43 protein-coding genes (1 of these 43 running past the window's edge) are annotated in these 57,671 nt (G+C 37.7%); 16 read left to right on the forward strand and 27 right to left on the reverse strand.

Features of this window, described 5'->3' with window-relative positions; translation table 11 throughout:
- The 5 genes from PHP31_00005 to PHP31_00025 all read right to left on the reverse strand — a co-directional run.
- A partial coding sequence (locus PHP31_00005) for a hypothetical protein (protein MDD3737665.1) occupies positions 1 to 585 on the reverse strand: 585 nt, incomplete at its 3' end.
- Between the two features lie 3 nt (positions 586 to 588).
- Positions 589 to 1,593: a transaldolase family protein gene (locus PHP31_00010; GenBank protein ID MDD3737666.1), complete on the reverse strand. Its 1,005-nt coding sequence runs from the start codon at positions 1,591 to 1,593 to the stop codon at positions 589 to 591.
- A gap of 8 nt (positions 1,594 to 1,601) precedes the next feature.
- Entirely contained in the window at positions 1,602 to 2,432 is an 831-nt protein-coding gene (gene kdsA / locus PHP31_00015) for a 3-deoxy-8-phosphooctulonate synthase (GenBank protein ID MDD3737667.1), read from the reverse strand.
- A 19-nt stretch (positions 2,433 to 2,451) separates the two neighbouring features.
- Positions 2,452 to 3,531: an iron-containing alcohol dehydrogenase family protein gene (locus PHP31_00020; protein MDD3737668.1), complete on the reverse strand. Its 1,080-nt coding sequence runs from the start codon at positions 3,529 to 3,531 to the stop codon at positions 2,452 to 2,454.
- Positions 3,532 to 3,537: 6 nt separating this feature from the next.
- A complete protein-coding gene (locus PHP31_00025) occupies positions 3,538 to 4,740 on the reverse strand; it encodes a DegT/DnrJ/EryC1/StrS family aminotransferase (GenBank protein MDD3737669.1) in 1,203 nt (400 codons plus the stop codon).
- 223 nt (positions 4,741 to 4,963) lie between these two features.
- On the opposite strand from PHP31_00025, the gene fabD reads away from it, so the two are divergent.
- Positions 4,964 to 5,848, forward strand: coding sequence for an ACP S-malonyltransferase (gene fabD, locus PHP31_00030; GenBank protein ID MDD3737670.1), 885 nt, complete (start codon positions 4,964 to 4,966; stop codon positions 5,846 to 5,848).
- Positions 5,849 to 6,238: 390 nt separating this feature from the next.
- On the opposite strand, the gene PHP31_00035 is transcribed toward fabD, so the two are convergent.
- Positions 6,239 to 7,498, reverse strand: a complete 1,260-nt coding sequence (locus tag PHP31_00035; GenBank protein ID MDD3737671.1) for a glycosyltransferase N-terminal domain-containing protein — start codon at positions 7,496 to 7,498, stop codon at positions 6,239 to 6,241.
- Between the two features lie 11 nt (positions 7,499 to 7,509).
- Positions 7,510 to 8,277 (reverse strand): hypothetical protein, encoded by a 768-nt coding sequence (locus PHP31_00040; protein ID MDD3737672.1) that lies wholly within the window; start codon positions 8,275 to 8,277, stop codon positions 7,510 to 7,512.
- A gap of 336 nt (positions 8,278 to 8,613) precedes the next feature.
- On the opposite strand from PHP31_00040, the gene PHP31_00045 reads away from it, so the two are divergent.
- Together PHP31_00045 and PHP31_00050 are read left to right on the forward strand one after the other, a co-directional pair.
- A complete protein-coding gene (locus PHP31_00045; GenBank protein ID MDD3737673.1) occupies positions 8,614 to 9,753 on the forward strand; it encodes an iron-containing alcohol dehydrogenase in 1,140 nt (379 codons plus the stop codon).
- Positions 9,754 to 9,768: 15 nt separating this feature from the next.
- The gene (locus tag PHP31_00050; GenBank protein MDD3737674.1) at positions 9,769 to 10,548 is read left to right on the forward strand and encodes an alpha/beta fold hydrolase; all 780 of its coding nucleotides are present in this window, start codon (positions 9,769 to 9,771) and stop codon (positions 10,546 to 10,548) included.
- Between the two features lie 92 nt (positions 10,549 to 10,640).
- Here the strand turns inward: PHP31_00050 and PHP31_00055 are convergent, their stop codons facing one another.
- Positions 10,641 to 11,594, reverse strand: coding sequence for a bifunctional riboflavin kinase/FAD synthetase (locus tag PHP31_00055; protein ID MDD3737675.1), 954 nt, complete (start codon positions 11,592 to 11,594; stop codon positions 10,641 to 10,643).
- Positions 11,591 to 12,601, reverse strand: a complete 1,011-nt coding sequence (locus PHP31_00060; GenBank protein ID MDD3737676.1) for an aspartate-semialdehyde dehydrogenase — start codon at positions 12,599 to 12,601, stop codon at positions 11,591 to 11,593. Before PHP31_00060 ends, PHP31_00055 begins: the two co-directional genes overlap by 4 nt.
- 130 nt (positions 12,602 to 12,731) lie before the next feature.
- Here PHP31_00060 and PHP31_00065 point away from each other — a divergent pair, with 130 nt between their 5' ends.
- Complete coding sequence (locus tag PHP31_00065) at positions 12,732 to 15,320, forward strand: lamin tail domain-containing protein (GenBank protein MDD3737677.1); 2,589 nt, start codon at positions 12,732 to 12,734, stop codon at positions 15,318 to 15,320.
- Between the two features lie 922 nt (positions 15,321 to 16,242).
- Here PHP31_00065 and hemW read toward each other — a convergent pair.
- From hemW to PHP31_00120, 11 genes are all read right to left on the reverse strand, one after another.
- Positions 16,243 to 17,376 carry a radical SAM family heme chaperone HemW gene (gene hemW, locus PHP31_00070; GenBank protein MDD3737678.1) on the reverse strand — a complete coding sequence of 378 codons (1,134 nt, stop codon included), beginning with the start codon at positions 17,374 to 17,376 and terminating at the stop codon, positions 16,243 to 16,245.
- A gap of 1 nt (position 17,377) precedes the next feature.
- Entirely contained in the window at positions 17,378 to 18,907 is a 1,530-nt protein-coding gene (locus tag PHP31_00075) for a HAMP domain-containing sensor histidine kinase (protein MDD3737679.1), read from the reverse strand.
- A gap of 30 nt (positions 18,908 to 18,937) precedes the next feature.
- Complete coding sequence (locus PHP31_00080; GenBank protein ID MDD3737680.1) at positions 18,938 to 19,873, reverse strand: polyphosphate kinase 2 family protein; 936 nt, start codon at positions 19,871 to 19,873, stop codon at positions 18,938 to 18,940.
- An 11-nt stretch (positions 19,874 to 19,884) separates the two neighbouring features.
- Entirely contained in the window at positions 19,885 to 20,481 is a 597-nt protein-coding gene (locus PHP31_00085) for a TIGR00730 family Rossman fold protein (protein ID MDD3737681.1), read from the reverse strand.
- A gap of 89 nt (positions 20,482 to 20,570) precedes the next feature.
- Positions 20,571 to 21,260, reverse strand: coding sequence for a lipoyl(octanoyl) transferase LipB (lipB, locus tag PHP31_00090; protein ID MDD3737682.1), 690 nt, complete (start codon positions 21,258 to 21,260; stop codon positions 20,571 to 20,573).
- 12 nt (positions 21,261 to 21,272) lie between these two features.
- Complete coding sequence (gene lipA / locus PHP31_00095; protein MDD3737683.1) at positions 21,273 to 22,133, reverse strand: lipoyl synthase; 861 nt, start codon at positions 22,131 to 22,133, stop codon at positions 21,273 to 21,275.
- 402 nt (positions 22,134 to 22,535) lie between these two features.
- The gene (locus PHP31_00100) at positions 22,536 to 23,267 is read right to left on the reverse strand and encodes a PrsW family glutamic-type intramembrane protease (protein MDD3737684.1); all 732 of its coding nucleotides are present in this window, start codon (positions 23,265 to 23,267) and stop codon (positions 22,536 to 22,538) included.
- A gap of 23 nt (positions 23,268 to 23,290) precedes the next feature.
- Complete coding sequence (locus PHP31_00105; GenBank protein MDD3737685.1) at positions 23,291 to 23,857, reverse strand: DUF3109 family protein; 567 nt, start codon at positions 23,855 to 23,857, stop codon at positions 23,291 to 23,293.
- 5 nt (positions 23,858 to 23,862) lie between these two features.
- Positions 23,863 to 24,504, reverse strand: coding sequence for an MBL fold metallo-hydrolase (locus PHP31_00110; protein MDD3737686.1), 642 nt, complete (start codon positions 24,502 to 24,504; stop codon positions 23,863 to 23,865).
- 282 nt (positions 24,505 to 24,786) lie between these two features.
- Positions 24,787 to 25,929: a BPL-N domain-containing protein gene (locus PHP31_00115; GenBank protein MDD3737687.1), complete on the reverse strand. Its 1,143-nt coding sequence runs from the start codon at positions 25,927 to 25,929 to the stop codon at positions 24,787 to 24,789.
- A gap of 16 nt (positions 25,930 to 25,945) precedes the next feature.
- On the reverse strand, positions 25,946 to 27,484 hold the full coding sequence (locus tag PHP31_00120; GenBank protein MDD3737688.1) for a T9SS type A sorting domain-containing protein: 1,539 nt from the start codon (positions 27,482 to 27,484) through the stop codon (positions 25,946 to 25,948).
- A 377-nt stretch (positions 27,485 to 27,861) separates the two neighbouring features.
- Between PHP31_00120 and PHP31_00125 the strand changes: the two genes are divergently transcribed.
- The 4 genes from PHP31_00125 to PHP31_00140 are packed head-to-tail and all read left to right on the forward strand — an operon-like array spanning position 27,862 to position 38,091.
- A complete protein-coding gene (locus PHP31_00125; protein ID MDD3737689.1) occupies positions 27,862 to 31,167 on the forward strand; it encodes a SusC/RagA family TonB-linked outer membrane protein in 3,306 nt (1,101 codons plus the stop codon).
- Between the two features lie 18 nt (positions 31,168 to 31,185).
- Positions 31,186 to 32,847, forward strand: a complete 1,662-nt coding sequence (locus tag PHP31_00130; GenBank protein ID MDD3737690.1) for a SusD/RagB family nutrient-binding outer membrane lipoprotein — start codon at positions 31,186 to 31,188, stop codon at positions 32,845 to 32,847.
- 59 nt (positions 32,848 to 32,906) lie between these two features.
- Complete coding sequence (locus PHP31_00135) at positions 32,907 to 35,468, forward strand: peptide-N-glycosidase F-related protein (protein ID MDD3737691.1); 2,562 nt, start codon at positions 32,907 to 32,909, stop codon at positions 35,466 to 35,468.
- A 25-nt stretch (positions 35,469 to 35,493) separates the two neighbouring features.
- A complete protein-coding gene (locus tag PHP31_00140) occupies positions 35,494 to 38,091 on the forward strand; it encodes a peptide-N-glycosidase F-related protein (GenBank protein MDD3737692.1) in 2,598 nt (865 codons plus the stop codon).
- 115 nt (positions 38,092 to 38,206) lie between these two features.
- On the opposite strand, the gene PHP31_00145 is transcribed toward PHP31_00140, so the two are convergent.
- Together PHP31_00145 and PHP31_00150 are read right to left on the reverse strand one after the other, a co-directional pair.
- Positions 38,207 to 39,625 (reverse strand): hypothetical protein, encoded by a 1,419-nt coding sequence (locus PHP31_00145; GenBank protein MDD3737693.1) that lies wholly within the window; start codon positions 39,623 to 39,625, stop codon positions 38,207 to 38,209.
- A 55-nt stretch (positions 39,626 to 39,680) separates the two neighbouring features.
- Positions 39,681 to 41,192: a hypothetical protein gene (locus tag PHP31_00150; protein ID MDD3737694.1), complete on the reverse strand. Its 1,512-nt coding sequence runs from the start codon at positions 41,190 to 41,192 to the stop codon at positions 39,681 to 39,683.
- Positions 41,193 to 41,344: 152 nt separating this feature from the next.
- Here PHP31_00150 and proS point away from each other — a divergent pair, with 152 nt between their 5' ends.
- From proS to trmB, 4 genes are read left to right on the forward strand one after another with little or no spacing between them, the layout of a single operon-like run.
- Entirely contained in the window at positions 41,345 to 42,820 is a 1,476-nt protein-coding gene (proS, locus tag PHP31_00155; protein MDD3737695.1) for a proline--tRNA ligase, read from the forward strand.
- A gap of 24 nt (positions 42,821 to 42,844) precedes the next feature.
- Positions 42,845 to 43,597, forward strand: a complete 753-nt coding sequence (gene kdsB / locus PHP31_00160) for a 3-deoxy-manno-octulosonate cytidylyltransferase (GenBank protein ID MDD3737696.1) — start codon at positions 42,845 to 42,847, stop codon at positions 43,595 to 43,597.
- A gap of 48 nt (positions 43,598 to 43,645) precedes the next feature.
- Positions 43,646 to 44,692: a hypothetical protein gene (locus tag PHP31_00165; protein MDD3737697.1), complete on the forward strand. Its 1,047-nt coding sequence runs from the start codon at positions 43,646 to 43,648 to the stop codon at positions 44,690 to 44,692.
- A 17-nt stretch (positions 44,693 to 44,709) separates the two neighbouring features.
- A complete protein-coding gene (gene trmB / locus PHP31_00170; protein ID MDD3737698.1) occupies positions 44,710 to 45,381 on the forward strand; it encodes a tRNA (guanosine(46)-N7)-methyltransferase TrmB in 672 nt (223 codons plus the stop codon).
- A gap of 662 nt (positions 45,382 to 46,043) precedes the next feature.
- Here trmB and PHP31_00175 read toward each other — a convergent pair.
- The 3 genes from PHP31_00175 to PHP31_00185 form a co-directional block, all read right to left on the reverse strand.
- Positions 46,044 to 47,231: a M20 family metallopeptidase gene (locus tag PHP31_00175; protein ID MDD3737699.1), complete on the reverse strand. Its 1,188-nt coding sequence runs from the start codon at positions 47,229 to 47,231 to the stop codon at positions 46,044 to 46,046.
- 94 nt (positions 47,232 to 47,325) lie between these two features.
- A complete protein-coding gene (gene buk, locus PHP31_00180) occupies positions 47,326 to 48,402 on the reverse strand; it encodes a butyrate kinase (GenBank protein MDD3737700.1) in 1,077 nt (358 codons plus the stop codon).
- Positions 48,403 to 48,432: 30 nt separating this feature from the next.
- Positions 48,433 to 49,335 (reverse strand): phosphate acyltransferase, encoded by a 903-nt coding sequence (locus PHP31_00185; GenBank protein MDD3737701.1) that lies wholly within the window; start codon positions 49,333 to 49,335, stop codon positions 48,433 to 48,435.
- Positions 49,336 to 49,535: 200 nt separating this feature from the next.
- On the opposite strand from PHP31_00185, the gene PHP31_00190 reads away from it, so the two are divergent.
- The 4 genes from PHP31_00190 (at position 49,536) to glmS (ending at position 54,910) form a co-directional block, all read left to right on the forward strand.
- Positions 49,536 to 50,792 carry a phosphoglycerate kinase gene (locus tag PHP31_00190; protein MDD3737702.1) on the forward strand — a complete coding sequence of 419 codons (1,257 nt, stop codon included), beginning with the start codon at positions 49,536 to 49,538 and terminating at the stop codon, positions 50,790 to 50,792.
- A gap of 123 nt (positions 50,793 to 50,915) precedes the next feature.
- Positions 50,916 to 51,725: a glycogen/starch synthase gene (locus PHP31_00195; GenBank protein ID MDD3737703.1), complete on the forward strand. Its 810-nt coding sequence runs from the start codon at positions 50,916 to 50,918 to the stop codon at positions 51,723 to 51,725.
- Positions 51,726 to 51,769: 44 nt separating this feature from the next.
- Positions 51,770 to 53,062, forward strand: coding sequence for a DUF4270 family protein (locus tag PHP31_00200; GenBank protein ID MDD3737704.1), 1,293 nt, complete (start codon positions 51,770 to 51,772; stop codon positions 53,060 to 53,062).
- Between the two features lie 9 nt (positions 53,063 to 53,071).
- A complete protein-coding gene (gene glmS / locus PHP31_00205; GenBank protein ID MDD3737705.1) occupies positions 53,072 to 54,910 on the forward strand; it encodes a glutamine--fructose-6-phosphate transaminase (isomerizing) in 1,839 nt (612 codons plus the stop codon).
- Positions 54,911 to 55,056: 146 nt separating this feature from the next.
- On the opposite strand, the gene PHP31_00210 is transcribed toward glmS, so the two are convergent.
- Both PHP31_00210 and topA read right to left on the reverse strand, forming a co-directional pair.
- Positions 55,057 to 56,229: a formimidoylglutamase gene (locus tag PHP31_00210; protein MDD3737706.1), complete on the reverse strand. Its 1,173-nt coding sequence runs from the start codon at positions 56,227 to 56,229 to the stop codon at positions 55,057 to 55,059.
- A gap of 11 nt (positions 56,230 to 56,240) precedes the next feature.
- Positions 56,241 to 57,671 carry the 3' portion of a type I DNA topoisomerase gene (gene topA / locus PHP31_00215; protein ID MDD3737707.1) on the reverse strand. 921 nt of this gene lie beyond the right edge of the window, so 1,431 of the gene's 2,352 nt are visible here — the last part of the coding sequence; its start codon lies beyond the right edge, outside the window; it ends in the stop codon at positions 56,241 to 56,243.

Consider the following 57,671-nt stretch of genomic DNA (forward strand, 5'->3'; position numbering starts at 1 on the left):
TTTATCGTACACATTCAGCGTTCCCAAAAACAGTTCCGATATTTCTCTAACTGCGTAATTAGCACCGTTGTTGGAAGTGATGTAATCGGAAAGGTTGTTGTTAATGCAATACATATCGAACAAGGGAGAGGCACTACGTTTGACTTGAAATTTCAAACCGCATAATTCTGCTATGCTAAGGTCTAAAATATCGTCGAAACAAAAAGCCACTTCGTTTGGTTTAAGGTTGTGCTTTTCGATAAAATCGTTAAAAGCAAGTCTTTTATTTTTGCAATTGAAATAAAATTCGTTGAAGTGCTCTCTATTGGTAAGATTGATTGCAATTTTGTTTTCTTCACCTGTAATAATAGCAACTGGAGGAACTTGGTTGTTAGTTAACCAAAGTCCGAACCTAAGCATATTGGTTCCCATAGAGTCAATTTCGGAAAAGTTGCTTGAATTGCTTTCGCCTTTGGCTCCCGAATTAAAAACTCCGTCCCAATCGAAAATAAAAGCTTTTATGTTATTGCATTTTTCTACAAACTTTTCGAAAGGAATGATAAATCTTCCACCAATGTGTTCGAATATGTTTTTTATCTCTTGCATTGTTTATATATCGTGAATATCAAGCAAGCCAATTGCTTTGCCGTTGCTTGTAACTAACAAATTATCGACTTTGTTTTGTCTGAGCAGGTCGTTGGCTTTAAACAGAAGTTCATTTTCATCGATAGAAATAGGAGTATTGTATTTAAAGTCGGACATTTTATTTTTGAGAGCGTTTTCTCCTTCGTTTTGCAGCAAACGTCTTAGGTCTCCATCGGTAAATACACCTAATGCATTCTGCGATTCGTCGGCGACAATAATGCAGCCAAAACCGTATTTAGACATCTTGATAAGAGCTTCTTGCAGCGTGCTATCTTTCGACACAAAAGGATTGACATTATTCATTGCATCTTTAACCTTAACGGTCATAAGTCTGGTATGCTCGTAAAATTGTTCGGTTCCAATTGATGTGAAATTGTTTTCCGGCATTTGCAGAAGTATTTTGTAAGGAACGGTAATAGTGTGAACACCAATGTTTATGGCATTTCTGACGTGTTCAACATTTCTGACCGAAGAAAACATAATTTTCGTATTGTAGTTGTACATGTAAACAGCTTGTACGCATTGCTCAACAAGTGAAAGAGCATCGTGTCCTTGGTCTTGCAGTCTTCCCACAAGAGGACAAACGTAAGTAGCTCCGGCGTGCATTGCCATATATGCCTGTTGAAGCGTATAAACCAAATGGACATTAACCATTATGTTTTGCTTGGTAAGCATTTTACATGCCTTGACACCTTCTAATGAGATAGGAATTTTGAAAACCGTTGTATCTTTCGAAAGTCCTAAGTCGAGTAGTCGCTGTGCTTCACCGTAAATCTCTTCAGCACTTTTACCAAGGGCTTCAATTTGTATAACCGGTACGATGTTCGCCAATTGCAAAATAAATGCGTCAATATCGGTAACACCGTGTCTGTACATAAATGTTGGCGTGGTTGTTAAGCCATCTAAAAAACCTAATTTAAAGGCTTTTTTTATTTCGTCATAATCGGCGCTGTCTAAGTATAGTTCCATAATGTTGATTATCTGTATTTTACTTCTATGTTATGTAATTCAATGATTGGTTTCAAAAATTCTTCAAGGTCGTTGATGCAAATTTGGCTAGCTGCATCGCAAAGAGCTTTGTCGGGTTCGGGGTGAGCTTCAATAAAAACTCCATCGACACCGGCAGCTACTCCTGCACGAGAAAGCACACCGAGATACTGGCGAGCACCACCTTTTGGGTCGGCACTTGGGATTCCGTATTTTCTGATAGAGTGAGTTATATCAAAAATAACCGGAAAGCCGATTTGTTGAAGTTCGTAAAAACTTCTCGGATCAACTACAAGGTCGTTGTAGCCGAATGTGTAACCCCTTTCGGTAAGTAATATTTGATTATTTCCCGAATCAATGACTTTTTGTGTTGGCTTGTCCATGTTTTCGGGTGCCAAAAATTGTCCGTGTTTGATGTTTATCACCTTGCCTGTCTTGGCTGCCGCCGTAACTATTGAAGTCTGCATACACAAGTACGCAGGAATTTGAATAACGTCTAACACTTCGGCTGCTATCGCTGCTTGCGAGCTTTCATGAATATCGGACAGTACGGGAAATCCAAAATCTTGTTTTATTCGTTGCAGCATTTTTAAACCTTCGTCCAAGCCAGGTCCTTGATAATGTTTAAGACTGCTACGGTTGTCTTTTGTAAACGAAGATTTAAAAATAACTGGAATATTCAGCTTTTCCGAAACTTTTTTCAAATATTCCGCAGTTTTCATCATAACGTCTTCGGTTTCTATGACACAAGGTCCCGAAATCAAAAACAACTCATCGGCACCGCAAGTTATATCGCCAACTTTAACTTTATATTTACTCATTTTTCGATTTTTAAAGTTATTACATTCTGATAAACATTTCTTTTATTCTGTCTTTTGTCAGAACGTCTTTCCAATTTTCGCCTAAGGCGTGATCCCACATGTGTGGTAAGTTATACGCAATGTCGGACATTTTATCGATTTGCTCTTTTGTCCAATTTTTTGATAAGTTGGTTGGAAGGTCAACGTTGTTGATTTTAATCATTTCTCTAAACTCATCAATTCCTTCGGAATAAAAATCTTCTAAAACGTTGAAAGCAATACAGTTAGCAATACCGTGTCTGGCTCCTAAAACGTATGACAAACCATAAGAAAGTGCGTGGCAAGCACCAACTTCGGAATAGCTAAGACTGAGTCCGCCAAACAAAGAAGCTACCATAAGGTCTTCGGCTGCTTTCAATGAGCCAAAACCTTCGGGGTTTAAATAAACCTTACGACAAAGGTCTATAGCCATATCAGCGTAGGCAGTGCTAAACGTGTTGTTTAGTCGTCCGTTTGTCGATTCTATGCAGTGAATATAGGTGTCCATTCCTGTGTAAAACCAATGATTTCGCGGTACTGTGAGTGTAAGTTCCGGATCCATAACAATTTGGTTAAACGGAGTAGATTCGCCTTTTATACCTAATTTCTTTTCAGGACCTGTCAGAACAGCTGTTGTCGAGCATTCGGCTCCTGTGCCTGATATTGTCGGCACTCCTACGTGATATACGCTAGGATTTTTTGCCAAGCCAAAACCTTGATACAATGTTGAAGAACCTTCTTGATTTACCATTACCGACAGAGCTTTTGCTATGTCCATGGCGCTACCGCCGCCAATTCCGACAACGCCCGAAGGTAAGCCCTTTGTTTGCATTATTTCGTCGCGTAGCGTGTCTATTTGTTGAGTTTTCGGCTCGTCTTTACCTGTAAAAACAAAATACACGCTATCGTTGGGTTTCAAAGGTAACCTTTTTTCAAGTTCTTTACCTTTAAAGTAGTCATCGACTATAAACACAAAATACTTGTTGTTGAGTTCGCGTTTTGGTGCTATTATCTCTTCCAACTGATTGAAACTGCCTGCACCGAAAACAATTTTATCTATATTTTTAATGTTTTTGTACATATCTTTTTATTTGTTGTTAATTACTGTAGAAATTATCTTTTTCAAATTATCGGCTAAATCAACAATTTGCTCGTCTGTCCAAGTAGCTTTTACACCAACGGAAATCAACCTTCCGATAACATTTTGAGATACCGGTAGTTGTAAGTTGTTGTAATCCTGAACAGGTTTTAAATGATGAATAGCCATAGGCGAAGCTGTTTTCAGATTTTTAAGGTGATCCCACTGATTTATAAAGTGATACATGTTGATGTACCAATAGTTACAGCTTTCCACTTTGTTTTTTGTAATGAGTTCGAACACTTGTCCCGCCATTTCTGTTGTAGGCATAAAGAAGTTAAGAAAAGTACCTGAATCGCCTTCCGGGTCGGGAACAGGTCTGAAAGTAATACCTTCAACGCCGGACAATAGTTCTTTAAGTCTCTGCTGATTATGCTTTTTAGCACTTCTGATTTTATTCAGTTTTCGCATTTGAGCCAATCTCACTGCGGCGTTCAATTCGCCAATACGGAAATTAAATCCAATGATAGGATGTTGTTCCATGCCCCTGTTGTTTCCAACGTGGTTGTGTCCGTGGTCGGAGTAGCAATCGGCTAATTTATAGCAATTTTCGTCATCGGTAACAAGTACACCACCTTCGCCGCAGGTTGTAATTTTAAAGAAATCGAAAGAATAACAGCCGGTTTTACCAAAAGTACCCACCGATTTTCCTTTATAAAAAGCTCCCAATGCCTGTCCGGCATCTTCAACAAGCACGAGATTGTGTTTTTTGCACACTTCCATTATTTCGTCCATATTGGCAGCAGCACCGCACATATGAACTAACAGCACAGCTTTGGTGTCGGGAGTCAAAGCAGCTTCAATGCCTTTGGCACTCAAACAAAGGTTTTCGTCGATTTCGGCAAAAACAGGAATTGCACCTACAAACAAAACCGCTTCAATTGTAGCAATAAAAGTAAACGGAGGCACAATAACTTGATGTCCGTAGCCAATACCTGCTGCGGCAAGAGCTGTCGCAACCGCAGTACTACCGCTGGAAACAGCGTGAGCGAAGTTTGCTCCTGTGTACTTCTTAACTTCTTCTTCCAAGCTTCTCGCTTTCCATATATTGTTGCGTTGTGCATCGTGGTTGTACCTAAATAAAATGCCGGTTTCTAATACGTCTTGTACTTCTTTACGTTCTTCGGCACCAAAAAATTCCATTCCGGGCATAATAATATCGTTTTAAAATTCAACTACAAAAGTACATCTTTTTGTTAATCATTTAAAATAAAGATGATATGTATTTTATGATTTTTAGCAGATTTAACACTAACCATAATGTTTAGAAACAATTAAGTACTGCAATTTTCACAATACTGTCAATTTTAACACTTTGTTATCAGATTTAGAAATAATATTAAATTTGCCGAAAATAAATCAAAAAAATAAGACTATGAAGAAAGCATACATATTCCCCGGTCAGGGAGCGCAATTTGTAGGAATGGGTAAGGATTTGTACGAAAATTATCCATTAGCCAAACAAATGTTTGATCAAGCCAACGAAATACTTGGTTTCAACATAACCGATCTAATGTTTTCGGGAACCGAAGATGAATTAAAGCAAACGAGAGTTACGCAACCTGCAATATTTTTGCATTCGGTTATATTGGCAAACTGCATAAAGGATTTTTCGCCTTCAATGTCGGCAGGGCACTCACTTGGCGAGTTTTCGGCATTGGTTGCTTGCAAAGCTATGTCGTTTGAGAGCGGACTAAAATTAGTTTACGCAAGAGCTATGGCAATGCAAGAAGCATGCGAAATGCAACCTTCAACAATGGCAGCTATATTAGGATTGGATGACGAAAAAGTTGAAGCTGTCGTTAACGAAATTGACGAAATTGTTGTTGCAGCAAATTATAATAGTCCGGGACAAGTTGTTATCTCCGGTTCAATAAAAGGGGTGGAGTTAGCTTGCGAGGCATTGAAACAAGCCGGAGCAAGACGTGCCTTACCTTTAAAGGTTGGCGGAGCTTTCCACTCGCCGCTGATGGAGCCGGCAAGAGTTAAATTAGCCGAAGCTATAGAAAAAACAGCTTTTAGCGAACCTATTTGTCCTATTTATCAAAACGTTGATGCTTTACCATATACCAATCCTGACAAAATTAAGCAAAACCTTATCAATCAGCTGACATCTCCTGTACGCTGGACTCAGATTGTTAAAAATATGGTAAAAGACGGTGCTACAAGTTTTATTGAAGTAGGACCAGGAAGCGTACTACAAGGATTAGTTAAGAAAATAAACCCCGAATCGGAAACATCGGCAGGTACGGCTGAGTAGGAAGATTTGCTTTTGGCTATTGGCTGTTAGCCATTAGCAAATAACAATGAGTAATTACCAATCAGCCCCTGAAGTTTGGGGATGTTTCGACATTTTCGGTCATTGAGTGCCGATATTGAGCGAAGCGAGATATCGGTGTATCGAAATGCCGAAAATGGGGAATAGTTTCAAGTTCTGAATTTTTCTCAATAGCCGTGTCTTTAAAGGCACGGCTATTGAAGCGAAATGCCGAAAATATTACCCCGCTCGCTTTGCAAAAGCGAGCGAGCATCGATAATAACAATTTGCTGGCGCGCTTTTGTAAAGCGTGTCAGCAAAAGTAATTGCTAATTACTAATTGAAAATTGACCCGTAACCCGTAACCCGCAACACAAAAAAGCTAACAGCTTTTTACAATTCTTCCTGCAACCACTGCATAACTTTCTTAGTAGCACCTGTGCGAGCTTTAATATAACTAAGGCAGTTTTGGCTTGCTTCTTTGTATCGTTGTTTGTTGTTGATTAGCTCGTTAACGGTTTTCTCCAAAACAAATTGGTTGTGAACGACAGTAACGGCATCACGTTGGATAAGGTCGTATGCTTCTTGAAATTTACTCATTTTAGGACCTATAATAATTGGCAATCCGAAGGCTGCAGGTTCTAAAATATTATGAATACCATCGCCAAAGCCACCACCAACGTACGCAATGTAACCGTATTTATAAACTTCCGAAAGCATGCCAATTGTATCTAATATCATGACTTTGGCATCTTTTGTATCATTAATGCAAGCTTGCGTGTATCTTATGGTGTTGCACTTTGTGCTTAGCATTAGTTTCAAAATCCTTTCTTCGTTAATTTCGTGAGGTGCAATGATGTACCTTAACGGGATTTCACTGTTTTCGACCAAACTCAATATTAGTTCTTCATCTTTTTCCCATGTGCTGCCGCCTATAAGCACCAAATTGTCTTTACAAAAAGCTTCTAAAACAGGGAAATTGATATCTTTTTGCGAAACTTCGAAGACTCTATCAAAACGTGTGTCGCCACTAATGCTGACGTTGTTTATGCTGATAAATTCTAAAAGCTGTTTTGAATCTTCATTTTGCACAAAAATATGTTTGTATCCCGAAAGTATCTTGCGAGCCCATGAGCCGTACCATCTGAAGAATATTTGTTCGGGACGGAAAATTCCTGAAATTAGCACTATAGGGATATTATTTTTTTGAAGTTGTTCTAAGATATTGTACCAAAATTCGTATTTAACAAAAAATGCTATGTCAGGTTTGGTAATTGCAACAAATTTTTTTGCATTCTTTGGCGTATCAATGGGAAGATATAGAATAAGGTCGGCACCGACGTATGCTTTGCGTACTTCGTATCCCGAAGGACTGAAAAAAGTAAGCAAAATTTTATAATCGGGGTGTTGCTTTCTAAAAGCTTCGATTATAGGTCTTCCTTGTTCAAATTCGCCAAGAGACGCACAATGAAACCAAGCTTTTTTGGTATCGGGTTTGTTGAAGCCGTTACGCTCTAAGGCGATTTTTAATCCTTCGAAATAATAATTACGACCTTTAACCCACAAGCGAGCTTTGCGGTTGAAAATGGAACTTATTCTTATACCGAAGTAGTATAAGTAAATGCCAATATTGTATAGAAACTTAGAGAACATCGTTAAACATGTTAGTAATAATAATATTCGGTTTTTGTTTTCGGATAAAATGGCAACATCCAGCCGACTTTAATGCTGGTTAGCATGTCGAAACGCTTTTCGTCGGCGTATTTCATATCATTGAAATAGTAAACGCGTCTGTTTTGTGTGTACGCCTGAACCGATTCAATGCCGATTTTAAAATTTATACGTGTATTATCTCCCTGATAATGAAAACCAACATATTCAACGACTGCCGGTCCGTTGCATAAATGGTCGTAGCCCTTTTTGTAATCGCCGTCAAGTTGCGGAACGTTGTTGTTTGGTACGTCAATTCTGATTTTATGCTGCATAAAACCTGCTCCAATTTGAAACATAATACCCGAATTCGGATTAATTTTCGGTATCGGCACAAGTTTGCCTGCTTTTACGAATGCTGTAAATCCCCTTTGTGTAAGCATAATGTTGGACAAGGTTCCGAGCATATCTATTACGCCGTCGGGAGTGGATATACCGCTTAAAATCGAGTCGGGATGATTGATTTTATCTTTGAAAATAAAATTTCCTTCCAACTCTAAATTCCACCCTGTAGCCGATTTAAATAAAAACGAACCGCCAATTTGGTGCGAAGGACCAAAACGCTCTGAAAGATCACCCGAAGGGAAACCGAAACCGTAATGAACGGACAAAACGTTTATGTTCATTGAGGTATCTATTAATTTGACATGTGACCCTCGCTGCGAATATGAGTTAAATGAAATAAGAATAGCAACAAGTACCAATAGTAAGGTTTTATTCATATGGCAATATTTACGCGTTTTTATCGACAGCATGATAAAAATTGAGTAGTTCTTTTTATTCTGCAAAGGTAGTAATTATTAAGTTAATAGGTAAAAAATTTATGGACATAAATTTTTGGTGGTTGGTGATTGGTGGAGAGTGGAGAGTGGTGAGTGATGAGTGATGAGTGGTAATCGGTGTTTAGAGGTTGAGTTTCGTGCTTTTGCACCCTTCACCCTTCACCCACCACCATTTAATTATCAATACATCGCTTACAGTATAAAAAGTGTTAATCTTTTTCAAAATAATATAATATCGAATTAAATATTTATCTTTGAACTTTTAAAACTACAGATATGAACAACTTTACAATGTACAACCCTACTAAACTTCACTTTGGTAAAGGATGTTGCGAGAAGCTTGGCGAGAAAGCAAAAAAATTAGGAAATAAGGCATTGCTTATTTACGGCAAAAATTCAATAAAAAAGAATGGAATTTACGACTTGATTGTCGAGCAGTTGGAAAAAAACAATATGACTTATGTTGAGTACGGAGGAATTAAGTCTAATCCGTTGAATACCGATGCCGACGAGGCAGTTGCTCTCGGACGTGATGCCAAAGTCGATTGTGTAATTGCTATTGGCGGAGGTAGCGTTATTGATACTGCAAAGATGGTGGCGATATGTATTCCTACCGACAATAAAGTGTGGGATTTTTATCAGCAAAAAGCCGTACCCGAAAAATCTGTTCCGCTTATAGCTGTACTTACTCTTGCAGCTACAGGTTCGGAAATGAACGGTATTGCGGTTCTTCAAAATCACGAAACACAACAAAAATTCGGTTACCGCAGCAAATATTGTTTCCCGATGCATTCTTTTTTAGACCCGACTTTCACATTTTCAGTTCCGGCAAATTACACGGCTTACGGCGTAGCCGACCTTATCGCTCACAGTTTGGAGGCATATTTTGGTGCGGGCGAATGTACTTTGTCCGATAGATTTTGTTTCAGTATAATTTCTGATGCTATTCATTGGTCGGAAAGACTTTTCAAAAACCTGCACGATTACGATGCACGAGCCGCCATAATGTACGATGCAACAATGGCTCTTAACGGACAAATAGCCTACGGAAAAGCCAATACCGATTGGGGTGTCCATGCGTTGGGACATAACTTGTCGTTGCTGTTCGATACGCCGCACGGAGCAAGTCTTTCCATCATGTATTTGGCATGGATGAAACATTTTAAACCCACAATTGAACAAAAACTCATAAAGTTGGGTAAGGTAGTCTTTAATGTAGAAACCGCCGACGAATGCATTAACAAGTTTGAAGAATTTTTCAAATCTATTAATACGCCCACAAGGTTGTCGGAAGCAAATATTTTTGAAAAAGATTTTGATAAAATTATTGAGTCTTTTGTTCATAATAGAGCGACAGGATACAATATCAAGATAACCGAAAAAGACTACGCACCGATATTGAAGTTAGCTCGATAATTATACGTTTTACAGGTGGATTTGTTTTTCAGAAAATACGGCAGCGGACAAAATATTATTATTTTGCACGGATTGTTCGGTCAGAGCGACAACTGGATTCCCGTAGCCCGACTTTTGGAAAAGAACTTTACAGTCTGGTTGCCCGATTTAAGAAATCACGGACAATCGCCGCACAGCGACGAGTTTAACTATTCAGTTATTGCTCACGATGTTTGCCAATTTGTTTCAAAACATAATATCACCGACTTTGTAATTGTAGGTCATTCTATGGGAGGCAAGGCAGCACTTAAAATTTCTGCCGATAATATTTGTCCTGTCAAAGCTCAAATTATTATCGATATTGCTCCCAAGCAATACCAAGTGTCTGAATATCATTTGAATATACTCAAATGTATGCAAAATTTGGATTTAGATGAACTGAAATATATCAGTAATGTTGAAAAAGAGCTGAAACGCCTGCAATTCGACGACTTTACAATTAATTTGATAATCAAGAATTTGAAGTATGTCGATAAGAAATTAGTCTTTAAGCTGGACGTAGAAAGCATTTACAACAATATTTCCAATATTACGGCTCCCATTATTGCAAATAAGCCAATAGAAACCAAAACACTGTTTATAAAAGCCGATGAATCGGATTATATAAAAGCTGAGGATTTTGCTTTAATAAAAGAAAGCTACGTAAATGCCGAGTTGCGTATCATAGCTTCGTCTGACCATTATGTTCATGTTAGGAAACCGGTAGAGTTGAGCAGTTTAATAAGTGAGTGGTTTATGGTGGAAATGAATAATTAACAATGAGCAATGAGCAATTACTAATTATTCATTGATAATTGATAATCGCATGAGCCCCGCAACACGTAACTCGCAACCCGCACCACGCAACCCTAACAATTCGGAAATAACGATAAAGAAACCTTATCTAAAACATCTTTTGAGTTTTGCTTATCAGCGTGTAATTGCTCAATAAGAGCTTCTAAGTTTTTAAAACGTATTTCATCTCGCAATCGTTTTACAAAAAATAAGCGAACATCTTTGTCGTAAATATCTTCATCAAAATCAAAAATATTTGTTTCAATGGTCAAATGATGTTCGTCAATTGTGGGTCGGTAGCCGATATTAGTCATGCACTTGTAAAACTCGTCGTTAACGCAGAGGTAACAAGCATAAACTCCAATTTTTGGTATTAGTTTATCGTTGTTGTCAATTTTTATGTTTGCCGTAGGAAAGCCCATTTTTCTTCCTAACTGATTGCCTTTAACCACAGTGCCGGAAATAAAATAGTCGTAACTTAGCAGTTTGTTTGCATCGGGAATATTGCCCAAATTTATGCAATCCTTAATATCCGCCGATTTCACAATAGTATTATTGACTTTCTCATCGGGAATTTCAATTAATTTGAAATTATTTTTCTGAGCCGTATTTCTCAATTCATTGATGTTTGTATTCATTTTCGATAGAAAATCATCGCTATTGAAGAAAAACAAAGTATCGATTTTTATGTTTTTAAGAATAGTGCTTTCTAAAAACTCGCAAGTGTTAAGGTCTGCCAACCACCTGTTAAACGGCACAACAACCAACGCATCAACACCCAATTGCTCAAGCATAAGTTGTTTTTCGTCTTCGCTAAGCAAGAGCTTAAAGTTGATGTCGTTGTACAAAACCTTTTCGGGAGGCGGCACAAAAGTAATTACGCAACTTTTTATATTTTGTTCCAATGAGATTTCGGTTAAGGATTTCAACACCTTTTTGTGTGTTAGATGAATTCCGTCGAAAGAACCTATTGCAACATTATATTTTATTTTTGAGTCAAAATCTGTCCAATTATGATATAGCTTCATATTCCTGCGTATTTCTTGTTTATGATAATTGCTGCAATTTGAATAGCGTTGGTAGCAGCACCTTTTCTGAGGTTGTCGGAAACAACCCACATGTTGAGAGTGTTTGGCTGTGTGTGGTCAATTCTGACTCTGCCTACAAAAACTTCATCTTTGTTTTGAGCCGATAAAGGAGTAGGGTAAAGGTTTATGTCGTTACAGTCGCTTAGTATTACGCCTGACGTGGAACTTATAATATCTTTAACTTCGTTTAGCGAAAAAGGTTTTTCAAATTCGGCGTTAATAGCTTCGGAATGAGCCACCATAACCGGAACTCGCACCACAGTTGCACTGACTTGTATATTATTGTCGTTGAAGATTTTACGAGTTTCGTTAACAAGTTTTTCTTCTTCCGAAGTGTATCCGTTTTCGTTAAAATCTCCGCCTTGCGGAATTACGTTCAAATCTATAGTATGCGGATAAGCCATTGCAGACGGTGTTATGCCTTGCCTTTCACAAGTCAGTTGTGTTAAACCTTTATGTCCGGAACCCGAAACCGACTGATATGTAGAAACAACAATTCGTTTCAGTTTGTAATGTTTGTGCAACTCCGAAAGAGCAAGCACCATTTGTATTGTCGAGCAATTAGGATTAGCAATAAGTTTAGTGTTTTCGTTTACGCAATCGCCGTTAATTTCTGGAACCACAAGAGGTACATCATCGTGAAGTCGCCATGCAGAGCTGTTGTCGATGACAAAGCATCCCATTTTTGTAAATTCTTTCGCATAAGAAATCGACAATTCCGAACCACACGAAAAAATTGCAATATCAGGCGATTTCTGCAAGCAATCGCTTATGGTCATTACTTCGTGGTATGCGCCATTAAACAATAATTTTTTCCCTTTCGATTTTTCGGAAGCAACAAAAAATATTTCTTTTATCTTGCTCAAAGGGAAATAATTTTCTTCGGATAAGACTTCCAACAGGGTCTCTCCAACTAATCCGGTTGCTCCTATTATTGCTAATTTCATTGTTAAAAATATTTTTGCAACTTATTGTTAATAAAAAAATAATAACAACAATTTTACATTTAATTGTTCAGAAATCATTAGTTTTGAAAACTACAAAAATACATATCAATTTGCTAAACAAGACAGAAATATGAAAAAATTATTGACGGTTTTATTTGCAATTCTTTCGTTGTCAGCGTATTGTCAGCTTATTGACGATTTTTCCGATGGCGATTTTACTAACAACCCAACTTGGGTAGGCGATGTTGATGCGTTTACTGTAAATACTTCGTATCAGTTGCAACTAAACAGTAGCGGCTCGGATATATCGGCATTGTGTACTTCTATTCAAGTCCCGACGGAAGTGGAGTGGTCATTTTGGGTAAAATTACCTTTTTCTCCTTCGAGCAACAATAATGCAAGGGTTTATTTAATAGCCGATAACAGCGACTTAAAACAAGATTTAAACGGCTTTTATATTCAGCTTGGCGAATCCGGTTCCAACGATGCTATAGAACTAGTCAAGCAAAGCGGAAGTCAGCATACGGTTATTTGTCGCGGTCAAGATGGAGCCATAGCTTCGTCGTTTACGGCACGCATAAAAGTTACTCGCACCGACGATGGATTGTGGTCGATATATAGCGATATGAGCGGAAATGAAAACTACATTTTGCAAGCTACCGGCAACGACAATACGCCTATTGTAGGACAATACATGGGAGTTTATTGCAAATACACGACTTCCAACAGCAATAAGTTTTATTTCGACGATTTTTGTGCAGGTGCTATACAATACGACACCACTCCGCCGCAAGTGCTGTCGGTTAAGCCAATTTCCGATAATTCAATTGATATTGTGTTCAACGAAGCCGTTACAGATGCTACAGCCGGCAATGCCAATAACTACAAGCTTTTGCCTAACAATATTACTCCTTATCAGGTGGAGGTTTTAGACCATGCGACAGTCAGATTAATTTTTAATATTTCCTTTGAAAGCGATTTAATTTACAAGGTTCAGATTAAAAATATTTCCGATTTGGTTGGTAATGTAATGCCACAGACGGAAGTTGAATTTGCTTTTCATTCTGTTTCAGCATTCGATGTTTTGATAAATGAAATAATGGCTGACCCAACGCCTGTTGTTGGCTTGCCCGATGCCGAATATATCGAGTTGTACAATCGCACTGATTTTCCTATTAGTCTTGATAATTGGAAAATGAAAATAGGAAGATATTATAAAGATATATCTGATTTTACATTAGCACCTAAATCGTACGTTATACTTTGCGATGATGGCTCTGTTCCGCTTCTATCGGAGTATGGCGATATAATAGATTTTGAAACTTTTTCGTTGGCAAATTCGGGTGCCACGCTCATTTTGTACGACGATTTGGGTAATGTTATTCATGCAGTTGAATATACCGACAAATGGTACAACAGCGATTACAAAAAAGACGGAGGTTGGTCTTTGGAATTGATTGACCCGAACAATCCTTGTGCTGCACAAAGCAATTGGAGTGCATCGGTTAGCGATTTGGGAGGAACTCCCGGAAGTATAAACTCCATTTATGCATCAAATCCCGATACTACCAACCCGAAAATTTTGCGTGTAGGTGTTATTGATGAGTTTAATGTAGAAGTTTGGTTTACCGAGACTTGCGACAGCATTCAGATTGCAGATGTAAACAATTATTCAATAGATAATAACATAGGCACACCGCTACGAGTTATTTTGTTTCCGCCTTTTTACAACAGAGTGCAATTGGTTTTGCCTACGGCTTTGCAAGCAGGAACTTTGTACAGCTTACAATGTTCGCAACTGATAAGCGATTGCGTTGGAAATACTTTTGTGCACACTGAGGGTGCAATTTTTGCAATTCCGACTCAAGCAGCCGAAAACGATATAGTTATTAATGAATTTTTGTTCAATCCGTTTGCCGGAAGTGTTGATTGGGTCGAGATTTGGAATGTGTCCGAAAAAGTTATCGATTTAAAAACCTTGGTTTTATCAAATTACGATACTTCTACCAATGCAATTTTGAGTTATCACGAAATATCCGAAAATTCGCTGCTGATGCTGCCGCAACAGTACTATGTGCTTAGTACTTCGCAAGAAAAAATTAAACCATACTACACCATACAAAATCCCGATGCTTTTATTGATATGAACTCAATGCCTACCATGAATAATGAAGACGGAACGATTGCCTTATGTGCCAAAGGCGGTGGGTTTATTGATAAAGTGGCTTACACTTCCGATATGCACTTTGCTTTGCTAAAAGATGTAAAGGGTGTTTCGTTAGAACGTATTAATCCGCAGACATCGTCGAGCCAGAGGAGCAATTGGCATTCGGCAGCAGAAACGGCAGGGTTTGCAACGCCCGGATACATAAATTCGCAATTCTCTCCGGTTGCGGTATCTGATGCACAATTGGACTTGGAACCCGAAGTGTTTTCGCCCGATAACGACGGCTACAACGATGTGTTGAAAATTTCAGTAAATAAAATAAAACCAGGAAGCGTAGTAAATATCACCATATTCGATTCTTTCGGTCAGATTGTTAGAAAACTGACTAACAACGAGCTTTCGGGAACATCGGCAGTGTTTTATTGGGACGGATTAAAAGATAATAACCAAAAAGCAAGTATTGGCAGATATATTGTCTTTGTTGAGGCATATGATTTGGAAGGCAAAGTCGTTAAATTGAAAAAGACAACCGTACTTGGGGGAAAGCTGTAAGTTTTTAGGTTAATTTTAATTGATTGTCCTATATGCTATTGGCTGGTGCGTGTTATCCCGAAGTTTCGGGACGGGTTGCGTGGTTCGTGTTACGTGTTGCGTGGTTCGTGGTTCGTGGGATTTTCGACTTCCAACAAATTCAGCTAACGGCTGTCTTACAGTGAGGGTTCGGTGCTACGCACCTTGAACGTATGTGCAATTTATTCTATAAATGGTTCGGTGCTAACGCACCTTTTTGGATAACACCTTTTATGGGAAAGATGGTGGCAGTTTGGTACTGTGCTTATTTTGTTGATAAACGCAGCATCTGTATTTTCGATGGCAAATAACAAAAGCCGTGTAACGGCGTCCCATTTGTAACTGCAAAACAATAAACTTAAGTTAGGTGCGTAGCACCGAACCATTAAACCCAGTGTGTGAAAATATTTAAACTCGGAATTCTTCCGAAATTTCGGAACGTAAATCCCATGCACCCTGCAACCCATCAATGGCTAATGGCTAAAAGCCAAGAGCCAAGAGCCAAGAGCCAAGAGCCAAGAGCTAACGACTATCTTACAGTGAGGGTTCGGTGCTACGCACCTTGAACGTATGTGCAATTTATTCTATAAATGGTTCGGTGCTACGCACCTTTTTGGACAACACCTTTTATGGGAAAGATTGTGGCAGTTTGATACTGTGCTTATTTTGCTGATATACGCAGCATCTGTATTTTCGATGGCAATTAACAAAAGCCGTGTAACGGCGTCCCATTTGTAACTACAAAACAATAAACTTAAGTTAGGTGCGTAGCACCGAACCATTAAATCCAGTGTGCGAAAATATTTAAACTCGGAATTCTCTCGAAATTTCGGAACTTAAATCCTATGCACCCCGCAACCCATCAATGGCTAACGGCTAAAAGCCAACAGCCAACAGCCAAGAGCTAACAGCTAACAATAAACAAGTCCGATGCTATTTGGTCGGCGAAAATGCGTTGCGTTTTTGTTAAGGTCAGGTGATTATCTATCTCTGAAAAACATTCGGTTTTGTGTTGTTTTTCAATTTGAGTTATTAAGTAGTTGTAATATTTCGAGCCGAATTTATTGCTAATCAGTTGTAAGTCAATTCCTATTGAAGTCCGAAGTGAGGTCATGATGTATTCGTTGAAATTATCGTTTAACGACAAATTTTCGCATTGAGCCGGAATTTTATTTTCGTTTATGCTCCTTATATATTCGGAAATATTACTTGTATTCCAACATCTGCGATTGTTGTTGAAGGAATGAGCTGAAGGTCCAATTCCCAAATACGGCGTATATTGCCAATAAGCGGAGTTATGTTTCGACTCAAAATTATCCACAGCATAGTTAGATATTTCGTAGTGATTGTACCCTTTTCCTGTCAAAAAATCTTCAATCAAAAAGTATTGCTCTGTACTTGTGTCTTCGTTGGGAGATGCTTTTTTGTTATTTTCGATTTGCCATTTCAGTTGGGTTTTATCTTCAACAGAAAGCGAATAAGCCGAAATATGAGGAATTTTATTATCGCACATAAAAGCCAAATCGCTGATAAGCATGTTGTTATCAAGTGTTGGAATGCCGTAGATAAGGTCGATGCTCATGTTGTGGAAGCCGTGTTCCAAAGCACTTAGTATGCTATTGATAGCTTTTTCGCCGCTGTGGTTTCTGCCCAAATAATTTAAAGTCGCATCGTTTGTCGATTGTATTCCAATGCTCAGGCGGTTTATTCCAACGCTTTTCCACATCAGTAAGTTCTCTTTGCAAATATCTTCCGGATTGGATTCCAAAGTAATTTCTTCAACATTACTAATATCGAAATTTTTACTAACGGCGTTGAAAATGCTTTCAATTTGTGATTTATTAAGCATTGATGGAGTTCCACCGCCAAAATATATAGTTTTTATCGGGTTTTTATCGAAGAAATTTTTTTGCAGATGGATTTCTTTTACAATCGCATCAACGCATTCTTGCATTTTGCTTTTGGTGGCTAAGGAAAAGAAATTGCAATAACTGCACTTGCTACGGCAAAAAGGGATATGAACGTAAATTCCGCACATGCTATTTGTTTAGTATAATTCTTAATGTGCTTCCTTTTCCAACAACGGAAGATTTTACAAATATTTTGCCCTTGTGATAATCGTTAATAATTCTTTTGGCAAGGGATAGCCCTAATCCCCAACCGCGTAGCTTGCTAGTGTAGCCGGGATTGAAAATAGCTTTGTGCATATTTCGGGGAATACCTTTTCCTGTATCTTCAATATCAACCGTAACGGTGTGCTCTTGTTCGGTTATAATAATATTAATCTTGCCTTTTGAGCCGCCTATTGCGTCTATAGCATTTTTAATCAGGTTTTCTATAACCCAACCGAACAGTTGCACATTCAGCGGCAGCATAATAACATCCGACGAACTTGTAATTTTGTACGATATTTTTTGCGAAGTACGAGTTTTAAGGTATTTTACAACCGAATCGACGACAGAAACAATATCGGATTGCGTAAGAGTAGGTACTGAACCGATTTTAGAAAATCGGGAAGCGACCGTATTGAGCCGTTCCATATCTTTTTGCATTTCGCCGACAACATTAGGCTCAACATCTTTATCTTTCAAGTATTCCGTCCATGCTAGAAGCGAAGACAAAGGTGTTCCAAGCTGATGTGCCGTTTCTTTTGCAAGTCCAGCCCAAACCTGATTTTGTTCGCTGCGTTTTGAAGTGCTGAAAAGCATGTAAGAGATGAGAAAGAAAACGCCTATAATGGCAAATTGCAGGTACGGATAATAGCGAAGCTGTGTAAGAACTTTTGAATTTTTGTAGTAAATCCATTGGCTGCCTTTTCCTTCTATATCAAATGAGATAGGAGGATTTTCGGCTTTCATCTCATTTATAAGTTTGGTAACGTTTTCTTTATCGGATAGAATTTTTTCGGGGATATTTCCCGAAGCCACAACACAGTTGGCGGCGCTATCGTAGATAATAACCGGAACCGAAGCCGCATTGTTTACAATATCATCATAAAAAGAGCTGATAAGCGAGTTAATCATATCTTGTACTTCGGTAAACAGTTTCGAGTCTTTGTAGTATATGTAGTTGACTTCATCTTTGTAATACCTGATGGGTATAGGAGGATAAACCGAAAATTCTTTTTCAATGTAGCCTTTCATACCCGGAATCGAAGTAGAGGTAAATACAGTATTGACTGTGGCTCTTATGTTACCTTCTTCATCGGTTAAAATAACGGGAATTGTTTTATTACCTTCAATTATTAGATTGTAAAAACTGATATCTTCGTCTAATGAGGCTGCGGCTATTTTTTTTTGAGCTTCGGCGTACAGTTCTACCTTGGCTCTTTCTTCGTCTTGAATTTGTTTAAAAAATTTATTGGTCGAAGTAACAATCTGCGAACGTTGTTTGATAGTAACAGCCCAATTATGTATCCGCATTTTTTCGTCACGAGATATTTGCATTACCAGGTAATTCGAAACCCAGATAGAAAACATAATAATAACAACGGCAACAAGTAGTAATATCAGTTTCCAATACTGTTTTCTATTGTAAAAATCGTAGCTATTTGAATTGCCTGAATACATTCTGAAACAAATTGCTTACCTATCAATTTATTAGTTTTTTTTCTTCTCTTTCTCCTTCTCCTTCTCCTTCTCCTTCTCTTTCTCCATTTCTTCTTCTATTTTGAACAGTTCAGTTGCTCTTTTAATATCTTCAAGTTGTGCCGGAGTAGCTTTTGGGTATTTTATGTTTAATTTTTTAATGTTTTCAACTATTATATTAATGACTAATGTCCGCATAAACCATTTGTTATCGGCAGGGATAACGTACCATGGAGCGCAGTTAGTTGAGGTGTTGACGAGAGTATCTTCGTAGGCATCCATAAAATCTTTCCAATGTGCTCTATCTTCAACGTCTTTAATTGAAAACTTCCAGTTTTTATCGGGGTCTTCAATTCTATCCACCAAACGACGTTTTTGTTCGGCTTTTGAAATGTTAAGGAAAAACTTGATTATTACAGTGCCGTTGTTGGTAAGGTATTTTTCAAAGTTATTGATATCTTTAAAGCGTGTATCCCAAAACTTTTGGTTGTTTTTAACATCTTTTGGAGAGTTTGGAAGTCGCTGGTATTCAATAAGTTTAGGGTGCACTCTTGTAACAATAACTTCTTCGTAATACGAGCGATTAAAAATTCCGATTTTACCCCTTTCGGGAAGGCGTTTAATACATCGCCACATAAAATCGTGGTCTAATTCTTCGGGTGACGGAGCCTTAAAGCTGGTAATATCGCAACCCTGCGGATTTACACCTGACATAACGTGCTTTATTGTCCCGTCTTTGCCTGCCGCATCCATGGCTTGAAAAATAATCAAAACGGCGTATTTGTCTTGTGCGTAGAGAACTTCTTGCATCTCTTTAAGTTCGCTAATACTGCTTTGGATTTGTTCTAATGCTTCTGTTTTGTTGTTAAAGCCGTCAATATCAGGTTTAGTCATCTGACTAAAACGTCTATGAGCTTTGGGGTTATAAATATAACGTTCTGTATCCATAGTGTTTGCGGTTATAGGTTTGCCCATTTTAAGTAAGGCGATGTTTTATTTTCAAAATTAGAAATGTTTTCAAAAATTTCAGAAATATTATCGGAAATTATAAGCTGGTTTATGTATTCTTCTTTAATAAATTTTTGGCTTATGCTGAATTTAATAAAATCTAAGAGCTTGTTGTAGTAGCCGAGTATATTGAATAATGCGACAGGTTTTGAAGTAACTCCTATTTGGTTTAGACTGATTATTTCGAAAAGCTCATCCAAAGTGCCCAAACCGCCTGGAAGTGCAATAATAGCATCAGATTTTTCAATCATAACTTGTTTGCGTTCTTGCATATTTTCTACTTCAATAAATTGCGTGAGGTCTTTTTTGGCTATGTTAAACTTAATCAGTTCTTTTGGCATAATTCCTATAACTTCGCCATTGTTCTCCAAAACTGCATCGGCAAGAGTTTGCATAAGTCCAAGCTTACTACCGCCGTATATTAAAGTCATGTTGTTTTTGGCAAGATATTCGCCGAGTTCTCCGGCTTTTTTAATGTACATGGGGTTGCTTCCTGAGGACGAGCCACAGAATACGCAGATGGTTTTTATATTATTAGTTTCGGTCATTTATTATGTGATATGATGAAAACACAAAGGTAAAAAAAATTTGTTTTAATGCTTGATTTTGCATTTTTCTTTTAATAATTAGTTAAGGCTTAGCCGGAAACGTATTTAAAGTTAAATTCTTCGGCAAATATGGCTTTTAGTTTGTCTTTGACTTCCGACAAGTTCAAACTTTTATTCAAAATTTTTTGCATAGATGTAGCCGAATTACTTGCAAATCCGCAAGGGTTAATCATGTTGTAATAACTTAAATCGGTATTAACGTTGAGAGCCAAACCATGCATGGTAATGCCTCTGCTGACTCTAACACCTATTGCACATACTTTTTGTTCGCCGATATTGTCGATGTTTTTAGTCCAAACGCCGGTAGCATGATCAACACGGTGAGTCTTGATATTGTAAAGTGCGTTAAGTTTTATGATAACTTCTTCTAAGGAATTTACATATTGTTTTATTCCGATATTGAATTGCGACAAATTAAAGATTGGGTAGCACACAATTTGTCCGGGACCGTGATAGGTAATATCACCGCCCCTATTGGTATTATAAAATTCAATTCCTAATTGTTTGAGTTGAGCATTATTTATCAGCAAATTGTTTTCGATTCCGTTTTTACCCAAAGTATAAACGTGATTATGTTCGACAAAAAGCAAGTAATGTGAGGTTTTAGCGTTGGAGTCGGTTTTGGTTGCAGCAATACTATTCAGTAGGTCTTCTTGATACTTCCATGCTTCCCCGTACTGCATCGTACCTAAATCTTCAAAAATTACTTCTTCTTGCATTTTGCTGATACGTTATTTTACAATATGTTTTTCGGCGTGATAGCTGCTTCTGACAAGAGGTTTGCTTTCGACAAATTCAAAACCGATATCTAAGCCTACTTTTCTATATTTTTCAAATTGCTCAGGAGTAACGTATTCTTTTACAGGCAAATGATTTGGCGTGGGTTGAAGATATTGTCCTACTGTAAAAATCTTGCAGCCGGCATTGTATAAGTCTTGCATTGTTTCAACCACTTCGTCAAAAGTTTCGCCCAAGCCAACCATAATTCCTGATTTTGTTCTAACACCGTTATCAGCCATATATTTAAGCACTTTGAGGCTGGTTTCGTATTTTGCGGCACTACGCACAAGAGGCGTAAGCTGTCGTGTTGTTTCCATATTGTGCGAAATAATATCGGGTTTGGCGTCAATAACTTGCTGTACAAGGTCGGTATTGCCTTTAAAGTCGGGAATAAGAGTTTCTATTGTCGTTTCCGGACATTTGAGTTTGATTTTTCTAACCGTTTCCGCCCATATTGCAGCACCGCCGTCGGGGAGGTCGTCTCTATCAACCGAAGTGATAACAACATGTTTGAGATTTAAAAACTTAACCGAGTCGGCAATGTTGTCGGGTTCATTTTGGTCGGGAGGCAAAGGTTTACCTGTCATCGTAGCACAAAACTTGCAGCTGCGAGTACATATTTCGCCGAGTATCATAAAGGTTGCCGTGCCTGCGTTCCAACATTCGCCCATGTTAGGGCATTTGCCGCTGGTACATATAGTGTGTAAGCCTTTGGCTTCTATTATCGACTTCACTTTGAGGTAGTTGTCGCCTTTTGGAAGTTTAATTTTAAGCCAATCAGGCTTGCGTAAAGGCTGTTCTGATTGTTTCATTTTGCAAAAATAAAATATTGGAGTTATTAACGGCTTAACGAGCTGATTTATTTTTATTGCTGTAGGATAATACCTTAAAAAAATAGTTCTGCGGCTTATGTTTAATGCCTTTGGCTCTTAGCCTTTAGCTTTTGGCTTTTTTGTGGTTGGTGGTTGGTGATGGGTGATGGATGATGGGTGATGGATGATGGGTGATGGATGATGGGTGATGGGTGATGGGTGATGGGTGATGGATGATGGGTGATGGGTGATGGGTGATGGGTGAGTTTTGAGTTATGAGTTAAGAGTCAGGAGTTGATCCCGAATTTTCGGGACGAAACTCTAAACTAGGAACTCGAAACTAACTCGTACCCCGCAACTCACAACGCCAACAGCAATTTATTTTATAATATTAGTCTATTTTCACACTTTACTCACATCGTCGTTGTTATCAGACGAGTCTTCATCTAAGAACTTCATATTGTTTGGGTTAAATGGGCTCTTGGAACGGTGTTCGCGAACGTATTTGAAACCGACTCTGTACAGGTAAAATACATAAGGAATAAAAATCAACAACATTAAGTTGTATCCTGTCATCAAAAAGAAATCGTAAAGTCCGTGTAACATCCACGGAACAACGAATGCCAATGTTGAATACCTGCTTTTTTTGCCGTCTTTTTTAAATTTAGCCAATCCGAGATAGTAACCCATGGTAACTCCAAATATAGCGTGAGCCGGCACAGCCGTAATAGCTCTTAGCAATCCGACGTTAAGAGAGTTTTCGGAAAACACGTACATTATGTTTTCAACGCAAGCAAAACCCAAGCTTACAGAAACGGCATATACAATGCCATCGAACTTTTCGTTAAACTCTTTGCTGCGCCAAAACAGTATTATTGTAGCTAAAAATTTAAACAACTCTTCGGAAAAGCCGGCAACAATAAAGCCATCGTAAAAAGCCGACATTATTTTATTTCCTTCAAAAATATTTAGCAAACCCAAAAACTGCTCAAGAAAAATGACTGGAATAATTATAAAAATTCCACCTACAAAGCCTTTAATTACAAGGCGTATAGGCTCTCTTTCGTATTTATCGGAAAAATAAATATAAAATAGGATTATTAATACTGGGGCAATGGCTATTGTGAAGAGCATAAAGTTTTTTTACGAATAAATATTTATTTTGTGTTCAAAATTTGTTCAAGTAGGTGTTCATACCATTCTTTGCCGTACTTTTCAATCAGGGGTTCTTTTAAGAAAATGTACAAAGGTACGTTATCAGCTTCTCCTTTAACCAAAGCATCTTGACATATGTACCATTTTTGGTAATTAACCACTTCGGTTCCGTCGCTGAGTTTGCTGAGCCTTATAGGGTATAAAAAGCAAGATATAGGTTTTCTGAAATTGATTTTTCCATCTCTGAATGCTTTTTCTATGGCACATAAAGCAATATCACCATCGTAAACCATGAAAGTACAGGCTCCTTTTTCTTTCAGAGAAGTAACAAATTCTCCATCATCATCGTAATCAAAGGTTCCGTACTTCTCCAACGCTTCTAAGCCTTCTTTATCCATGTATTGTTTGATGATTTCGATATTTTCTTCGATAGTTTCAATTTCCGTTTCTAAAATAGGAGCTCCGGCATCGCCTTCGATGCAACATATCCCTTTGCAGGCTTTAAGGTCGCAGCTGAATTTAACATATTCTATGTCGTCGCTAACGAGTACATTATCAACTATAATCATTTTCATTAATATTGTAAAAACGGATTATTATTTTTTTCATGTTCTATGGTAGATGCAGGACCATGTCCGGGGTAAACAACGTAACTGCCGTCTAATGAGAGCAATTCTCGTTCTATACTTTCTAAAAGCGTGTTGTGGTCGCCGGTAGGTAAGTCGCTTCTGCCAATGCTACAGTTAAAAAGCACATCGCCGGTTATAACGTATTTTTCCTTGTGGTTTACTAAGCAAATACTGCCGTCGGCGTGTCCGGGAGTGTATCGTACTTCAAGTTCGGTATCGCCGAATTTAACAATGTCGCCGTGATTTAAAAATTCACCTGGATCTCCTATGGGTTCCAATTTTAATCCCATAACTGAGCCGAACTCTTTTGCAGTATCTATAAAAAGTTTGCTCTTTGGGTGACACAAATAGGGAATATTCCATTTTTTTTGAACAAAATTATTGCCCAAAATATGATCGACGTGCATATGCGTATATACTATTTTGACAGGTTTAAGATTGTTTTCGCTGATATATTCGGATAAAATATTTTCTTCGTATTCTCCGTAACAACCCGGATCAATAATTACACAACTGTTGTCGGATGAAGAAATTACATATGTATTTACCTGTACAGGATTGAAAACTAAAGTGTTAATTTTGCTCATATTATGTTTTGTGTTAGTGTTAAAATGTAGTGTACAAGGTGTTTGTTCACCTTATTTGCTACTTATTCTACAAAAATAAAATTTTTACAAATATAGGGTTTTGTTAATCATGGGAAGATTAACCTTGATAAATTATTGTAATCTGTTTTATAGTTGGCTGTTAGCTTTTAGCCATTAGCTCTTGGCTCTTGGATATGATTAGCCAACGGCTAACAGCCAAAAGCCAAAGGCTAATTGTTCATTGCTCATTGCTCATTGCTCATTGCCACCACCCACCACCAGCTATTGATTAAACTTCAACTTCAATTCTTCAATCGCTTTACCTATCTCATTTTTAGCGTCAGTATCCTTTTCTGTTTTATGAGCGGAAATTAAGTCGGGCAGGTAAGTTAGGTAGCCCATATCCGAAATATATTTGGCAGCACAAACTCTTACATCAGCAGAACTGTCGTACACAAGACCTTGCACCCATCGTTTGGCACTCCACGAGTTGTTTTCTTTAAGCCATTGCAAAGCATCCGTTTTTTGTGAGGGTGTACCTTTTAGCAGTGTCGAATAAAAGGATTGCTCCTTTTTAAGCATTTCTATTGTAAATAAAATCTCCTTATTGAAAACGTATGGATTAACAGTTTCGGCAGGGTACGAGACAAGAGGTTTTCCAACAACAAACCTTACCATACGGGGAATCATCCACTGCATTCCCGGAGTTGCTTCTGGATGTGCTATGCAGCTAAATACCAAACCTTTACCGTAGCTATTTGATATAAAAAACGGTTTATCGTTTGTCATATTTGCAGGTGCGTTGCCTTCTTCGTGTACATCACTTTCCATTATTGCCAATACCTCGTATTTGATGGTATCATCGGGAGCTTCGACAAAAACAGGACCTTCGTAGTACATCACATAAGACATTGAATCGTTGGCAATTTCAGGAAATATTTGTTTTCCTGCGGGACTTAATGAAAATTTGGCTACACCGTGCCCTCTGTTGTCGTGTTCAATATCAATAGCCATTGCACCATTGATACTTATGCAAGAATAGTCGGGAGTATTGGAAAATAGATACGCTCCGGCGCAAATACCAACGGCTCCGCCTCCTTCGGTAACAAATTCCTTTATTCTCTCAATATTATTGTGTCCCAAATTCAGATACTGTCTGCTACCACCACCGCCGGGTATTATTATAGCGTCTAACGAATCGAGAACTCCGTTTGCAATATCTGCCGAAGTAATATATCTAACAATCATTTCGTTATCGATTTGCACAGCAGCATAGGCTTCCCATTGGCAAACTTCGGCTCCGCCGTGACCTTTAAAAACACCGACTTTAATTTTATTGTCGTTTTCTGTGTTAATAGTACGATTGCACGATGCAATGCATAAAATAGAAAGGAGTAAAATTAATAATACTGATGTTTTTTTCATAAAAATGAGTTTTGCTTTATTGTTTCAAAAATTTAGAATACTTAACGCCGTTATTTGTTGCAACACTTAAAATATACGTTCCTTTTGGTAGAAAACTTACGTTGATGCAATTGTTCGAATACGGTCTATCGTAAAGTATTTTTCCGTCTAAATCAACAATTTGCACATTTCCTATAACAGTTATTTTATCTGTATTAATGTAAATATTGTCGGATGCAGGATTAGGATATATTTTTACATTATCAATAAAATCAAGGTTTGTACCGATGTTCACATCATTATGTAGTCTGAGAGCAAAGAAATGTATATTATCCATATCCGGCGATGTTGAGCCCGACATAACTATTTTTCCGTCTTGTTGTAGTACAACACCACTTGCTTGGTCTTCTTGTCCAACCACATCATAAATTGCAATTCCGTTATTACCGAAAGAATTATCAACAGTGCCGTCTTCAAGGTATCTTACAGCAAAAATATTGTATGTTTTATAATCTACATATTCTCCTACAACAATAATTTTACCGTCGGGCTGTATAGTAAATCCTTTACAATAATTTTCGCCATTAACAATGTTGGTTTTAACAATTCCATTGTTTCCAAAAGAGATGTCAGGATTTCCGTTTTCATCAAGTTGAACCAATGCTACATCGTATTTCAAAAACGGGTCATTTGTAATCCACGTGTGACCGCCAACCAAAATTTTGCCGTTTTTTAAAACTTTTAATTTAGTTGAATAATCGTTTCCATAACCTACTTTAATTTTAGAAACTCCAAGTTCTCCAAAGGTAACATCCAATTCGCCGTTTTCGGTAAAACGAGCAATCGTAAAAATGGGATTATTTCCGTCAAAGCTCATTCCGGCAACAACAATTTTTCCATCATTTTGAAGGTCAATTGCTTTGACAAAGCTCATATAGTACTCCATTCCAAGAATTGCAAATCCGTTTGTGCCAAATGTATAATCTACAGTTCCGTTGCTGTTATATCTAACAACTACAAATCTGTCTCCTGCATAGCCGCCGGTTACTATCTTGCCGTCGGGCTGGATAACACAGGCTTCAGCAATATTGTCCATATTGCCTATGTCGGTTGTAACACTTCCTGCGTTTCCAAATGTAAGGTCAGGACTTCCGTCTTCGTTAAATCTCCATACGCGTTCGTCTGTAGGTCCGTAAAGCGAATAGTTATGTCCTGCTACTACAATTTTCCCGTCAGACTGAATTTGAATGGCATTTCCATATTCTGAAACATCTGATTCCCCGACAATAACAATACCGTTATTTCCGAAACTTAAATCCAAAGAACCATCAGTATCATACCTTACAAGTACCATATCTTTATAGGCTCCGGCAGAATTGGTATGACCTACAAGAACGCATTTGCCGTCCTGTTGTATTGCAATACCGCTTGTTTGGCTATAATGATTGGGTGAAATTTGGGTAATGGCAAAACCGTTGCCAAAATCGCCGTAGCTAACATCAATTGCTCCGGCATTTTGCCCAGAAACAACTACGGATGAAATAATAAAAGTTAAAGTTAGTATTAGTGTTCTCATAGTAAAATTTTTTAGCAAAAGTAAAACATATTCAATAAAAAATTAAAAAGTAAGTAAAAGTATTTAAAAAATATTTTTTCGGAAATCCGTATTTAATCGACTGTTGAAACAACTTTTGTGCGAAGTCGAATCGTAAAAAAAAACATATAAAAAAAATAGTATTAAAATTTGTAAGTTTCGTTTGTAAAATTTTTTACCTTTGCGTTTAATAAATGTTAAAATTATGTTAAACATTGAATTATTTGTCAGATGTATTATTGATATATGACAATTCTAACAATGTTGGCGTAAGTAGTTGGGATATGGGTTTGGTAAACATTTATATTGTTAAGGAAAGTAGAATATAAACTCAATGCATAACCAAAAATTATTAATTAATGAAAAGAATAATTACCCCACTACTGATAGCGATAAGTTTATTATTTTCGCAAGTAGCATTAAGCCAAATTATTAGCGTTTCAGGTACGGTTATATCAGGCGATGATGACTTAACTTTGCCTGGCGTTACTATCCAAATTAAAGGGCAACCCGGAGTAGGTACCATATCGGATATAGATGGTAAATACAACATACAGGTTGATTCAAAAGGGACATTGGTGTTTAGTTATATTGGATTTGAAACCCTTGAAGTCCCTGTGAAAGGAAGGAACACTATTGATATTGTTTTAGCTGTCGATTCAAAGGTTTTAGGCGAGGTTGTTGTTACAGCCTTGGGTATTAAGCGTCAAAAAAGAGAATTAGGTTATTCTACCGATGAAATTGACGGAGATTTAATTGCCCAGTCGGGGAGCGACAACGTAATTAGTGCACTTAGCGGTCGTTCTGCAGGTATTCAAATTGTCAACCCTACCGGTGTCGATGGCAGTTCTTCCCGAATCCTAATCAGAGGTAACAATAGTATTACGGGCAACAACCAGCCCCTAATTGTTGTTGACGGAGTCCCAATGTCTAACGAAGGAGGCATCAGCAGTTGGGAAGGAGGTAGAGACTGGGGAACAGCCCTAAACAATATCAACCAGGAGGATATTGAAGACATTAACATACTTAAAGGTCCAGCTGCTGCTGCTTTGTACGGCTCAAGAGGTGGTAACGGAGTTGTTCTGATTACGACCAAAAAAGGGAAAAAGCAAAGCGGCTTGGGTGTTAATTATTCAATGAGCTACAGAATAACGACTCCATATTTATACAGAGAGGTGCAAAACAAGTACGGAGCTGGCTGTCCTGCATCATTCAACAAGCCCGTATTACAAAAAAATAACGACGGAGTTTATATTTATCCCGGAATATACAACACCGACGACGGACCCGAAGGTGAACCCACAAACACTACATTTGGTTATTATGGCAGCTCCGTTTCGTGGGGACCCGAAATGGACGGAACGGAAATTTTGTGGTGGGACGGAGTTATGCGAAAATACTCGCCACAGCCCGATAATATCAGCAGATTATTTAAAAATGGGGGTTCTCTCACAAATAACATATCTATTTCAAACGCAGGCGAGTTTGGCTCGGTTAGGGTTTCACTTACCGACCAAAGATCCGACGCTATTATCGATAACACTAATTTGCGTCAAACAACTGTAAATGTCGGAACATCATTAAATGTATCGAAAAAAATAAAATCCGATATTTCGTTTACTTATTTGGATTACTCAAGACTAAATAGCCCCGAAATAGGTGAATCGTACAGCAACTTTTCAAAAGGCTTACTATATGGTTGGCCCCGTAGCTGGAAAGGCTTGGAATATGAAAAATATGAAAATCCCGACGGCTCTATGTTCGATTGGGGCAATTACGCATATTCTACGTATTTCCCGTACATGTACAGTTCAACATTTTGGAGTTTCTACAATAATAACACAACGCTTAACAGGAAAAAGGTTTTCGGCTCCATACGTTTATCTTATGATATCAACGATTGGCTAAAAGCTACTGGTAAAATTGGTGTTGACTTCAGTCTTGATGAAATGGAAACCCGAAACAAACCAACTATGCCTGATGGTATCACCGGTGGCGCGTACTCAAACGGCTTGACCAGAAATTACACAATGAATTCCGATTTCTTGATAACAGCTTATAAAAACAATCTGTTCGGACTAAAAATAAACGCCAGCCTATCTGCAGGAGCTGAGATGTTGTACGTAAACAACTACAACATTAATGGAAGGTCGGGAACGTGGGTATATCCAAATTTGTACACATTCTACAATTACACACATACACATCAGGTGCCTGGCGAATGGAGATACGAAAAACAAGTTAATTCAACCTATATGTTTTTCAACTTAGGTTACGACGACTTTTTATTCCTTGATGTAACAGGCAGAAACGACTGGTCTTCTACCTTGCCTTCCAACAACAATAGCTATTTTTACCCTTCGGTAACATTGAGTTTTATACCTACCGAAGCATTTGAAGAAATCAATTGGTATCCTGTTACGTTTTTCAAATTAAGAGGTGCATTTGCTATGACGGCAAGCGATGACGAACCTTACAAGTTAGATTTCACTTATTCTACCGGCAATTTTGCAGGAGCATCGTCTGCGTCATTACCTTGGTTAGTTCCACCGTTGGCACTTAAACCTCAACGTCAAAAATCGTGGGAGGTAGGAACAAACATCGAACTTATTAATAAGTTAGATTTCGATTTTACTTACTACTATATATACGCTTGGGATCAAATTTTTGATTCACCGCTAACAAACTCGTCGGGTGCGGCAAGTGTTAGAACCAACTCGGGAGTCGTTACAAACAGAGGTTTGGAAGGTGTTTTGAATTATAAAATCATAGAACGTGCCGACTTATGGCTCAAATCAGGAATTAACTTTGCACGAAACCGCAACAAAATCGATGATTTGGGAGGTGCAAATATTTATATACTTACTTCGCTATGGGGCAACAACGGACCTGCTATTGCAGTTACCGAAGGCGATTATTACGGTACTATCTACGGTTGGGATTACGTATATTCGTACGTAGATGATAATGGCGAAACTATTGGACCATTCTACGATGCAAATGGTAAAGCCCTACCACTCCTTAACGACAAAGGCACCGAATATTTAAAGACAGACTCCAGAGTTGCCGTCGGAAACTCGGCTCCGTTTATTACCGGAGGTTTGAATTTCGCTTTAGGTTGGAATAATTTCACAATTTCCGGACTTATAGATACCAAAATAGGAGGCGATATTTATTGCGGTTCTTACGTTATCGCAATGCAAACAGGTCAGAGCCCTGAAACCCTGCACGAAAGAGATGGAAACGGATTGCCCTACTACGATGAAGATGGAAACTTTATAGGTAATTACGGAATCATTTTAGAAGGAGCTCATAAAGATGGTACTATAAACGACAAAGTTGTACACTACTATTATAAATATTTGCCTAACATGGGAGGTTGGGGCAATTATCTGACAAAACCAGGAATTATAGAAAACACATGGGTGAAAATGCGAGAACTATCAATTGTTTACAAAGTACCGTATAAGTTTATTAAAAAACAGAATGTATTTCAAGACTTGCAACTTTCTATTGTAGGTCGCGATTTATTTTACTTTTATAAAACCCTGCCCGATAATATTAACCCCGAAGGTACTATCGGTACGGGTAATGCTCAAGGATTGGAGTATGCTTCCTATCCGGGCACTCGTTCATTTATTTTCTCAATTAAAGCCAGTTTCTAACCAAAAATATTACACAACATGAAAAAGTTTATCACATATATAGCTTGCGCAACATTACTGTTAGCATCTTGTACAAAAGGGTTTGAAGAAATGAATAAAAACCCTACAACTCCTACCGGAACCGATATTCCATCGTTGTTTAACGGCGCTGTGTCGTCATTACTTTTAGGTTGGAACGAACAATTTTATTTAAGCAACGAAATATTTTATCCCGAAACGGAACTTGCAGCCTTATCGGCAGAAGCTTGGGGTAATTACTCTATAGGAACAGAAGAAATTTGGAGAAATTACTATGCGGGATTGGCAAACATAAATGACTTATCAGCCCGATTAGACAAGCTATGCAACGATAGTGCCGACCAGGAAATTGCTGACTACGTCAAAGCTCAGGTTATAGTCTTAAAAGCGTATAAAACTTTTAAAGTTACTGATATCTTCGGAGATATTCCTTATTCGGAAGCAGGAAAAATTTGGTTGCAAACCGATAATCCTAACTATCGACAGCCAAAATTCGATTCGCAAGAATCTATTTATAGATCTCTTTTAACAGAACTTGTTTGGGCTAGAGACTTTTTTGGAGATGCTCCTACCAAAACCGCTTTAAACCACAATTATTACACAATTCCGGCTACTCACGACAATTTATTCGGCAATAATTGGTCGTCGTGGGAAGTGTTTGCAAATGCTCTGATACTACGTCATGGACTTCGTATGTACGACAAAGACCCTGACTTCGCAAAGCCTTTATTGGTAAAAGCCTTCAGTAAGCCCGAGATTGCTGCATTTGCCGACATATGTATGTGGCCCCAAAAATTAAATATTACCAATACCAGCGCGCATTGGTCGTTTTACGAACACAGAAATTTAAGAATGGGCGAAACAGCTTGGTCGCGAATGTACGACTCTACTTCTACGCTCCCGAATGGCATTTTCGATTACAGAGCGTACATATTTTTCGACACCGACAATTATTCTGCCGAAAATCCTAAAGGTAAGTGGGTTCCTTTCCCTCAAATAAAAGATGAAAACACTCCAAACGCAACAGGAGCACCATACTCAGGTTCAAGGTCATCGAACTTTTGGTTCAAACCTCAATGTAATTTTTCGCCTATTAATTACTATCTGATAAGAGATGAAAATTACATTCCCGAAATACTTTTTACAGCTGCCGATTTAGCTTTTATTAAAGCTGAAATCCTTGCCCGAAATATAGTACCAGGCTCCGCTATGGAAATTGATATGATGCTTACTTCCGGCATCAAAAAGTCTTTTTACTTCTGGAACCAAATGCCTGATAATAGCCCGATTTGGACTGAAACCTGGGATGCATACGCCGAACAGCAGCAGCTTGGAATAGATGCTAAAGCTCAAAATATGGCTTCGTATGTAATGAACCATTACTACGAGATCAACGGATGGGTAATTCCTCAAGAAAAATACTTGGAATACATTATTGAACAACGCTGGATAAACTTGTTCCGTCAGCCTTGGGAGGCTTGGTGTCTTGCCAGACGAACATTCCAAACGCCTACAACTACAAACCATGCTAAACTTAAATCGTATCGTTTGCCGTATCCGCCTAGCGAAGTAGAATACAATAAAGAAAATTATCTACAGCAATTAAACAACATGTCTAATGGCGATACTCGTTCTACCAAAGTGTGGTGGATGACTAAGTAAAACAACCCATTTTGTCAATTAAAATGATTAAACAATATATTAACCTAAAAACAAATATCATGAGAAAATTACTTACACTTATTTTCAGCTTAATGTTTATAAGTCTTTCCGCACAGGTTGAGTACTTGTACGACTTTAATAGTCTGCAAACGGGTACTAAATGTTTGAACGGACAAGACAGCTGGGTTACGCATTACCAAACGGCGTCAACATCTCCCGATTTTGATGTCGATTATGTATGCGGAGACCTTACAACTCCCGACGAAACAATAGGGATATTCTATCCTTATGGCGGACCAGGTATTGGTCGCACTGCAACCAGAAAAGCTACACCTAACTTCAATTTCAACTTCCAAGACGGTGGTATTATGGATTTGGAAATGGATATGACCGATGTGTGGTGGGGAGCGTACTTTGGTGTTGGCTACGACGGAAACGGGGACGGACACATTTTGGTCGGAATGACCGATGAAGACGGTGGAATTTTTATCAGAAATGCAGGTAGCGGTAACAATTACCACCCAAATTTAGTGCTACCCGACGGCACTTCTATTCCTATTCCGTCTTTTACACAAAGCGGTTGGGCTCGTTACAAAATGTCCTTCGATTTTAATGCCTATAACGGACAAGGTTCTGTAACTGTATTTGTTAAGCCCGGGTGCGAAGGTCAATGGCTACAGCTATCAGAAGTTACCGAAGTTAATATGGGATTAACTCCCGGCTCAGGTGATAAATTCGATTATGGAGTATGGGACGGCTTATTTTTCCACTGCCAAGGTGGAACGGGAGGTTTCGACAACTTGTTGGTCAGACAAATGCCTCAAGGAAACGTGCAATACATCAGTATGGACGAAATTCCTAAGCAACTGATTACCAATCCTCCAATCACTCTTCAGGCTACTGCAACATCGGGTTTACCTGTTACTTTCGAATTGATTAGCGGACCCGCAACAATAAACGGTAATATACTCACTCTTACAGGAGAAGTTGGAACCGTTAATATTAAAGCCATGCAAGGCGGCGATGCTACTTGGTTACCGGCTCCCGACGTGTATAAAACTTTTGATGTCATCGACCCTATGGCTTATACGCCCGAAGTTAAAATTAGAAGACCTTACAACGACACAAAAGTTTATATGCCCGAACTTAACCCGACAATGATTGTCGTTAGCGCTTATATAGAACACAGCGATGCACTTAAAATTGAAAAAGTTATGTGCAACGTCGATGGACAAGATTTAGAAGCTTTTACTTACCACCCCGATGACCCGACAAATGGATATTTCTCGGTGCTTTGGACACCTTCTGACTTTGGCAATTATACGCTTAACGTCGATGTTACCACAACGGGAGGAAAGGTTACATCTGCCGTAAGTAGTTTTGAAGTAACCAACAATTACCAAACCATGGATGTCCTGACAATTTGTGGTGATTTAATTTGTTCTCCGGGCGTTACATCGGCAAAAGGCGAATATGTTATTCCTTCACACGTTGGAGCATTTAATAAAATAACCGCATTTTACGACCATAATTGCGTCAACGGCAATTGCGATACCTACGATAGAGTTGGTGGTGTTAATATCAGAAATTATCGTGGCGAATGGATGGAGCTTTTCAGATATATTTCTCCTTTCGGAGTTCAGTGCGAAGATAACCTCGACGTTAGCGACTACACATCTCTATTACAGGGCTTGGTTGAACTTGAGTTTTACTTCATTACTTGGAATGGCTCAGGATACAATCCAAATCTAACATTTACTTTCGAGAAAGGTAATCCGGAATATAAATATATTGATATTACCGAAGTATGGAATGAAACGTATCCCTTTGGCGATTATGCCAACCAATCACCCATACATCCGGTTGACTTTAAATTCTCGCCGGAAGCTCAAAAAGCTAAACTTAAACTAACCTCTACAGGTCATAACTGGAGTAGTAATACCGCTCCAAATTACACTTATAATACAGGCAATGCAGCCGAATTTTACGAAGCAACTCACAACATTCTTATTGATGGAGCTATAAAATTCACTCAACATTTATGGCCCCAGTCAGGTAGTTGTTCACCAAATCCGGCAGGTTGTCAACCTCAAAACGGAACATGGACGTTTCCTCGCGCAGGTTGGTGTCCGGGATCAATAGCTATGGTTTGGGATTATGATTTGACCGACCAATTGAGCAAAAATTCAATTAATATCAACTATCAGTTCGATCCGGATTATTTGGACTTATGTCACCCAAATCATCCCGACTGTATCGACGGTCAAACCTGTACCAAATGCGATGCTCCTGATAATCCAATTATTCAGGTTGCCGGAAAAGTACTTTCGTACAGCAACAATAGTAGTATTTTTACAAATATCAATGAACCATTTATTCCGTTTAAACCTTCTTTCAAAGTTGATATTTCGCCAAATCCGGCTTCCAATTCCGTACTTCTATCATCAAATTACAACAAAGGAAAACTTAGTGTACATATATTGGATATGAACGGTAAAGAAGTTGATAGATTTGTTTTCAATAATTCTAAGATTCTTGACGTTTCGAAGTATCAAAAAGGAACCTACATTGTGTATATTATAGGCGATACAATGATAAGTAAAAAATTAATAATTATGTAAAACCACATTTTAATAATTAAGTGATATGAAAAAAATAACCTTTTTAATATTGATATTAACTTTAATATCGAGTGTAGTGTTTTCTCAGACTACAACCACGTACACATTTAACGATCTTAACGTTGGACCTTTAAACGGTCAGGATAATTGGGTTTCGGTTAAACATAGTGCCGGTGGCGGTGTCAACGAAGTAGATTATATTGGACCTCAGGGTGTCGTTACTCCAGACCAATCTTTGGGTGTGTTTTTCAAACATGCCAATACCAATTATGGAGAAGTTGCGACAAGAAAATCTACTTCAAATTTTAATTTCGACTTTTCGCAAGGCGGAATCATCCAATTGGAATTGGATTTGAGTAACTGTAACTATTGGGGATATGCATTCGGCTTGGGCTACGATGCCGACCAAAATGGAACGCTACTGCCACCAATGATATACGAGGCGGTTTATCCCAACCCAAACCTTCCCACACAAGATGGAGGTATATATTTGGTTCTTACAGCTCACAAGGATGATAACGATCCCAGATTTCACTGCGGTATTGTTTTGCCCAACAATACGATGCCTGTCGAGTTTAAACTTCCGGACAGAGAATCATGGATGCGTTTCAGAATCTTTATAGATTTAGAAGCTAACAACGGTTCCGGAAGTGTTGCTTTGTTCCTTGATAATGGAATTACAGGAGAATTTCAGCCCATACCTGAAATTCAGGGCATAGATGCAGGTCTAACACCCGGTTCGGGCGATAGATTTGACCCGAATGTTTGGGATGCGGTATTCTTCTTAAGCAGTAGCCATGGAGGTTTCGACAACTTTACAGTTACTCAAATTCCGGCAGGATTGCAAACTCAATTTATTAACTTCCCAACAATCCCCGATAAACTAATATCGGCAGAACCTTTTACGGTATCAGCCACATGTACATCAGGATTGCCAATATCTTATGAAATTGTTAGCGGACCTGCTACCATCGATGGCGACCTTGTTACTTTGACCGGAGACCCGGGAATTGTTAGAATTAAAGCTTCACAAGGAGGAAATAGTACGTGGTTAGCTGCTCCCGATGTTATTCAACAGTTTGAAGTTGTTGACCCTTCGGCTTTTGTGCCCGAGATAAAAATCAGAAGACCATACGATGGAACCAAGGTATATGCCGAAACACTCGACCCACTACTTATGGTTGTTTCGGTCGATATTGAACACCCCGATGTGATTCTTGTCGAAAATATGGAATTTAATATTAACGGACAGATAGTAAAATGTAAAAATGCCGGCAATAACTATTTTACAGCGCTTTGGGAACAACCGACGTACGGAACACACATAGCTAACTTGTCAACTACAATGTCGGGCGACAATACTTACGTTACACAAGCAAGCTTTGAAGTAGTTTCGCAAACAAACAACTATGAAGTATTAACTTTTGATGGAAGTTTCCATATTTCACCAACCAACCATACAGTTACTGGCGAATTTGTATTCCCAACGTTTATAGGAGGTTACAACGAAATTAATGCATTTTTGGATATGAATTGTGCACCCGGCGGTTGCGACACATACGATAGAGTTGGAAGAGTTAAAGCTAAAAATATACACGGTGATTATGTAGAATTGTTTAAGTACATCACACCTTTCGGAGTGCCATGTAGCGATGCAGTCGAGCTTACTGATTACTCTTCCGTGCTTCAAGGGTTGGTTGAATTTACTTTTGAAGTCGTAACATGGAACAGTGGTGGATATTTGCCGGTTTTGAATTTTGAATTTATTAAAGGAACTCCTGAATACAAATATTCTGATGTTGTTGAGATATGGAATGGCAGGTTTGATTTCGGCGATTATATCAACCTTCAACCTGTGCCACCAATTCAATGGACTTTCAATCCTAATGCAAAAAAATCATCACTCATAGTAAGCACTACCGGACACAATTGGAGTAGCAATACTGCACCAAATTATTCGGTTAATACCGGTAATGCTGCCGAATTTTACGAAGCTACACACCATATTAATATAGACGGAATAAAAGAGTTTGTACAGCATTTGTGGCCCCAAAGTGGGACTTGTACACCTAATCCGGCAGGTTGTCAACCTCAAAACGGAACATGGACATTTCCTCGTGCAGGCTGGTGTCCTGGTTCTATTGCTATGATTTGGAATTGGGATTTAACTCAATTTATTAGCAACGGCTCAATAGATATGGAATACATTTTTGACCCTGATTACGTCGACCTTTGCCATCCAAATCACCCCGATTGTGTTGACGGAACAAATGGATGTCCAAACTGTGCCGCACCCGACAATCCAATATTGGACGTTTCTGCTAAAATTGTTACATATAGCAATAATAGTAGCTTATACGTAGGAAATAACGATTATAAGGTTATTGATAACTTAATTTCTTTCAACCTATATCCTAACCCTGCAAATCAAAAAGTTTTAATTACTGCAGATAATATAGACAAAGTTTTTTCAGCCAATATTATCAATTTCTTAGGTCAAACTGTAAAAACCTTCCAATTCGTAGGTTCAAAAATTATAGATATTTCAGACCTTCCAAAAGGTATTTACATTGTAAATATTGTAGGACAGAGATCGGCATCGAAGAAACTTGTTGTTAACTAGCCTTTAGCTTTTGGCTTTTAGCCATTGGCTAAGAAAGCTAACAGCTAACAGCTAATAGCTAAAAGCTAATTGATTTATAGCAAACCTTATTGTTGCTTTTCTGGACTTCAACAAGTTAGAATCTAAGTCCGAATGTTAAGTAAATTGAGTTGGAGGATATATTCTGATTTGCAACAGGAGCAATATCGTACATATAAAAATCTTCTTTGCTTTTTTGTAGTTGATAAGCTATATCTACGAAGTAATTTCTTTCTCTAACACCAAATCCTACCGAATATGCTTTCATTGCTCCCAATTTGTCATTATCGGCGTATGGTGAGCCATAATAAGCGAATCCACCTCTTAAGGCAAATATCATAAAACGGTATTCAGCTCCAAATCGGAAGTTATGAGAGGGTTTAAATACTCTTTCTATTTTGCTATTCTCATCAATAAAAGCGTAAGTATCCGAACGTAAGTTAGCTTTTGAGTAATCAGTATATTCGTAGTCGCCTGAAATAATAGCATGTTGACCAATTATAAAAGCCATACTTCCAATAGCTCTTAACGGAGTGTTAATTCTGTAATCGAATTTACCTTTCGGCGAATCTTTTTTGGATTTAAAACCGTTGTCAAATTCTGAAGTAACAGTGCTGTTCCATTCGTCGGTTATATCATAGTACGCGGTAGGAGTGTGTATGGCTGCACCTATACGCATAAAGTTGGTAGGTTGTACTATTACACCTAACTTAGCATTAATTCCCGAGCCGTCAGTATTTAATTTCTCCCTTAAACTCATAGCTTTGAAGTATCTTATATTATCAGTATCGTCGGTTTCAGTCAAAAAACCATTTTCGGTGTATGTAATATTTGTCAAGCCCAACGAAAATCCCAAAAACACGTAGTTGTGAATATTTACACTTGCACTAAAATTAGTTTCGCTTACTCCACCCGTTCTTTTTATGGTTTTGGTTTGCGTAATACCTTGTCCTTGAGCCATGTCAATTACATACATGTTGGTAGCAGTGTCTTCATAAATTAGTTCTGTGCTTACAGCCAATTCGTTTCCAAAGGGATCGCTAATACCTGAGTTTAGTTTATCTCTGTAGGAGGTAAGTATCGAATTCTGGTCGTTATAACCTCTAAAAAGAACACGATTACTAAAAGTGTTTGTACTATTAACTCCGATTCCAAGTTGTACAGAAACGGGTTTGTTTTCGTCAACAACATATACAAAAGATGCATTGCCTAAATACATAGTACTTCTATTGTCCGAATGGCTTTCGTTTAGGAAATTTGATTTAGTTGATGAAAAGTTTAGAAAGGGTGAAATCAAAAATTCTCCTTGGCGGTACAGCCCCATACCTGCGGGGTTTTGGACAGTAGCCGAATAATCTGCGCCAACAGCGCCGAAAGCTCCTCCCATAGATACAAAGCGAGCTGAACCACTATAGTTAAAACGCGAATACCTTAAGGCATCCATTTCATTTTGTGCTGATAATAATCCGCTTATTACCAGAAAAATCATTAATAAGTTAATTTTTAAAAATCTCATGATAATTTATTTTTGGGGTTTAGTTTTTATTTTACTATTAGTTACTTTTATAAAATTAGTGTCTTCCTGCGCCTGATGAACTTCTTGAGCTACTGCTTGACGAGCCTGAAGACCTACTGCTTGAAGAACCACTCGAGTACGAGCTTGAGCTACTTCTTGAAGGACTTGTTGAATAGCTTCTTGAAGAACTACTTCTTGAAGGCGAACTGTAAGTCGAACTAGATTTTCTGGAAGGAGTATAAGTGTTAGTACTACCTCTCTGATTATTGCTTCTGTTTAAATTACTCGGTTGGCTATTCCTTTGAGTTGGAGTATATGAATCTCTGCGGCTTGGAGAAGTTGTTTCACTATTGTTTCTATAACGTGGAGCAGTGTATTCCTGACGACTTCTGGGCTGATTGTGCCTTGGTGCTGTGTAACGCTGTGTTGAAGTGTTTCTGTCGGGGTTTACTGTATTACCACGCTCAACGTTGGTGTCGGTTCTTCCGCTTCCCGTGTTGCTTCTAACATTAGCATCAGGTCTATTACGTTCTGCGTTTCTAACAGCCGGTGTTGAGGTACGTCCTGAACCTGAAGTGTTATCAGCAGGAGGTCTAACATCGGTACGAGAGCGACTGACATTGGTGTTGGTTCTTCCGGCATTCGTAGCTTCATCTCGTCTTACTGTTGGATTAACATTAGTGTTATCGCCTCTTGGTGAGCTAACTGAGGTAGAAGTTCTAGCCGAAGTGTTTCTGGCTTCGTAGCGTTCGCCAAAAGTACTATATTCGCTATTACGAGGCAAAGTTGAGCCTGAGGCTACCGAGTTTCTTGGACCGTAGTAGTATGAGTTTTTATCTAAGCTATTGTAGTAATTGTTGTTAAAGTAATCGTATCCCGAACCGTACCAATAACCATCATAAAATCCATGCCAATATCCTGAGTAGTAACTTCCATATCCCCAGTAGCTATATGGGCTCCAGTAGCTATATGGGCTCCAATACCATGAATAATAAGGTCTATACCAGTAGCTTCTGTACCACGGATAGTAGCTATAGTAATATGAATACGAAGGATACCACCAATTGTAACCCATATATATACTAACGCCGTAATAGTATGGGTCGTAGTCGTACCAGTATCTGTTAGTATAGTAGTCGGAATAATAACCACCATAATAGCAAGGATTGTGGAAACGTCTTATACGTGCAGTATATGCGTAGTCGTAGTAATCGTCGGAGTAGTAGCCTTCATCATCGTAATAGGCTTCACTATCATCATAGGTGTATTCATCATCTTCATCTTGATAATTTTCGTAATCTTCGGCATAATACTCTTCTGATTTTTTCTCTTGTTCTTTTGCTAGACGCTCCTCGCGTAGTTTTTCTATGTATTCTCTACGCTCTTTTTCTAATTCAGCTCTTTTTTTAGCAAGTTCAATTTGTTTTTGAGCATATAGTTCACGCTCTTTTTGGGCTCTGCTGGGTGTAATGTATGCGTCGTCGTAGTTGTAAAAGTTTTGTGTTGTAGTACACGAAGTTAAAACAAAGACTAACACTACAAAAACTAATGTTACTATATTTTTCATGGCAATTAGGTATTAATCTGATTGTTACGTATATTATTGAACAAAACTAATAGGCAAAATAATAAAACTCATGTTGACAACTGAATAATATTTTATAATTTTGCAGTCTCATATTAGTATATATTTACTTACAATAATTATACCACAATTTTATGGCAAAAAATTTTGTAACGCGAGAAGAAAATTATTCACAATGGTACAACGACTTAGTTATTAAGGCTAACTTGGCTGAAAATTCGGCTGTTAGAGGTTGTATGGTAATAAAACCCTACGGCTATTCCATATGGGAGCGTATGCAGAGGGCTTTAGATGATATGTTTAAAGAAACAGGACACGAGAATGCATATTTTCCTTTATTTATTCCCAAATCATTTTTTAGCCGCGAGGCTGACCATGTTGAGGGTTTTGCTAAGGAGTGTGCTGTTGTTACACACTACAGATTAAGAAATTCGTCTGATGGCTCAGGTGTTGAAGTTGACCCTGATGCAAAATTAGAAGAGGAACTTATCATTAGACCGACTTCAGAAACTATAATATGGGATACGTATCGCAATTGGATACAATCGTATCGCGATTTGCCTTTACTTATAAATCAGTGGGCTAATGTTGTTAGATGGGAGATGCGAACACGCTTGTTTTTGCGTACTGCCGAGTTTTTGTGGCAAGAAGGTCATACAGCTCACGCAACCGAGCAAGAAGCTATTGAAGAAACGGAAAAGATGATAAACGTATATGCCGATTTTGCTGAAAATTGGATGGCTATGCCCGTACTTAAAGGTATAAAATCGCCTAATGAAAGATTTGCTGGTGCTGTTGAAACGTATTGTATAGAAGCCCTTATGCAAGACGGTAAAGCCTTGCAAGCCGGCACTTCACACTTTTTAGGACAAAACTTTGCAAAAGCATTCAATGTACAGTTTTTAAATAGCGAAAACACTCTTGAATACGTTTGGGCTACTTCGTGGGGAGTTTCAACCAGATTGATGGGAGCACTTGTTATGAGCCATTCTGATGACCACGGACTTGTTCTGCCTCCAAAATTAGCACCTGTTCAGGTTGTTATTGTTCCAATATATAAATCAGATGAGCAATTGCAACTTATCAATGAAACGGTTGAACCTATTATTGCCGATTTAAAGAAATTAGATATCAGAGTTAAGTACGACAACAGAACAACACAAAAACCCGGGTGGAAGTTTAACGAATATGAGTTTCAAGGAGTTCCGGTGCGCATAGCAGTTGGTCCCAGAGATATTGAAAACAAAACTGTTGAGGTTGCTCGTAGAGATACATTAGAAAAAAAATCGTACCAAATGGCTGGTATTGACGTTGTTATTAAAAATTTGTTGGAGCAAATTCAAAAAAATCTATATATAAAAGCCTTAGATTTTAGAGAAGAAAATACGAGAAAAGCCGATTCTTGGGACGAATTTGTCGATATTATAGAAAATAAAGGAGGTTTTGTATATGCACATTGGGACGGAACTTCCGAAACCGAACAAATTATTAAAGACAAGACAAAAGCAACAATACGTTTAATTCCAATTGAAGGAAAGAAAGAACCTGGAAAATGTATTTTAACAGGTAAGCCTTCCGAACAAAGAGTTGTTTTTGCAAGGTCTTATTAAATTAGATAAAAGCTTCTACTTAAAATGTCAGTTACTGCAATTGTTATCATTCCAGCTCGCTACCATTCAACACGCTTTCCGGGCAAGCCTTTGGCAGATATTAATGGTAAAACCATGATAAACAGGGTTTATGAGCAGGCTATTCAGAGTAAATTAGCCTCGCAAGTGTGGGTTGCAACCGATAATGAACAAATCTTTAACCATGTAGAAAGCTTTGGAGGCAAGGCAATTTATACATCGCCGGAGCATGGTAGCGGCACTTCAAGAGTTACCGAAGCTGCATCGTTATTATTAGATAAAAACGATGCGATAATTGTAAACCTGCAAGGCGACGAACCTTTTATTAACCCTCAGCAAATAGACGATTTAATAAAATTGTTTGAAGATGATAAAGTTGAAATAGCAACTTTGGTGAAAAAAATTGATACTATAGATGAGCTCAAAAGTGTTGGAGAAGCAAAAGTTGTAGTTGACCACGAAAACAATGCCATGTATTTCAGTAGAAGCATCATTCCATTCGACAATAGCAAGAACATAGATGTAGAAAACAACACATACTACAAACATGTTGGAATATACGCTTACAGGTATTCAACTTTAAAAGAAATCGATAAGTTATCTCCCTGCGATACGGAAAAACTTGAAAGCCTTGAGCAACTGAGGTGGCTATACTTCGGATACAAAATTAAGGTCGCAAAAACCGAGTACGAATCGTATTGTATAGATACACCCGAAGATTTAAAAAAACTTATTAACAAAAAGTTGCCTAATTATTAGATTTTATTTAATTTAGCGGTCTGTTTAATGTATTAAACTATGCCTATTATGATAACAAAAGCAATAACCGATTTATTATATCATAACGAATGTGTTGTAATACCAGGTTTTGGGGGCTTTGTTAGGTCAAATACCTCATCAAGTATTAATACACAGCGTTCCGAAATAATACCACCCAATAGTCGATTAATGTTCAACGATGCGATAAAAAATAACGACGGCTTGCTTTATCACTATATTTCGATAATTAATAATTGTGCGTATTCCGAATCGAAGCAATTGGTTGATAATTGGGTTATTACTAATGTAGGGAAATTGCAAAAAAAGCAAGCAATTATATTAGACGGCTTAGGATATTTGAAATACGGAAGCCAGGGAAATATTGAGTTTGTTCCTAATATGCAAGCAAATTACAATATTAACAGTTTTGGATTACCTAACTTGAAACTTTATCCCGTCAGACATGTACCCGTTGAAACTGTTTCTGAACCTGTTGTGGCAAAAACCGTAACCTTTAAGCCAAACAATGTAGCTCTTGAAACATTAAAATGGGCTGCTGTGCTTCTTCCTTTTGTCGGATTGGGAATAGCAGCGGGTATTAATAACAAACCCATAAATAAGTTTTTAAATAATCAGACGGGTTTGTTTTCGTGGGTGGTTAGCACGCCTGGAAAAACTATTGAAGAGAAAAACTTTAATATTGCCGAAAAGGACAACAGTATTTCTAAAATAGAAACCTACGAGCCTAAGTCGCCAGCTGATTATATGAGTTTTAGCGAATTTGTTTCTTTGCAAACTGAAAGCAAAAAAGAGGCAGAGGTAAAAAATACTATTAGCGATGAGGTAGTAGATGAGTCTGCGTCCCAAGCAGGTTATTACATTATTGGCGGAGCATTTTCTAAAAGTAGTAATGCCGAAAATTTTTGCAAAATTTCAAAATTAGACGGTTACAATACAGCCGGTATAATCGGAACAACTCCAAGCGGTCTTATACTTGTTAGTCTGTGTAAATTTGACAATATAAACGAAGCGACAAAAATGCTCAATGAAGTCAAATCATCGGGACACGAGCAAGCATGGATATATAAGAAGTAAAGTTATAAAACAGCAAATTGGCACGTAATAAATTAAAGAAGTTTAAAGAAACCTCAGAGTTTTACCATTTTTTTCAGCCTACACGTCAGGAATTATTAGATGGCTTTGAATTGAGAGGAAGATGGAATAAGATTTTCTTTAAAAATGATGTTCCGCTTATCATTGAGGTAGGTTGTGGTAGAGGCGAATATGTTGTTGAGTTATCTCAAAAATTTCCGAACAAAAACTTCATAGGTATTGATAAAAAGGGAGCCAGAATGTGGACAGGTGCTAAATATACAATCGACCAAAACATTACAAATGTTGCTTTTTTACGAATTTTAGCCGAAGACGTTAATCTTGCGTTTGCCCAAAACGAAGTTGACGAAATATGGATTACTTTTCCTGAGCCTCAACCCAAAAAATCTAAGGAAGCAAAACGATTTACCTCGCCTGAATTTTTGAAAAGATATGCACAAATTCTGAAATCAGATGCAGTTATCAATCTTAAAACCGATGATACCGCTTTTTTTGATTACACGCTTAGTGTTATCGAAAAATACAACCACGAAATCTTGTACGTAACGGAAGATTTATATGCTCAAAATAGCTTGAACGATAACGAAATTTTGAATATAAAAACTCATTACGAAAGTATATGGTTAGATAAGGGTTTAACTATAAAGTATCTAAAATTTAAGTTAAAATAGCTCTTGGCTTTTAGCCTTTGGCTTTTTGGTTGGTACGTGGTTCGGGTTGCGTGTTGTGACATTTTCGGTCATTGAGTGCGATATTGAGCGAAGCGAAATATCGGTGTATCGAAATGCCGAAAATGGAGAGTAAATAGTGTTGCGGGGTAGCTGTTGGCTAAAATTTTACTTATTAAAAATCCTTTTTACTCAGAATATGTATAAAAGAAACGTTAAAAATTTCTGAATCCCTGTAAGAAATTTAGTTTCTTTTATACGGTTTTTATTGTCTAAAGGCAATAAAAAATTCCTTGTAAAAAGTGTCTTTTCTTTTGTTTCGTTTTCTTTGGACAAGCAAAGAAAATGAAAGGAACCAAATAGAAACTGTAAAAGTTTAATGATTGCGGACTTGCCACACGATGCAATCGTGCGGCAGCAAAGGGATTAAAATAGCTCTTGGCTTTTAGCCTTTGGCTGTTGGCTGTTACGTGGTGTGTGGTGCGTGGTCGGGTTATCAATTAACAATGAGCAATGAGCCCCGAAGTTTCGGGAGAGTACCGTAACTCCCGACTCGTAACTTGTAACTCGTAACTCAATACTTCTACCTTCTGACTTCTAATTTCTAATTTTATTCTGCTAAAGGCTAACGGCTAAAAGCAAATAGCCAACAGCTAACAGCCAATTTACAAACTTTGCATAATCGCGTACGCCATAAATCCGGCACCATTTGCTATAGCTCTTTCGTCGATATCAAAAATAGGGGTGTGTATATTCCTTATTTCTTTCCAATCTGGATTTTTTACACCTAAACGGTAAAAACAAGCAGGTACAACGTGTGAGTAGTAGGCAAAATCTTCGGCTGTCATTCTTGGCTCAATGTCAACAACATTGTTTTTTCCAAAGTAGCTGATAGCAGCTTTTTTCATGTTTTGAGTTAAAGCCTTGTCGTTTAATAAATAAGGGTAACCTTTATCGATAAAGACTTCACACTCGGCGCCCATAGCATTGGCAATATTTTTTGCAATATGAGTAATTTTTTCGTGAGCTTCGGCACGCCATTTTTCGTCGAAAGTGCGTATTGTTCCGTCAATTTTAACAATATCGGGTAGAACGTTAGTCCTGCCTTCGGCGATAAATCTACCAAAACTTAATACTGTAGGAATAGTTGGAGGAGCACATCTGCTAACTACTTGCTGCAGCGCAACTACTATATGCGAAGCCGTCAAAACCGTATCGGTACTTAGGTTGGGTAAAGCTCCGTGTCCGCCTTTACCTTTTATTGTCAGATAAATTTCATCGGTGCTAGCCATAGCTTTTCCGCTAACAAAACCAACCTTTCCTACTTCCAATTCGGGTAAAACGTGTTCGCCGATAATAAATTGCGGAGTTGGATTTGTGAGTACGCCTTCTTCAATCATAGCTTTTGCTCCACCCGGAAAAGTTTCTTCCGAAGGTTGAAAAATAAATCGTACGGTTCCATTAAATTTATCTTTAAAATTATTGAGAATAAATATCGCACCAAGCAAGCAAGTCATGTGAACGTCATGTCCGCATGCGTGCATAACACCAGGGTTAATAGAAGCGTAATCAACATTGTTTTTTTCGCTTATGGGTAGTGCATCCATGTCGGCTCTAAGTGCAACGGTTTTGCTTTCGGGATTAACACCTTTAATTTCGCCCACTATACCATAACCGCCAATATTACAACTATGCTTTATCTTCCATTTAGACAAAACAGAGCTAATAAAATCGGCAGTTTTTTCTTCTTGCTTAGAAAGCTCAGGGTGTTTATGAAGATGTCTTCTGTAACCTATAAGTTCAGTTTCTATTTTTTCAGAAAGGCTTTTTATTTCATCAATTAAGCTTTGCATTTGAATTATTTTTAAAACAAAATTATTTTTCAATCAACAAAGTGTCGGTTCCGACAAATTTGAGCGAATAATCAGCCAAGCAATAAACCTTCGGTTACGAGTAAACAATAGGTTTTATTTCATTTCTGAGTACAAGCAAACCGTTGTTAGCCAATGCGTTCATTTCGTCTTCGCCCGGATACACAAAAATCGGTGCAATTTTTTCAACTCTTTCTTTAATAAGCTGGATTATCTGCTTGTTGTGAGCTATGCCGCCTGTAAACAATATTGCATCGACATCGAAATACAGTACCGAAGCCATCATACCAATATATTTTGCAATTTGGTAGGCGAAAGCTAAAATTACATTTTTGGCTTCTTCGTCGCCATCTTCGGCTCTTTTGGCAATATCTATAACACTATTTGTGCCTAAATATGCTACCATACCGCCTTTGCCGACAACCATTTTAAGGACTTCGCTTTCGGTGTATTTACCGCTATAACATAACCTGACTAAGTCTCCACTTGGCAAAGTTCCGCTCCTTTCGGGCGAAAAAGGCCCTTCTCCGTCAAGAGTTTGGTTAACATCAATAACTTTTCCCTTGCAGTGAGCACCAACACTAACGCCGCCTCCCATGTGAATTACAATCAAATTAAGGTCTTCGTATTTCTTATCTATCGATTTAGCGTATTGTCTGGCTATTGCTTTATGATTTAGTGCGTGAAAAATAGAAGTTCTTTTAAAAGCAGGATGTCCCGAATATCTCGCTACATCTTGAAGCTCATCGACAACAACGGGGTCGGTAATGTATGCTTTTGCCTTAGGCAACGATTCAGCAATATCGGCTGCAATAAGTCCGCCCAAATTGCTAGCATGTTCCTTAGTGGTATTGTATTTCAAATCATTTATCAAAGCATCATTTACCTCATAAACGCCCGAAGGAATTGGCTTAACAAGTCCTCCTCTTCCCATAATGAGGTCGAAAGAGTTTAGGTCTATTTTGTTTTCTAAAAGAACCTTAATAATAATTTCCTTGCGAAAATGGAATTGGTCGGTTATGCTTTTAAATACAGACAATTCTTCGGCGGAATGTTTAATATTCGTCTCGAAGTAGCATTTTTCATTAACAAAACATGCAATTTTTGTTGATGTAGAGCCCGGATTGATGGCTAAAATATTAAAATCAGTCATAAAAAATACAGGTTTACAAGTTTGTTAATATTATGCCATCAATGCTGCTAAAGCTATAGAGTAGGTTTTAGTAAGAGCGCTGTCGCCGCGTGATGTTAGTACACATGGGACTCTGGCACCTGCAACGTATGCAGCCAATTCTGCTCCAGCCAATTTAGTACCGGCTTTAAAGAATGCGTTACCTGTTTCTATATTTGGGAAAAGTAGGCAGTCGGCTTGTCCGGCAACTTCGCCTTTTACTTTCTTTATAGCAACCGATTCGGGATCAATAGCTGTATCAAGAGCTAAAGGACCGTCAACAACGCAACCTCTAATTTGACCTCTATCGCTCATTTTAGCCAAAATAGCTCCTTCAACGCATGCAGGCATAGCAGCCAACATTTGTTCGGTGGCGGCAATTGCAGCTACTTTTGGAGTTTCAACGCCTAATGTTTTCGATACTCTTACTAAGTAATCTATTATTTTAATTTTTTGTTTCAAATCGGGTAGTGGTATTACAGCAACATCACCTATGGTTAATAGTTTTGGATAGTTGGGATATTCCATAACCGTAACGTGCGACAAAATAGCTTTTTCGTCGACGAGTCCTGTTACTTTATTTAGTATTGCACGCATGTATTTATCGGTACTTAATGAACCTTTCATGAGTACGTCGGCTTTGCCGTCGTTAATAACTTTAACAGCAAGTTCGGCAGCTTTTAATTCATTAGGTTCGTCAAGTATTTCAAACTTGCTTGCATCCATGTTGTGCTTTTTGCATATTTCTTCAATAGCACTTTTGCTACCTGTTAGTACAGCCGAAACCAATCCTAAATCAACAGCATTGTACGCTGCTTCAATTGTGTGTTCGTCATTAGCAAACGCAACCGATAAACGTTTTTGGGGTCTGCTTTTTACAACTTCAAAAATTTGTGATAACTTTGTGATTTGCATAAAAATTATGGTATTTAAAGAAATTTATTTATAAATAAGTATTTTTTGCAAAAATACAAGTTTAAAATTATTAAACAATAAACCGCATTTAAAAACATTTCTTTTTTTATAAATTGTAGATGATATTGTTTAAAAAAAACTAAAATATAATTGATATTACTGAAAAATGTGTAATTTTGTAGAAATACAAATATATTAATATGCAAAATATAGATTCTTATAATTTTACCAACAAAAGAGCACTTATTCGTGTCGATTTCAACGTTCCCTTAGATGAAAATCAGAAAATAACAGATACCACTCGTATTGATGCAGCTTTACCAACAATTAAGAAGGTATTGGGCTCAGGTGGTTCGGTTGTGTTATGCTCGCATTTGGGTCGTCCCAAATCCAAAGACAATGATAAACTTTCGTTAAAGCATTTGTTGCCTTATTTGGATAAGGTGTTGGGCTTAACCGTTAAGTTTGCTCCCGATTGCATGGGGCAAGAAGCAGTTGAGCTTAGCAAAAACCTTAAAAGTGGAGAAGTGCTTTTATTGGAAAACCTACGTTTTTATGAGGAAGAAGAAGGAAAGAGTCGTATTTCCGATACCGCTTCCGACGAAGAAAAGCTTGCTGCTAAAAACAAAGTAAAAGAGTCGCAAAAAGAGTTTACCAAAAAGTTAGCTTCTTACGCCGACTGCTACATCAACGATGCTTTTGGTACTGCTCACCGTGCACATGCTTCAACGGCTTTGGTTGCCAAGTTTTTCCCCAACGATAAAATGTTTGGAAAACTCATGGAAAAAGAGGTTGTTAATATTGATAAAGTATTGAACAGCGCACAAAGTCCGTTTACAGCTTTATTAGGTGGTTCTAAGGTTTCGTCTAAAATAGAAGTAATTGAAAATCTGCTTCCAAAAATCGATAATTTGATAATCGGAGGAGGAATGATTTTTACTTTCATTAAAGCTTTAGGCGGAAATGTTGGAAAATCTCTTGTTGAAGACGATTTTATCGACACGGCTAAAGACATCCTGAACAAGGCTAAGCAAAGAGGAGTTAATGTTTATATTCCGGAAGATGTTGTTGTTGCCGATAATTTTGCAAACGATGCCAATAAAAAAACTGAAAGTTCAATGCAAATATCTGCCGACTATATGGGTTTAGATATTGGAGCTGTCAGTATAGGCAAAATCAGAGATATTTTATTGAGTTCAAAAACAATATTGTGGAACGGACCTATGGGCGTTTTTGAATTTCCAAACTTCCAGAAAGGGACATTAGACACAGCTACGGCAATAGCCGATGCAACCGATAAGGGAGTTTTCTCACTTGTTGGCGGTGGCGACTCGGTTGCTGCTATAAACCAATTTAATTTGGCAAACCGCGTAAGCTATGTATCAACAGGTGGAGGAGCAATGTTAGAAGCTATTGAAGGAAAAGAATTGCCCGGAATAAAAGCAATAAAAGAATAATAAGTAATAACACAAGCAAATGCTTTAAACATATAATTTGCACAAATAAATCATTGTTATGACGAATTGATTTTTTAACTTTGTGCAAATTATATTTTAAAATACAGACATAAAATATATAAGATGGAGAAGTTAAGAGTTCTATTTGTAACCCAAGAGATAACACCTTTTATGAAGGAAAGCCACATGGGCAAAATTTGCAGGTTTTTACCTCAAGGAATACAAGAAAGAAATCGAGAGATAAGAACATTTATGCCAAGGTATGGCATTGTTAACGAAAGACGAAACCAACTTCACGAAGTTATTAGGCTTTCGGGAATGAACATAATAATAAACGATAGCGACCATTCTCTGATAATAAAAGTAGCTTCCATACAGCAAGCACGACTTCAAATTTATTTTATCGATAACGAAGACTACTTTGAGAGAAAAGCTGTTTTTAGAGATAAAACCAATCAGTTTTTTGACGATAACGACGAAAGAACAATGTTTTACGTTAGAGGAGTTATTGAAACCGTTAAAAGATTGGGTTGGGGTCCTAATATTATTCATACTCACGGTTGGATTTCGGCGCTAACGCCATTGTACGTTAAATCTATTTATAAAGATAATCCGCTGTTTTCCGAATCTAAGGTTATTACTTCCATATACAAAGACGAATTTTCTGAGAGTTTTTCAAAAGATTTTTATACCAAATTGAGAAACGACAAAATTCCGGCTAAATTCATACAGAAACTAAAAACTCCAAACTACGTTAATTTGATGAAATCAGCTATAGACCTGTCTGACGGTATTATTATAGGAAGTAAAAAAATTAATAAAGAGATAGAAAATTATTTGCAAGATGTAGACATTCCTATATTGCCTGTGCAATCGAGTGAAGACTATATTGAAGCATACGACGAATTTTACGAGACAATTTTGTCGAAATAATAAAATAATTAAGCAACAAAAATGTTATACTTACAAAATTAAATATGCTTAAAAAACATTTTCTAAAAACTTTCATCGGGCTTGTACTTGTTGCTGCTTTTTTAAATTCTTGTAAGACCGATGACTCATCTATAGGTATAGAACTTTTATCAACCGATGACCTTTTAAAAACAGGCTACGTAGATACCATAACAATAGAAGGGTACACAGTTTACGACGATTCATTAAACACTTTAGGTTGCACATATGCACTGATAGGAAGTCTTAATGATCCCGTTTTCGGACAAACACAAGCCAACTTTTACACACAAATACGACCATCAACAGCAAAAGTTAATTTCGGAACATCGCCTGTTGCCGATTCAGCATTTCTATACTTGCCTTACCGAAAAGTGTCCTATGGCGATAGCGTTTCAAACTTGAAATATAAAGTTTATATGCTAAGCGAAGGCTTTCCCGATTCGGTTAGTATGTATTCACACCATACTCTTGACTATTCCGACGATGATTTGATTGGCGAAACGGTTTTCAGACCCGATTATTCGGGAAGCAATCCGCACCTTAAAATACCATTAAATCAAAAATTTACCGAAAAACTTTTTAGTGCCGATACGTCAGTCATGAGTGACGTTGATAAGTTCTTGAATTTTTTTAAAGGTATAGTTATAATTGCAGAGCCACAGACATATCAAAATTCAGGCTCCATTGTTGGGTTTAACGCTCCCAGCGATTTATGTAAAATAACCATATTTTATCAAGCACAAGGCGACACATTACAAAAACAATACAACTTCTTGATAAACACTTTTTGTAAGAGATTTCAGCATTATTCGCACGATTATTCAACAGCAGTACCGCAACTTAAAAATCAGTTGGACGGAGATTTAAGCTTGGGTAACGAATTTGTTTTCTTACAAGCAATGAGCGGAGTTAAAACAAAAATCAGGTTTCCACACATTAAAAACTTAAAAAAAGATGAGATTATTGCTATAAACGATGCTCAGTTGATAATAAAAAGTGCTTCAAATTCGGATGTTTTTCAGAAACCCTCCAAATTGAGTTTGCGTTTGGCAGGCGCTAGCGGAACAACAAGTCCTATGGCTCTCCCCGACGAAGCTACTGGTTATTTTGATGGAACTTATGATGATAAAACTCAAACCTACAGATTTAGAATCTCGCGGTACGTTCAGCAAATTATCAATGATGATATAGATGGCAGAAACGGTTTGTTTTTGTTGATACCGGCAAGTAACACCGGTACCAGATTGGTGCTACATGGTTTTCAATCGCCGGAAGCTCAAATTAAGTTATATATAAAGTATTCAATAATTAAATAGTAATGCATAATGTGTGGAATAGTTGCTTATTTAGGAAATAGAAATACGGTTGACGTTCTTATTTCGGGATTAAAACGCTTGGAATATAGGGGCTACGACAGCGCCGGAATAGCTGTTCTTGACAAAGAAATAAAAACCTACAAAACTAAGGGTAAAGTAGCTGATTTAGAAGGGCTTATTAAAGACAAAAACCTGTCGGGTAAAATTGGTATGGCTCATACTCGTTGGGCTACTCACGGAGAACCTAACGATATTAATGCGCACCCACACTATTCGGAGTCGCAGAAAATAGCAATTATTCATAACGGAATTATTGAAAATTATCAGGTATTAAAAAAGGAATTAATTAATCGCGGTTATACATTCAAAAGCGACACTGATTCGGAGGTGATAGCCCATCTTATTGAAGATATAATGGATAAGGAAAACTTATCGCTTACCGAAGCTGTTAGTGTTGCTCTTAAAGGATTGGTAGGAGCGTACGCACTTGTGATATTGAGTGAAGAGAACCCCGATATGATAATAGCAAGTCGTAAAGGAAGCCCCATGGTTGTTGGTATTGGAGAAGATGAGTATTTTATAGCTTCCGATGCATCACCTTTGGTTTCTTATACCCGTGAGGTGTTTTATCCCGAAGAAGGAGATGTTGTTACGGTTTCGCTTTCGGATGGACTTAAAGTTAGAACTCTAGATAATAAAGAACAAATTCCATATATAGAGCATTTAGAGCTTAGTTTAAGCGAAATAGAAAAAGGTGGCTATCCCCATTTTATGCTTAAAGAAATATTTGAGCAACCCAATACGGTTAAAGATAGCATGCGTGGAAGATTAATTATTGACCACGGAAAAGTTATTTTGGGAGGTATGAGAGAGTATCTTAACAAAATGATAAATGCTAGACGTATAATCATTTTGGGCTGCGGAACATCGTGGCATGCAGGCATAGTTGGAGAATATTTGATAGAAAAATTGGTTCGTATTCCGGTTGAGGTTGAATACGCTTCGGAGTTTCGTTACAGAGACCCCATTATTTATCCAGATGATATTGTTATTGCAATATCGCAATCGGGCGAGACTGCCGATACTATTGCTGCTATTAAGATAGCTAAATCGAGAGGTGCTACCATTTTGGGAATATGTAATGTTGTAGGTTCAACCATTGCACGCTTAACCGATGCTGGCTCATACACTCACGCAGGTGTTGAAATAGGTGTGGCTTCAACCAAAGCTTTTACAGCACAAGTAACAGTGCTTACTTTACTTGCTTTGATGCTAGCCAAGGAAAAGGGCGAAATTACACAAGCTGATTTTAATAAGTTGGTATATGAGTTTGACGATATTCCCGAAAAAATTAAAAAGACTTTAGAATTGAACAATAAAATCCTTGAAATTGCAGAAAAGATAAAAAACTCGACTAATGCATTATATTTAGGACGAGGTGTTAATTATCCTATTGCTCTTGAAGGAGCATTAAAACTTAAGGAAATATCTTATATACATGCCGAAGGTTATCCTGCTGCTGAAATGAAACACGGTCCTATAGCTCTTATCGACGAGGATATGCCTGTTATAGTTATAGCTACCAAAAAAGGGCAATACGATAAAGTTGTAAGCAATATTCAGGAAGTTAAAGCACGCAAGGGTGTAGTGATAGCTGTAGTTACAGAAGGCGATGTTGATGTTAAAAACATAGCCGATTATGTAATTGAAATTCCCGAAACCGACGAAATTTTTGTACCCTTAACAGCTACCATTCCGCTACAATTATTGTCGTATCATGCAGCAGTACTCCGTGGTTGTAACGTTGACCAACCAAGAAATTTGGCAAAATCGGTAACGGTGGAGTAGGTTTACGGGTTGCGTGTTGCGAGTTGCGGGCAATAAACAATTAACAATTAGTAATTATCAATTATCCCCAAAACTTCGGGGTTCATTGCACATTGCTAATTGCTAAAACCACCCATCACCCATCACTCATCACCGATCACTCATAACTACATTATCTTTTGTTGCGCTTTCAGCCAGCGGTCGGGGATATTTCCGTTTAAAACCTGTTCGTAATCATCTTCGGTACACGGAATAATGTAATGTTTGTGGTGTTTAGGATTAACGGATTCTGTGCTTTTTACTTCCATCCACCAACGATTAGTTTTGTTACTTTTATAAAATGTAAGGTGCTCTCTGGCTTCGGAGAACTGAGCTTCGTATCTTGTAAAATCGTTAGAATTTGTGTTAGGAAACTCTTTAACTTTTTTATAGTATCCGTCAATAAAGTACCAAACCATTTGAGCCAAAAGGTGTGCAGTTTGCCCGTTGTTATCATATTTTGGGTTCAATTCAAAAAAACCTATGCACGATATGTCTGTTCCTAATCCGGCATAGCGACATATTTGACAAGCATCATCGCCGTAAAAGCCGTTGGGTGATGCATTTTTGTTGCCGGGAGCTTCGCTTTGCCTTATGCTCGACATATCGAAGGAAACAAAATCTACGTTGCGTAGCAAGGTCTCTATAATTTTAATGTTATTATTGAAGTATCCCAATCGGTATATGTCGAAATAAAGATTATCCATAAGCTCTATTGCTTCTTGTTCGACCAAACATGTTTGATATCCGATATTGGTGTAGTTGAAAAGAATATTAGGCTTATTTAAAACAATATGGCTCAGAAAATTGTTAGAATTCAGATTTATGTTGGCATCGCCCAAATCGAATTTATTGTCGATTGTTGCTATGTTTATCAGAGAGTTTAGTTTTACGTAGGCTTTATATATAGCGAAAGACAAATCTTGCGAGCCACCTACTATTATTGGAGTTATGTTTTTACTAAAAAGTTCTTCAACAACATTAGTAAGCGCAAAGTATGTATCGTTAATATCGGCTCCTTGTTTGATATTGCCAATATCGGCAATTTTGATATTTGAAGAATGGGAATACAGTTCGTAGAAGTATTTTCTGAAGAAAGTACTTGCTTCTGCACAGCCTAAGTTGTTAGAATTTCTGTCTTCTTCTACGCCTAATATTACAATATCAACATCATTTATATTCGGAAATATTTTGCCCGTAACGTATTTAGGAATAACAGTTCCGAGTTTATCGCTAACTTTATCGTCTTCCCACACTGAGAAATCGGCATTAAGCGGAGTTAAAAAATCTATATTATCCATTTTATGAGTTTTTACTTTTTAGCAGATTTCTTTTTGGTGGTTTTAGTAGTACTTCTGGCTGCTCTACCTTTTTTGGGCGATTTTGCATCTTTTTCAATCAAATCTAAGCAGTCTTGCAGAGTTAAAGTAGCAGGGTCGGTTGTTTTAGGAATTTTGATATTACTTTTTTGATAAGAAATGTACGGACCGTATCTACCGTTAAGAACCTTTATATCCGGATTTTCTTCAAATTCTTTAATCGTTTTTTTAGCGTTTTTCTCTCTACCTTCTTGTATTATTTCGATAGCTCTATCAACTTCAATACTGTTAGGATTGTCGGGTTGTTTTATCGAATAAAAAAGTGACTTATGTTGTATGTACGGACCAAATCTACCTATACCTATTTTAATGTCGGCATCTTCGAATTTTCCAATAATTTTGGGAAACTCCAATAGTTTTAAAGCTTCTTCTAATGTGATATTTTCTAATGTTTGTCCTTTTTTCAGTCCGGCAAATTTTGGTTTTTCTTCCGATTCTGTTTCGCCAAGCTGCGCAATTAAGCCGTATCTGCCAAGTTTGACGTACACATTTAAGCCGGTTTTAGGGTCAGTGCCAAGTAATCTTTCGCCTTTTTCTTTTTCGGCTTCATCCATAGTTTTAACTACGTGTTTGTGAAATGGTTTATAGAAATTTTTTATCATTTCGTTCCATTTCTTCTGACCCTGAGCAATTTTGTCAAATTCAACTTCAACGTCGGCTGTAAAATTGTAGTTCATAATATTTTCGAAATGTTTCATCAAAAACTTAGTAACTAGTTCGCCTGTGTCGGTGGGAAACAACTTGCCGTTCTCTTTACCGCTGATTTCTTGTTTTACGCTTTCGGTAATTTTTTTGTTTTTCAGCGTAAGCGTAACAAAATCTCTTTTAATACCTTCGATATTATCTTTTACGACGTATTCGCGTTTTTGTATTGTAGAAATAGTGGGAGCATACGTTGATGGTCGTCCTATACCAAGCTCTTCCAATTTTTTCACCAAACTTGCTTCGGTATATCTGTACGGAGGATTTGAAAACTTTTGTGTTGCACTTATTGAGTTGGCTACAAGCACGTTGCCTTTTTCAACTTTTGGAAGTATGCCCTCGATGTTTTCTTCTTCATCGTCTGTTGATTCTAAATAAACTTTCAAAAATCCGTCGAAAGTAACAATCTGACCTTTGCTCACAAACTCATATTGCTGATTTGAAATATCGATATAAATAGTTGTAGTTTCTATGCTTGCATCTTGCATCTGCGAAGCAATAGTCCTTTTCCAAATAAGGTTATATAATTTTTGTTTGGCGCTATCGCCTTCTACGGTGTGAGCATCAATAAATGTAGGTCTGATGGCTTCGTGAGCTTCTTGTGCACCTTTAGTTTTTGTTGTATATTTTCGGGCTTTATGGTATTCTTCGCCGTAAAGTTT

Source organism: Lentimicrobiaceae bacterium, assembly GCA_028697555.1.
In the GTDB taxonomy this organism is placed as follows: Bacteria; Bacteroidota; Bacteroidia; order Bacteroidales; family UBA4417; genus UBA4417.

Excerpts from the sequence above, each read along its gene's own strand:
- PHP31_00085 (MDD3737681.1), bottom strand. The coding sequence starts at position 20,481 with ATGACCGAAACTAATAATATAAAAACCATCTGCGTATTCTGTGGCTCG.
- PHP31_00190 (MDD3737702.1), top strand. The coding sequence starts at position 49,536 with ATGCAAAATATAGATTCTTATAATTTTACCAACAAAAGAGCACTTATT.
- PHP31_00010 (MDD3737666.1), bottom strand. The coding sequence starts at position 1,593 with ATGGAACTATACTTAGACAGCGCCGATTATGACGAAATAAAAAAAGCC.
- PHP31_00130 (MDD3737690.1), top strand. The coding sequence starts at position 31,186 with ATGAAAAAGTTTATCACATATATAGCTTGCGCAACATTACTGTTAGCA.
- PHP31_00210 (MDD3737706.1), bottom strand. The coding sequence starts at position 56,229 with ATGGATAATATAGATTTTTTAACTCCGCTTAATGCCGATTTCTCAGTG.
- PHP31_00035 (MDD3737671.1), bottom strand. The coding sequence starts at position 7,498 with ATGTTCTCTAAGTTTCTATACAATATTGGCATTTACTTATACTACTTC.
- PHP31_00165 (MDD3737697.1), top strand. The coding sequence starts at position 43,646 with ATGATAACAAAAGCAATAACCGATTTATTATATCATAACGAATGTGTT.
- fabD (MDD3737670.1), top strand. The coding sequence starts at position 4,964 with ATGAAGAAAGCATACATATTCCCCGGTCAGGGAGCGCAATTTGTAGGA.
- PHP31_00200 (MDD3737704.1), top strand. The coding sequence starts at position 51,770 with ATGCTTAAAAAACATTTTCTAAAAACTTTCATCGGGCTTGTACTTGTT.
- PHP31_00025 (MDD3737669.1), bottom strand. The coding sequence starts at position 4,740 with ATGCCCGGAATGGAATTTTTTGGTGCCGAAGAACGTAAAGAAGTACAA.
- PHP31_00075 (MDD3737679.1), bottom strand. The coding sequence starts at position 18,907 with ATGTATTCAGGCAATTCAAATAGCTACGATTTTTACAATAGAAAACAG.
- hemW (MDD3737678.1), bottom strand. The coding sequence starts at position 17,376 with ATGTGCGGAATTTACGTTCATATCCCTTTTTGCCGTAGCAAGTGCAGT.
- PHP31_00045 (MDD3737673.1), top strand. The coding sequence starts at position 8,614 with ATGAACAACTTTACAATGTACAACCCTACTAAACTTCACTTTGGTAAA.
- glmS (MDD3737705.1), top strand. The coding sequence starts at position 53,072 with ATGTGTGGAATAGTTGCTTATTTAGGAAATAGAAATACGGTTGACGTT.
- kdsB (MDD3737696.1), top strand. The coding sequence starts at position 42,845 with ATGTCAGTTACTGCAATTGTTATCATTCCAGCTCGCTACCATTCAACA.
- PHP31_00145 (MDD3737693.1), bottom strand. The coding sequence starts at position 39,625 with ATGAGATTTTTAAAAATTAACTTATTAATGATTTTTCTGGTAATAAGC.
- lipB (MDD3737682.1), bottom strand. The coding sequence starts at position 21,260 with ATGCAAGAAGAAGTAATTTTTGAAGATTTAGGTACGATGCAGTACGGG.
- buk (MDD3737700.1), bottom strand. The coding sequence starts at position 48,402 with ATGACTGATTTTAATATTTTAGCCATCAATCCGGGCTCTACATCAACA.
- lipA (MDD3737683.1), bottom strand. The coding sequence starts at position 22,133 with ATGAAACAATCAGAACAGCCTTTACGCAAGCCTGATTGGCTTAAAATT.
- PHP31_00065 (MDD3737677.1), top strand. The coding sequence starts at position 12,732 with ATGAAAAAATTATTGACGGTTTTATTTGCAATTCTTTCGTTGTCAGCG.
- kdsA (MDD3737667.1), bottom strand. The coding sequence starts at position 2,432 with ATGAGTAAATATAAAGTTAAAGTTGGCGATATAACTTGCGGTGCCGAT.
- PHP31_00185 (MDD3737701.1), bottom strand. The coding sequence starts at position 49,335 with ATGCAAATCACAAAGTTATCACAAATTTTTGAAGTTGTAAAAAGCAGA.
- PHP31_00100 (MDD3737684.1), bottom strand. The coding sequence starts at position 23,267 with ATGCTCTTCACAATAGCCATTGCCCCAGTATTAATAATCCTATTTTAT.
- PHP31_00150 (MDD3737694.1), bottom strand. The coding sequence starts at position 41,192 with ATGAAAAATATAGTAACATTAGTTTTTGTAGTGTTAGTCTTTGTTTTA.
- PHP31_00060 (MDD3737676.1), bottom strand. The coding sequence starts at position 12,601 with ATGAAATTAGCAATAATAGGAGCAACCGGATTAGTTGGAGAGACCCTG.
- PHP31_00115 (MDD3737687.1), bottom strand. The coding sequence starts at position 25,929 with ATGAAAAAAACATCAGTATTATTAATTTTACTCCTTTCTATTTTATGC.
- PHP31_00140 (MDD3737692.1), top strand. The coding sequence starts at position 35,494 with ATGAAAAAAATAACCTTTTTAATATTGATATTAACTTTAATATCGAGT.
- PHP31_00125 (MDD3737689.1), top strand. The coding sequence starts at position 27,862 with ATGAAAAGAATAATTACCCCACTACTGATAGCGATAAGTTTATTATTT.
- PHP31_00110 (MDD3737686.1), bottom strand. The coding sequence starts at position 24,504 with ATGAGCAAAATTAACACTTTAGTTTTCAATCCTGTACAGGTAAATACA.
- PHP31_00175 (MDD3737699.1), bottom strand. The coding sequence starts at position 47,231 with ATGCAAAGCTTAATTGATGAAATAAAAAGCCTTTCTGAAAAAATAGAA.
- PHP31_00040 (MDD3737672.1), bottom strand. The coding sequence starts at position 8,277 with ATGAATAAAACCTTACTATTGGTACTTGTTGCTATTCTTATTTCATTT.
- PHP31_00195 (MDD3737703.1), top strand. The coding sequence starts at position 50,916 with ATGGAGAAGTTAAGAGTTCTATTTGTAACCCAAGAGATAACACCTTTT.
- PHP31_00020 (MDD3737668.1), bottom strand. The coding sequence starts at position 3,531 with ATGTACAAAAACATTAAAAATATAGATAAAATTGTTTTCGGTGCAGGC.
- PHP31_00120 (MDD3737688.1), bottom strand. The coding sequence starts at position 27,484 with ATGAGAACACTAATACTAACTTTAACTTTTATTATTTCATCCGTAGTT.
- proS (MDD3737695.1), top strand. The coding sequence starts at position 41,345 with ATGGCAAAAAATTTTGTAACGCGAGAAGAAAATTATTCACAATGGTAC.
- PHP31_00105 (MDD3737685.1), bottom strand. The coding sequence starts at position 23,857 with ATGATTATAGTTGATAATGTACTCGTTAGCGACGACATAGAATATGTT.
- PHP31_00080 (MDD3737680.1), bottom strand. The coding sequence starts at position 19,873 with ATGGATACAGAACGTTATATTTATAACCCCAAAGCTCATAGACGTTTT.
- PHP31_00055 (MDD3737675.1), bottom strand. The coding sequence starts at position 11,594 with ATGAAGCTATATCATAATTGGACAGATTTTGACTCAAAAATAAAATAT.
- PHP31_00135 (MDD3737691.1), top strand. The coding sequence starts at position 32,907 with ATGAGAAAATTACTTACACTTATTTTCAGCTTAATGTTTATAAGTCTT.